The 54819-nt window shown below is 69.8% G+C and carries 57 protein-coding genes and 1 pseudogene (2 of these 58 only partly in view); 39 read left to right on the top strand and 19 right to left on the bottom strand.

From position 1 onward, the window contains the following. The 3 genes in view from INQ48_08765 to INQ48_08775 are tightly spaced (at most 25 nt apart) and all read left to right on the top strand, a layout consistent with a single transcriptional unit that may run on beyond the window. Positions 1-604, top strand: the final stretch of a protein-coding gene (locus INQ48_08765; protein ID QRF59298.1) for a ferrous iron transporter B. Its footprint begins 1292 nt before the window's first position; the window shows 604 of its 1896 coding nt (coding positions 1293-1896); the start codon falls outside the window, past its left edge; its stop codon occupies positions 602-604. 25 nt (positions 605-629) lie between these two features. Then, entirely contained in the window at positions 630-917 is a 288-nt protein-coding gene (locus tag INQ48_08770) for a hypothetical protein (GenBank protein QRF59299.1), read from the top strand. A gap of 5 nt (positions 918-922) precedes the next feature. Then, positions 923-2107, top strand: a complete 1185-nt coding sequence (locus tag INQ48_08775; GenBank protein QRF59300.1) for an FAD-dependent monooxygenase — start codon at positions 923-925, stop codon at positions 2105-2107. 15 nt (positions 2108-2122) lie between these two features. Here INQ48_08775 and INQ48_08780 read toward each other — a convergent pair whose 3' ends face one another. From INQ48_08780 to kynB, 4 genes are all read right to left on the bottom strand, one after another. Then, the gene (locus INQ48_08780) at positions 2123-3373 is read right to left on the bottom strand and encodes an SMI1/KNR4 family protein (GenBank protein ID QRF59301.1); all 1251 of its coding nucleotides are present in this window, start codon (positions 3371-3373) and stop codon (positions 2123-2125) included. Between the two features lie 82 nt (positions 3374-3455). Beyond that, entirely contained in the window at positions 3456-4304 is an 849-nt protein-coding gene (gene kynA, locus INQ48_08785) for a tryptophan 2,3-dioxygenase (GenBank protein QRF59302.1), read from the bottom strand. After that, a complete protein-coding gene (gene kynU, locus INQ48_08790; protein QRF59303.1) occupies positions 4301-5581 on the bottom strand; it encodes a kynureninase in 1281 nt (426 codons plus the stop codon). The genes kynA and kynU overlap by 4 nt, the downstream gene beginning before the upstream one ends. Positions 5582-5594: 13 nt before the next feature. Further along, positions 5595-6233 (bottom strand): arylformamidase, encoded by a 639-nt coding sequence (gene kynB, locus INQ48_08795; protein QRF59304.1) that lies wholly within the window; start codon positions 6231-6233, stop codon positions 5595-5597. A gap of 212 nt (positions 6234-6445) precedes the next feature. Between kynB and INQ48_08800 the strand changes: the two genes are divergently transcribed. Next, positions 6446-6922, top strand: a complete 477-nt coding sequence (locus INQ48_08800; GenBank protein QRF59305.1) for an Lrp/AsnC family transcriptional regulator — start codon at positions 6446-6448, stop codon at positions 6920-6922. 3 nt (positions 6923-6925) lie between these two features. On the opposite strand, the gene INQ48_08805 is transcribed toward INQ48_08800, so the two are convergent. Genes INQ48_08805 through INQ48_08815 form a run of 3 tightly spaced genes read right to left on the bottom strand, consistent with a single transcriptional unit; the run spans position 6926 to position 9428 of the window. Then, a complete protein-coding gene (locus tag INQ48_08805) occupies positions 6926-7243 on the bottom strand; it encodes a YkgJ family cysteine cluster protein (GenBank protein ID QRF59306.1) in 318 nt (105 codons plus the stop codon). A gap of 44 nt (positions 7244-7287) precedes the next feature. Beyond that, a complete protein-coding gene (gene argF, locus INQ48_08810) occupies positions 7288-8223 on the bottom strand; it encodes an ornithine carbamoyltransferase (protein QRF59307.1) in 936 nt (311 codons plus the stop codon). After that, positions 8220-9428, bottom strand: a complete 1209-nt coding sequence (locus tag INQ48_08815; GenBank protein ID QRF59308.1) for an aspartate aminotransferase family protein — start codon at positions 9426-9428, stop codon at positions 8220-8222. The genes argF and INQ48_08815 overlap by 4 nt, the downstream gene beginning before the upstream one ends. 170 nt (positions 9429-9598) lie before the next feature. Here INQ48_08815 and INQ48_08820 point away from each other — a divergent pair, with 170 nt between their 5' ends. After that, positions 9599-9964, top strand: a complete 366-nt coding sequence (locus tag INQ48_08820; GenBank protein ID QRF59309.1) for a DUF3579 domain-containing protein — start codon at positions 9599-9601, stop codon at positions 9962-9964. Positions 9965-10102: 138 nt separating this feature from the next. On the opposite strand, the gene rpsT is transcribed toward INQ48_08820, so the two are convergent. Next, a complete protein-coding gene (rpsT, locus tag INQ48_08825) occupies positions 10103-10417 on the bottom strand; it encodes a 30S ribosomal protein S20 (protein QRF59310.1) in 315 nt (104 codons plus the stop codon). A 116-nt stretch (positions 10418-10533) separates the two neighbouring features. Between rpsT and murJ the strand changes: the two genes are divergently transcribed. The 6 genes from murJ to INQ48_08855 all read left to right on the top strand — a co-directional run bounded on the left by murJ (position 10534) and on the right by INQ48_08855 (position 15794). Beyond that, on the top strand, positions 10534-12087 hold the full coding sequence (gene murJ / locus INQ48_08830; GenBank protein ID QRF59311.1) for a murein biosynthesis integral membrane protein MurJ: 1554 nt from the start codon (positions 10534-10536) through the stop codon (positions 12085-12087). A gap of 88 nt (positions 12088-12175) precedes the next feature. Then, positions 12176-13030, top strand: a complete 855-nt coding sequence (locus INQ48_08835; GenBank protein QRF59312.1) for a tetratricopeptide repeat protein — start codon at positions 12176-12178, stop codon at positions 13028-13030. Next, positions 13030-13455, top strand: coding sequence for a VOC family protein (locus tag INQ48_08840; protein QRF59313.1), 426 nt, complete (start codon positions 13030-13032; stop codon positions 13453-13455). Before INQ48_08835 ends, INQ48_08840 begins: the two co-directional genes overlap by 1 nt. 156 nt (positions 13456-13611) lie before the next feature. Beyond that, positions 13612-14043, top strand: a complete 432-nt coding sequence (locus INQ48_08845) for a YciI family protein (GenBank protein QRF59314.1) — start codon at positions 13612-13614, stop codon at positions 14041-14043. A gap of 31 nt (positions 14044-14074) precedes the next feature. After that, complete coding sequence (locus INQ48_08850) at positions 14075-14503, top strand: YciI family protein (protein QRF59315.1); 429 nt, start codon at positions 14075-14077, stop codon at positions 14501-14503. A 4-nt stretch (positions 14504-14507) separates the two neighbouring features. After that, positions 14508-15794: an RNA polymerase sigma factor gene (locus tag INQ48_08855; GenBank protein QRF59316.1), complete on the top strand. Its 1287-nt coding sequence runs from the start codon at positions 14508-14510 to the stop codon at positions 15792-15794. A gap of 1 nt (position 15795) precedes the next feature. Here INQ48_08855 and INQ48_08860 read toward each other — a convergent pair whose 3' ends face one another. From INQ48_08860 to purM, 5 genes are all read right to left on the bottom strand, one after another. Continuing rightward, positions 15796-16806 (bottom strand): helix-turn-helix domain-containing protein, encoded by a 1011-nt coding sequence (locus tag INQ48_08860; GenBank protein ID QRF59317.1) that lies wholly within the window; start codon positions 16804-16806, stop codon positions 15796-15798. Beyond that, the gene (locus INQ48_08865) at positions 16785-17417 is read right to left on the bottom strand and encodes a DJ-1/PfpI family protein (protein ID QRF59318.1); all 633 of its coding nucleotides are present in this window, start codon (positions 17415-17417) and stop codon (positions 16785-16787) included. The genes INQ48_08860 and INQ48_08865 overlap by 22 nt, the downstream gene beginning before the upstream one ends. Beyond that, positions 17414-17971, bottom strand: a complete 558-nt coding sequence (locus INQ48_08870) for an isochorismatase family protein (GenBank protein QRF59319.1) — start codon at positions 17969-17971, stop codon at positions 17414-17416. The genes INQ48_08865 and INQ48_08870 overlap by 4 nt, the downstream gene beginning before the upstream one ends. A gap of 128 nt (positions 17972-18099) precedes the next feature. Continuing rightward, positions 18100-19170: an AI-2E family transporter gene (locus INQ48_08875; protein QRF59320.1), complete on the bottom strand. Its 1071-nt coding sequence runs from the start codon at positions 19168-19170 to the stop codon at positions 18100-18102. A 35-nt stretch (positions 19171-19205) separates the two neighbouring features. Continuing rightward, positions 19206-20246 (bottom strand): phosphoribosylformylglycinamidine cyclo-ligase, encoded by a 1041-nt coding sequence (gene purM / locus INQ48_08880; GenBank protein ID QRF59321.1) that lies wholly within the window; start codon positions 20244-20246, stop codon positions 19206-19208. A gap of 128 nt (positions 20247-20374) precedes the next feature. On the opposite strand from purM, the gene hda reads away from it, so the two are divergent. The 6 genes and pseudogenes from hda to INQ48_08910 all read left to right on the top strand — a co-directional run bounded on the left by hda (position 20375) and on the right by INQ48_08910 (position 27161). Further along, positions 20375-21076: a DnaA regulatory inactivator Hda gene (gene hda / locus INQ48_08885; protein QRF59322.1), complete on the top strand. Its 702-nt coding sequence runs from the start codon at positions 20375-20377 to the stop codon at positions 21074-21076. A gap of 19 nt (positions 21077-21095) precedes the next feature. Then, a pseudogene (gene pcnB, locus INQ48_08890) lies at positions 21096-22704 on the top strand (polynucleotide adenylyltransferase PcnB). A gap of 289 nt (positions 22705-22993) precedes the next feature. Continuing rightward, the gene (gene folK, locus INQ48_08895; GenBank protein QRF60666.1) at positions 22994-23455 is read left to right on the top strand and encodes a 2-amino-4-hydroxy-6-hydroxymethyldihydropteridine diphosphokinase; all 462 of its coding nucleotides are present in this window, start codon (positions 22994-22996) and stop codon (positions 23453-23455) included. 323 nt (positions 23456-23778) lie between these two features. Beyond that, entirely contained in the window at positions 23779-24423 is a 645-nt protein-coding gene (locus INQ48_08900) for a DUF47 domain-containing protein (protein QRF59323.1), read from the top strand. Positions 24424-24436: 13 nt separating this feature from the next. Continuing rightward, the gene (locus INQ48_08905; GenBank protein QRF59324.1) at positions 24437-25447 is read left to right on the top strand and encodes an inorganic phosphate transporter; all 1011 of its coding nucleotides are present in this window, start codon (positions 24437-24439) and stop codon (positions 25445-25447) included. A 421-nt stretch (positions 25448-25868) separates the two neighbouring features. Beyond that, positions 25869-27161, top strand: coding sequence for a porin (locus INQ48_08910; GenBank protein ID QRF59325.1), 1293 nt, complete (start codon positions 25869-25871; stop codon positions 27159-27161). Between the two features lie 100 nt (positions 27162-27261). Here INQ48_08910 and INQ48_08915 read toward each other — a convergent pair whose 3' ends face one another. Both INQ48_08915 and INQ48_08920 read right to left on the bottom strand, forming a co-directional pair. After that, positions 27262-27708: a TM2 domain-containing protein gene (locus INQ48_08915; GenBank protein ID QRF59326.1), complete on the bottom strand. Its 447-nt coding sequence runs from the start codon at positions 27706-27708 to the stop codon at positions 27262-27264. 31 nt (positions 27709-27739) lie between these two features. Further along, the gene (locus INQ48_08920; protein ID QRF59327.1) at positions 27740-28261 is read right to left on the bottom strand and encodes an N-acetyltransferase; all 522 of its coding nucleotides are present in this window, start codon (positions 28259-28261) and stop codon (positions 27740-27742) included. A gap of 205 nt (positions 28262-28466) precedes the next feature. On the opposite strand from INQ48_08920, the gene rpsP reads away from it, so the two are divergent. The 7 genes from rpsP (at position 28467) to INQ48_08955 (ending at position 33631) form a co-directional block, all read left to right on the top strand. Continuing rightward, positions 28467-28730 carry a 30S ribosomal protein S16 gene (rpsP, locus tag INQ48_08925; protein ID QRF59328.1) on the top strand — a complete coding sequence of 88 codons (264 nt, stop codon included), beginning with the start codon at positions 28467-28469 and terminating at the stop codon, positions 28728-28730. A gap of 18 nt (positions 28731-28748) precedes the next feature. Beyond that, the gene (rimM, locus tag INQ48_08930) at positions 28749-29303 is read left to right on the top strand and encodes a ribosome maturation factor RimM (protein QRF59329.1); all 555 of its coding nucleotides are present in this window, start codon (positions 28749-28751) and stop codon (positions 29301-29303) included. A 29-nt stretch (positions 29304-29332) separates the two neighbouring features. After that, positions 29333-30079 (top strand): tRNA (guanosine(37)-N1)-methyltransferase TrmD, encoded by a 747-nt coding sequence (gene trmD, locus INQ48_08935; GenBank protein QRF59330.1) that lies wholly within the window; start codon positions 29333-29335, stop codon positions 30077-30079. A gap of 110 nt (positions 30080-30189) precedes the next feature. Beyond that, a complete protein-coding gene (gene rplS, locus INQ48_08940; protein QRF59331.1) occupies positions 30190-30570 on the top strand; it encodes a 50S ribosomal protein L19 in 381 nt (126 codons plus the stop codon). Positions 30571-30706: 136 nt separating this feature from the next. Continuing rightward, the gene (locus INQ48_08945; GenBank protein ID QRF59332.1) at positions 30707-31432 is read left to right on the top strand and encodes a CoA pyrophosphatase; all 726 of its coding nucleotides are present in this window, start codon (positions 30707-30709) and stop codon (positions 31430-31432) included. 83 nt (positions 31433-31515) lie between these two features. Then, positions 31516-32517 carry a CobD/CbiB family protein gene (locus tag INQ48_08950; GenBank protein ID QRF59333.1) on the top strand — a complete coding sequence of 334 codons (1002 nt, stop codon included), beginning with the start codon at positions 31516-31518 and terminating at the stop codon, positions 32515-32517. A gap of 4 nt (positions 32518-32521) precedes the next feature. Further along, positions 32522-33631 (top strand): histidinol-phosphate transaminase, encoded by a 1110-nt coding sequence (locus INQ48_08955; protein QRF59334.1) that lies wholly within the window; start codon positions 32522-32524, stop codon positions 33629-33631. Here INQ48_08955 and rsgA read toward each other — a convergent pair. From rsgA to INQ48_08970, 3 genes are all read right to left on the bottom strand, one after another. After that, on the bottom strand, positions 33625-34578 hold the full coding sequence (rsgA, locus tag INQ48_08960; protein QRF59335.1) for a ribosome small subunit-dependent GTPase A: 954 nt from the start codon (positions 34576-34578) through the stop codon (positions 33625-33627). The two genes, INQ48_08955 and rsgA, sit on opposite strands and share 7 nt — an antisense overlap. Before the next feature lie 15 nt (positions 34579-34593). Continuing rightward, the gene (locus INQ48_08965; GenBank protein ID QRF60667.1) at positions 34594-34935 is read right to left on the bottom strand and encodes a 4a-hydroxytetrahydrobiopterin dehydratase; all 342 of its coding nucleotides are present in this window, start codon (positions 34933-34935) and stop codon (positions 34594-34596) included. 63 nt (positions 34936-34998) lie between these two features. Then, positions 34999-36267, bottom strand: a complete 1269-nt coding sequence (locus INQ48_08970) for a M48 family metallopeptidase (GenBank protein QRF59336.1) — start codon at positions 36265-36267, stop codon at positions 34999-35001. A gap of 59 nt (positions 36268-36326) precedes the next feature. Here INQ48_08970 and orn point away from each other — a divergent pair, with 59 nt between their 5' ends. From orn to INQ48_09000, 6 genes are all read left to right on the top strand, one after another. Then, positions 36327-36923 carry an oligoribonuclease gene (gene orn, locus INQ48_08975; protein ID QRF59337.1) on the top strand — a complete coding sequence of 199 codons (597 nt, stop codon included), beginning with the start codon at positions 36327-36329 and terminating at the stop codon, positions 36921-36923. A gap of 329 nt (positions 36924-37252) precedes the next feature. Beyond that, positions 37253-39181, top strand: coding sequence for a DEAD/DEAH box helicase (locus INQ48_08980; GenBank protein QRF59338.1), 1929 nt, complete (start codon positions 37253-37255; stop codon positions 39179-39181). Between the two features lie 202 nt (positions 39182-39383). Then, positions 39384-40457 carry an NAD/NADP octopine/nopaline dehydrogenase family protein gene (locus tag INQ48_08985; protein QRF59339.1) on the top strand — a complete coding sequence of 358 codons (1074 nt, stop codon included), beginning with the start codon at positions 39384-39386 and terminating at the stop codon, positions 40455-40457. Then, complete coding sequence (locus tag INQ48_08990) at positions 40447-41445, top strand: 3-hydroxybutyryl-CoA dehydrogenase (GenBank protein QRF59340.1); 999 nt, start codon at positions 40447-40449, stop codon at positions 41443-41445. The genes INQ48_08985 and INQ48_08990 overlap by 11 nt, the downstream gene beginning before the upstream one ends. Continuing rightward, positions 41442-42257 carry an alpha/beta hydrolase gene (locus INQ48_08995; GenBank protein QRF59341.1) on the top strand — a complete coding sequence of 272 codons (816 nt, stop codon included), beginning with the start codon at positions 41442-41444 and terminating at the stop codon, positions 42255-42257. Before INQ48_08990 ends, INQ48_08995 begins: the two co-directional genes overlap by 4 nt. Beyond that, complete coding sequence (locus INQ48_09000; GenBank protein QRF59342.1) at positions 42254-43189, top strand: zinc-binding alcohol dehydrogenase family protein; 936 nt, start codon at positions 42254-42256, stop codon at positions 43187-43189. The genes INQ48_08995 and INQ48_09000 overlap by 4 nt, the downstream gene beginning before the upstream one ends. A 9-nt stretch (positions 43190-43198) precedes the next feature. Here INQ48_09000 and INQ48_09005 read toward each other — a convergent pair whose 3' ends face one another. Next, a complete protein-coding gene (locus INQ48_09005; GenBank protein ID QRF59343.1) occupies positions 43199-43684 on the bottom strand; it encodes a MarR family transcriptional regulator in 486 nt (161 codons plus the stop codon). Between the two features lie 198 nt (positions 43685-43882). Here INQ48_09005 and INQ48_09010 point away from each other — a divergent pair, with 198 nt between their 5' ends. The 9 genes from INQ48_09010 to INQ48_09050 form a co-directional block, all read left to right on the top strand. Continuing rightward, complete coding sequence (locus INQ48_09010; protein QRF59344.1) at positions 43883-46054, top strand: indolepyruvate ferredoxin oxidoreductase subunit alpha; 2172 nt, start codon at positions 43883-43885, stop codon at positions 46052-46054. 8 nt (positions 46055-46062) lie between these two features. Further along, positions 46063-47556 (top strand): indolepyruvate oxidoreductase subunit beta family protein, encoded by a 1494-nt coding sequence (locus INQ48_09015; protein QRF59345.1) that lies wholly within the window; start codon positions 46063-46065, stop codon positions 47554-47556. 23 nt (positions 47557-47579) lie between these two features. Beyond that, complete coding sequence (locus tag INQ48_09020; protein QRF59346.1) at positions 47580-48566, top strand: oxidoreductase; 987 nt, start codon at positions 47580-47582, stop codon at positions 48564-48566. Between the two features lie 17 nt (positions 48567-48583). Beyond that, the gene (locus INQ48_09025; protein QRF59347.1) at positions 48584-49900 is read left to right on the top strand and encodes a Rieske 2Fe-2S domain-containing protein; all 1317 of its coding nucleotides are present in this window, start codon (positions 48584-48586) and stop codon (positions 49898-49900) included. Next, a complete protein-coding gene (locus tag INQ48_09030; protein ID QRF59348.1) occupies positions 49900-50385 on the top strand; it encodes a nuclear transport factor 2 family protein in 486 nt (161 codons plus the stop codon). Before INQ48_09025 ends, INQ48_09030 begins: the two co-directional genes overlap by 1 nt. A gap of 13 nt (positions 50386-50398) precedes the next feature. Continuing rightward, positions 50399-52027, top strand: a complete 1629-nt coding sequence (locus tag INQ48_09035; protein QRF59349.1) for an AMP-binding protein — start codon at positions 50399-50401, stop codon at positions 52025-52027. A 295-nt stretch (positions 52028-52322) separates the two neighbouring features. After that, positions 52323-53492: a thiolase family protein gene (locus tag INQ48_09040; protein ID QRF59350.1), complete on the top strand. Its 1170-nt coding sequence runs from the start codon at positions 52323-52325 to the stop codon at positions 53490-53492. After that, on the top strand, positions 53489-54745 hold the full coding sequence (locus INQ48_09045; GenBank protein ID QRF59351.1) for an SDR family NAD(P)-dependent oxidoreductase: 1257 nt from the start codon (positions 53489-53491) through the stop codon (positions 54743-54745). The genes INQ48_09040 and INQ48_09045 overlap by 4 nt, the downstream gene beginning before the upstream one ends. A 28-nt stretch (positions 54746-54773) precedes the next feature. Next, positions 54774-54819 carry the 5' portion of a cyclase family protein gene (locus INQ48_09050; protein ID QRF59352.1) on the top strand. It continues 767 nt past the right edge of the window, so the window shows 46 of its 813 coding nt (coding positions 1-46); its start codon is at positions 54774-54776; its stop codon lies off the right edge, out of view.

Consider the following 54819-nt stretch of genomic DNA (forward strand, 5'->3'; position numbering starts at 1 on the left):
CTTCCGCGACAACACGCAGCGCTCCTCGCTGATGATGGAACTGCCGGCCTACCGCTGGCCCAATCCGCGCAACCTGCTGCTGGGCCTGTACGAGCGCGCATGGATCTTCATCCAGCGCGTGGGCACGATCATCCTCACGCTGACCATCCTGCTGTGGTTCCTCTCGACCTTCCCGTCGCCGCCCGAGGGCGCGACCGGACCGGCGATCCAGTACAGCCTGGCCGGCATGATCGGCCGCGGCCTCGAGCACATCTTCGCGCCCATCGGCTTCAACTGGCAGATCTCGATCGCGCTGGTGCCGGGCATGGCCGCGCGCGAGGTCGCGGTGGGCGCGCTGGGCACGGTCTACGCGCTCTCGGCCACCGGCGACGACGTGGCCGGCGCGCTCGAGCCGCTGATCGCCGGCAGCTGGTCGCTGGCGACCGCGCTGTCGCTCTTGGTCTGGTACGTGTTCGCGCCGCAATGCATCTCGACCCTGGCCACGGTCAAGCGCGAGACCGGCCAGTGGAAGTACGTGTGGATCATGGCGGGCTACCTGTTCGCGCTGGCCTACATCGCCTGCTTCATCACCTACCACGTTGCGGTGGCTCTCGGAGCGGGTTAAAACCGTCCCTGAAAGGCTGGTTTCCATGGCACAAGAACTGATCGTCGGATTGATCGTCGCGAGTGCCGCGTTCTACGCGGTGTGGCGCTGGATGCCCGCGGGCTGGCGGCGCAGCGCCGCGCGCAAGGTCGCCACCGGCACGCAGCGCGCCGGCCTCGTCGATGCCGAGCGCGCCGCGCAACTGGCGGCCTCGCTCGCCAAGACCTCGGGCTGCGGCTCGTGCGATAGCTGCAACAGCTGCGGTCCCAAATCCCCCCAGAACCCGGCCAGCCCGGCTTCCTCCTCCTCCGCCCCCTCGTCCTCCACGCGCTGAGGCCGATGCCCGCGCACATCCTCGTCGCCGGCGGCGGCATCGGGGGGCTGGCCACCGCATTGGCGCTGGCCGGCGGTGGTCATCGCGCCGACGTGTTCGAGCAGGCCGCCGCGTTCGGCGACATCGGCGCCGGCGTGCAGCTCGGCCCCAACGTCACGCGGCGGCTCGCACGACTCGGCCTCGAAAGCTCGCTCGCCCAGGTCGCCGCGCAGCCCGAAGCGCTGGTGGTGCGCAGCGCCGGCAGCGGTGTCGAGATCGGCCGGCTCGCGCTCGGCGCCCCCATGCGCCAGCGCTACGGCGCACCCTACCTCTGCATCCACCGCGCCGACCTGCATGGGCTGCTGCTCGAGGCCGTGCGCGCGCGCGGCACCGGCGCGCTCGTGACCGGCGCGCAGATCGAGCGCGTGGAGCTCAGCGACGAGCTCGTGTGCGTGTCGAGCAGCGACGCGCGCGCCTGGGAGGGCGAGGCGGTGGTCGGTGCCGATGGCCTCTGGAGCGTGGTGCGGCGTCGGCTCGACACGGCCTCGGCCGACAAGCCGCCGCGCATCACCGGCCACACCGCCTGGCGCGCGCTCGCGCGGCAGGACGCGCTGCCGCCCGCGCTGCGCCGCGGCGGGGTCGACGTGTGGCTCGGGCCGCAACTGCATGCGGTGGCCTATCCGGTGCGTGCCGGCGAATGGCTCAACGTGGTGGTGATCGCCGAATCGGCGCCGGCCGGCAATGCGCACGACTGGGACCAGGCCAGCAGCCTCGCGGCGCTGCAGGCGGCCACGGGCCGCACGGGCGCCTCGCTGCAGGCGTTGCTCGAGGCCATGCCCGCCTGGCGCGCCTGGACCCTGAGCGATCGCCCGCCGCTGGCCTCGGCCGCCGAGATGGCGCATGAGCGCCTGGCGCTGGTTGGCGATGCCGCGCATCCGATGGTGCCGTACCTCGCGCAGGGCGCGGGCATGGCGATCGAGGACGCGATGGCGCTGTCGGAAGCGCTCGGCGATGCCGGCGCGGCCGCCGTGCCCGCCGCCTTCGCGCGCTACGCGGCCGCGCGCTGGCAGCGCAATGCGCGGGTGCAGGCGAAGGCGCGGCGCAACGGGCAGATCTTCCATGCCAGCGGCCCGGTGCGGCTGGGCCGCGACCTCGCGATGCGCACGCTCGGCGAGCGCTTGCTCGACCAGCCCTGGCTGTACGGCGGCTAGCTCCGCGAAGGGTCTCTAGAGCCTGAACGACTGCAGGTGTTCGATGCGCTCGGCCAGCCCCTCGGGCCCGAGGTAGTGCCCCATCGAACCGCTGCGCACCTGGATCAGCGTGCCCTCGAGCTCGGCCAGCAGCGCATCGCGGTCGACGATGAAGGCGGCCGGCACATCGATGCCATTGCGCGCGCAGGCTTCGGCGATCAGCCGCGCGCTCGCGGGCGCGCCGCAGGCCACGCAGGCGACCACGGCCGTCATGTTGGGCTCCGCGCCATTGGCCAGCAGCGCGGTCGTGAGTTCGGGCGCGATCTGCCCGTCGATGTTCGCGAGCACCTCGGCCGAGACCGGCGCGCCCGCGCGCACCAGCGCGGCCGCGGCCGCGTAGGCGCTGCGGCTCACCGCCATGTCGGTGGCCAGTGCGCTGCCCTGCAGCGGCCCTTCGAAGCGCACGCCCGCGGCCGCGAGCTCGACCACCAGCGCCGCGTCGTCGACCGCGATCGCATGGCGCAGCGCGGTGCGCGCCACCGCGGGCTGGCGGCGCAGGCTGCCCTCGGCCAGCGGCGTGCGCCAGTCGACCACCGCGCGGCAGTAGAAGGTGACCAGCTTGTCCATCAGGTCGATGTCCAGCCCGTGCGCCTGGTGGCGGTCGTCGACGTACGCGAGCAGCGCGTGGCCCGAGTAGCAGTCGCCCGTGGGCGCGAGCGGGTCCTCGTCGAGGTGCAGCGCGGCGAAGGCGCCGAACAGGTCGTTCGCGACCACGCTGAGGCCGTCCTCGTGCAGCGCATGGGTCCAGGCCGGCGGCAGGCCCTGCTTCCAGGCCACGACCTGCCCGTGTTCGGCGCCGGGCTCGACCACCGTGTAGATGCGGTCGCAGTATTCGAAACCGCCGAAGGGCAGGTGCGCGAGCTTGCCGCGCCAGCGCAGGCCGTGGGTCTGCGCGCCTTCCTCGGCCAGTTCCTGCTCGTGCTCGATCCAGCCCTGCAGGTCGCGGTAGCCGTCGCTGCCGTCCCAGAACAGCTCCGACCAGCTGATGTTCTCGATGTTGCCGTTCATCTCGAGCGCGAGGTCGTAGTCGAGGCGTCCGCCCGCCGTGAGCCGCCACAGCGCGAGCAGCGGTTCGGGCAGCGGGCCCGCGCACATCGCCTGGATCGCCGAGATGCGGTGCGCCGGCATCGGCGGCTGCGCATCGAAGATCACCCGATCCGCGAACAGCACCACGCCGTGGTCGCGCAGGGTGTCGAGCTCATCGGCCGAAAACTGGATGTCGTTCATGGCGGCGCCTCCGTGGTTCCCAAAATGTAGCGCGCTGGGCGGGAGGGGCAAGGGGTGGCACCCGGGGGTGCCGCCGACGCTGCTACAGGTCGGTGCGCAGCTTCCAGATCTCGGGGAACAGCACCACGTCGAGCATCTTGCGCAGGTAGCTCACGCCGCCCGTGCCGCCGGTGCCGCGCTTGAAGCCGATCACGCGTTCGACGGTGGTGACGTGGCGGAAGCGCCAGAGGCGGAAGGCATCCTCGATGTCGGTGAGCTTCTCGCCGAGCTGGTAGAGGTCCCAGTGCCGGTGCGGCTCGCGGTAGACCTGCAGCCAGGCGGCCTCGACGCCGTCGCTGGCCTCGTAGGGCTGGGTCCAGTCGCGCTCGAGGCGGTCGGCGGGTACGTCCAGGCCGTGGCGCGCGAGCAGGCGCAGCGACTCGTCGTAGAGCGAGGGCGAGCGCCAGGCGGCGTCGACCTGGGCCAGCAGGTCGGGGCGGTGCGCATGCGGCTTGAGCATGGCGGGGTTCTTGTTGCCGAGCGCGAACTCGATGCAGCGGTACTGCGCGCTCTGGAAGCCGCTCGAGTTCGCGAGGTAGGGGCGCATCGCGGTGTACTCGGGCGGCGTCATGGTCGACAGCACGGTCCAGGCACCGACCAGCTGTTCCATGATGCGGCTCACGCGCGCCAGCATCTTGAAGGCATCGGGCAACTGCTCGTTCGCGATGCAGGCGGTGGCGGCGCGCAGCTCGTGCAGCATCAGCTTCATCCAGAGCTCGCTGGTCTGGTGCTGCACGATGAACAGCATCTCGTCGTGCGCGGGCGAGAGCGGATGCTGGGCGTTGAGGATCTCGTCGAGATGCAGGTAGTCGCCGTAGCTCATCGACGCGCTGAAATCCAGCTGCGCCTTCTCTTCGTGGACGATCTCTTCGGGGCGCTTCTCGGTGCTCATGTCACTGCGTTCTTGCGGTTGAATTCGGGGCGCCGCCACTCGCCGGTCTCGAGCACCTGCACGAGCTGTTCGACGGAATTCCAGACGTCCTCGAAGCCGAGGTACAGCGGCGTGAAGCCAAAACGCAGGATGTCGGGCATCTGCGTGTCGCCGGCGCGGAAGTCGCCGATCACGTTGCGCGCGATCAGCGCCTGCACGATCGCATAGGCGCCTTCGTCGCGGCTCAGGCACACCTGCGAGCCGCGGCGCGCATGCTCGCGCGGCGTGACCAGCGACAGGCCGTGGCCCGCGCAGCGCTCCTCGACCAGCGCGATGAACAGGTCGGTGAGCGCGAGCGACTTGGCGCGCAGCGCGCCCATGCCGCCGCGCTCGCCGTCGAAGGGCTCGGCCGCGAGCACGGTGTCGAGCCCGCATTCGAGCGCCGACAGCGAGACGATCGGCTGCGTGCCGCAGAGGTAGCGCGCCACGCCCGGCGCGGGCCGGTAGTGCGGCGTGAACTCGAACGGCGCCGCATGGCCCCACCAGCCCGACAGCGGCTGCTCGAAGCGGCCGGCATGGCGCGTGTGCACCCAGGCGAAGGCCGGCGCTCCGGGGCCGCCGTTGAGGTACTTGTAGCCGCAGCCGATGGCGTAGTCGGCCTCGGCCTCGTTGAGCGCCACCGGCACCGCGCCCGCGCTGTGGGCCAGGTCCCAGACCGCGAGCGCGCCGGCTTCGTGCGCGGCGGCGGTGATGGCCTTCATGTCGTGCATGGCGCCGGTGCGGTAGTTGACGTGCGTGAGCATCAGCACCGCGACCTCGTCGGTCAGCGCGCCGGCCAGCTCGTCGACCTCGATCAGCTTGAGCGTGAAGCCGCGCTCGCGGCACAGCGACTCGGCGATGTAGAGGTCGGTCGGGAAGTTGCTGCGCTCGCTCACCACGAGCTTGCGGCCGCTGTCCTTCTGCTGCGAGAGCGCGGCGAACAGCACCTTGTAGAGGTTGACCGAGGTGCTGTCGGTGCACACCACCTCGCCGGGCGCGGCGCCGACCAGGCGCGCGACCTTGTCGCCCAGGCGCTGCGGCAGGTCGAACCAGCTCGCGGTGTTCCAGGAGCGGATCAGGCCTTCGCCCCATTCCTTGGCCACCACTTCGGCGATGCGCGCGGGCGCGGCCTTGGGCAGCACGCCGAGCGAGTTGCCGTCGAGGTAGATCACGCCTTCGGGCAGGGTGAACTGGTCGCGCAGGGCGCGCAGCGGGTCTTGCGCGTCGAGCGCGCGGCAGTCTTCGAGGGTGGTCGTCATGGGTCTTGGCGGATCAGAGTTCGCGCAGCACGGCGCGAACGGGGGAGGCATCGGCGCTCACCAGCCTGAGCGGCAGCGCGATGAGTTCGTAGTCGCCCTCGGGCACTTCGTCGAGCACGAGGTTCTCGAGCACGCGCAGGCCGCGGCGGCGGATCGCCTGGTGGCTGTCGAGCGTCTTGCTGTCGGCCGGGTCGATGCTCGCGGTGTCGATGCCGATGAGCTTCACGCCCATGGCCGCGAGGCGCTCGACCGTGGAGGGCGCATAGGCGGCGAGCTGGCCGTCCCAGCGATCGACCGGCATGGCGGCATAGGTGCGCACCAGCACGCGCGGCGGCAGCTGGCTCGTGACCGCGTGGGCGATGTGCGCCCACTCGATCAGCGGGCCGCGGCCGATGGCGTGGATCACGCGGCAAGGGCCGATGAAGGCGTCGAGCGAGACGTCGCCGATGGTCGCGCCCTCGGGGTCGTAGTGCAGCGGCGCATCGGCGTGCGAGCCCACGTGCGGCGACATCGTGATCGCGCTCACGTTGACCGGGCAGCCCGGCCCGATGGTGGCGCACCACTGTTGCGTATAGGGCGTGTCGCCCGGGAACACCGGGCTGCCCGCGTGCACGGGGGCGGAGATGTCCCAGAGTCGGCGTGGTGCGGTCATGGTGGCTGAATCGGTGTCACGAAGGGTGGGGTCCGGGTGGCAACAATGCCGGTGGGCCGAGGCAACCAGTGTGGGCCGGATGCCGACTTGCCACAAGCCGTTGCGCGGTGCCGGATGCTATTCGCAAGGGTGGCCATAAGTCGAGAAGTTATCCATGGGTTTGAATGAAATTGGATAATCCATTCTCAAACGACCGATTCGGGAAAAAATCCATGCAAGCCGACCTCGATCGCACCGACCTCCAGCTGCTGCGCGCGCTGCAGGACAACGCCCGCCTGACCTCGGGCGAGCTCGCGCAGATGGCGCACCTGTCGCAGTCGCCGTGCTGGCGGCGCGTGAAGAAGCTCGAGGACGATGGCGTGATCGGCGGCTACCACGCGGGCCTGAACCGGCGCGCGCTGGGCTTCGGCGTGATGGCCTTCGTGATGGTGGGCATCGACCACCAGACCGAGATCTCGTCGCGCGCCTTCGAGGACGCGGTCTGCGCCATCCCCGAGGTCGTGATGTTCCACGGCATCTCGGGGCCCGAGGACTTCATCCTGGTGGTGGTGGCGAAGGACCTCGACGCCTATTCGGAGCTGCTGCAGCGCAAGCTGCACCGCCTGCCGGGCGTGCGCCACGTGCAGACCTATTTCTCGCTGCAGGAATTCAAGGGCCGCGTGGGCGGCCTGCCGGTGCCGGCGGCCTGAGGGTCAGTGCAGGGTGTCGGGCAGCGCGCCGAGCCCGTGGCGCAGCCGCGCGCGCTGGCAGGCGTCGCTGCCGGCCTGCAGCTCGTGGCAGGGATTGGGCCGCCACTCGTAGATGCCGCAAGCCACCGACTGGCCGATCTTGCCGGTGAGGGCCGCGCAGCGCGCGGGCGTGTGGTCGGTGCCGCGCATGCGGCACAGCGCGTCGTTGACCTCGACGGCCAGGCCCGAAGGCACCCGGCCGCCGTTGTCGTCGAGCTCGTGCACGCTGAAGTCGACGCGGTAGCTGGCGCAGCAGGCGCCGCATTGCTGGCAGGCGTTCATGGCGGGGCGGTGCTGCGGAAGCGGAAGAAGAGGGCGGAGGGCGCTCAGAGCCTGCCGAGCAGCAGGAACTCCATCAGCGCCTTCTGCGCATGCAGGCGGTTCTCGGCCTCGTCCCAGACCACCGACTGCGGGCCGTCGATGACCTCGGCCTGCACTTCCTCGCCGCGGTGCGCGGGCAGGCAGTGCATGAACAGCGCATCGGGCTGGGCCACGCGCATCATCTCCTCGTCCACGCACCAGTCGGCGAAGGCCTTGCGGCGCGCCTCGTTCTCGGCCTCGTAGCCCATGCTGGTCCAGACGTCGGTGGTCACGAGGTCGGCGCCGCGGCAGGCTTCCATCGGGTCCTTGTAGACCTTGTAGCTGTCGCCCGAGCGGATGCCGGCGATCGACTGGTCGACCTCGTAGCCGCTGGGCGTGCTCACGTGCACGGTGAAGCCGAGGATTTCGGCCGCCTGCAGCCAGGTGTTGGCCATGTTGTTGCCGTCGCCCACCCAGGCCACGGTCTTGCCCTGGATCGAGCCGCGGTGCTCGATGTAGGTGAAGATGTCCGCGAGGATCTGGCAGGGGTGGAACTCGTTGGTCAGGCCATTGATGACCGGCACGCGCGAATGCGCGGCGAAGGCGTCGATCTTGGTCTGCTCGTAGGTGCGGATCATCACCAGGTCGACCATGCGGCTGATGACCTTGGCGCTGTCCTCGATCGGCTCGGCGCGGCCGAGCTGGCTGTCGCCCGTGGTCAGGTGCACCACGCTGCCGCCGAGCTGGTACATGCCGGCCTCGAAGCTCACGCGGGTGCGCGTGCTGGCCTTCTCGAAGATCATGGCCAGCGTGCGATCGGTCAGCGGCTGGTGCTTCTCGTAGGTCTTGAACTTCTTCTTGATGACCGCCATGCGGTCGAACAGGTAGGCGTACTCGTCGGCCGAGAAGTCCGAGAACTGCAGGTAGTGGCGGATGGCTGGCGTCGCGCTGGCACTCGTCATTTGGGGGCGGGCTCCGAGAGGAAGGTCTTCACGATCGGCGCGAGGATGGCGACGATCTCGTCGGCCTCGGCGATGCTCAGGATCAGCGGCGGCACCAGGCGGATCACGCTGTCGGCGGTCACGCTCAGCAGCAGGCCGGCGTCGCAGGCGCGGTTGAGGATCGCGCCGCAGGGACGGTCGAGCTCGATGCCCAGCATCAGGCCCTGGCCGCGCACTTCCTTCACGCCGGGCAGGCCGCCGAGTTCGCGCTCGAGCGCGGCCTTCAGGTGGGCGCCGACGTTGGCGGCGTTCTCGAGCAGCTTCTGCTCTTCCATGATGCGGATGGTCTCGATGCCGGCGCGCATGGCGAGCGGGTTGCCGCCGAAGGTGGTGCCGTGGTTGCCGGGGCCGAAGATGTTGGCGGCCTTGGGTCCGGCCACCACGGCGCCGATCGGCACGCCCGAGCCCAGGCCCTTGGCCAGCGGCATGACGTCGGGCTTGATGCCGGCCCACTGGTGGGCGAACCACTTGCCGGTGCGGCCCATGCCGCACTGCACCTCGTCGATCATCATGAGCCAGTCGCGCTCGTCGCACAGCGCGCGCACCTGCTTCAGGTACTCGATGCGCATCGGGTGGATGCCGCCTTCGCCCTGGATGGTCTCGAAGAACACGGCGACCACGTTGGGGTTGCCCTCGGTGGCCTTCTTCAGGGCCTCGATGTCGTTGAGCGGCACGCGGATGAAGCCCTCGACCAGCGGGCCGAAGCCCTTCTGCACCTTGGGATTGCCGGTGGCCGACAGGGTGGCGATGCTGCGGCCGTGGAAGGCGGCTTCGTAGACCACGATCTCGGGGCGCTCGATGCCCTTGTCGTGGCCGAACTTGCGCGCCAGCTTCAGGGCGGCTTCGTTGGCTTCGAGGCCGGTGCAGCAGAAGAAGGCGTTGGTCAGGCCCGAGAGTTCGGTCAGCTTGGCGGCGAGCTTCTCCTGGCCGGTCACGTGGTAGTAGTTGGAGCTGTGGATCAGCTTGCTGACCTGGTCCTGCAGCGCGGGCACCAGCTCGGGATGGTTGTGGCCCAGCGTGTTGACGGCGATGCCGCCGAGGCCGTCGAGGTAGGCGCGGCCGTTCGTGTCCCAGACTCGGCAACCCTGACCGTGCGACAGCGCGATCGGAAGGCGGCCGTAGGTGTTCATGACGTGGGGCGAGGTGGGCTCGACGGTAGCGCTCATTCGGTTCTCCAGTAAGGGAAGGCGGATTCTAGGCGGCGAGTTTGACGCTGGCGTTGAGGATTCCGCATCACAGCAATGCCCTGCGGCGGGTGGAAGGCGGGAGGGCGCGGATAGAATCCTTGTTGCACCGCAACAGCTCTCTACGGCGTGCGGTCGCCTCTTCCCAAACGATGATTTCCCCCACCGCCACCGAGATCTTCATCCAAGGCATCACCCACGACGGCCGCACCTTTCGCCCGAGCGACTGGGCCGAGCGGCTGGCCGGCGTGATGTGCTCCTTCCGGCCCGGCGGGGCTTATCCGGGCAGCCACCTGAGCTACTCGCCGTGGTGCGTGCCGACCACCATCAACGGCGTGAAGTGCGTGGTGGTGAACAGCGCGCTGCGCGAGGCCGAACCCATGGCCTGGGACTTCTGCGTGAACTTCGCGCGCGACAACGACCTGCAGGTGGCCGAGGCCTGCCTGGTGCCCGATCCGGACCACCAGCACAAGGACGGGCTCCAGCGGACTCCGCCGACGCCGGTCAAGAAGCCCTGAGCGGTCGACCGCTTTTCCTTTTTCGACAAACCGTTCGCCCATGAAAAAACCGCCCGAAGGCGGTTTTTCACTTTGCTGCAGCGCACCCCGATCAAACGGCGGACCGGCGCGAACCGGTCCGGGCTTGCCTGACAGGTGTCAGGCGGCGGCCTTTTCAGGCGCGAGGGCCAGGGCCTTGACCTTGGCCGACAGGCGGCTCTTGTCGCGAGCAGCCTTGTTCTTGTGGAAGATGCCCTTGTCGGCGACCGTGTCGACGATGCTCTGGGCCTTGGCGAACAGCTCGGTCGCCTTGGTCTTGTCGCCGGCCAGAACAGCCTTTTCGACGTTCTTGACGGCGGTGCGGTACTTCGAGCGCAGCGAGGTGTTCGCTGCGTTCAGCTTGGTGTCCTGGCGGACGCGCTTGCGGCCCGACGCCAGGCGCGGGTTCTTCTTCTTGGGCTTGGTAGATGCCATGGTAGTGTTCTCTCAGTGTCTGAGGATGATGCAGCAAAGCCCTCCATTATAGGCCGGGCGGCGAAATCTGGCCAGAACCGCCATTTCATGCGCTTTGCGGGGCCTACACTCGCCCCGTGTCGCTGCTCAAATCCGCCTCCACCGTCTCCCTGCTGACCCTCGCCTCGCGCATCACCGGCCTCGTGCGCGACGTGCTGTTCGCCTCGGTGTTCGGCGTCAGCGCGCTGACCGACGCCTTCAATGTCGCCTTCCGCATTCCGAACCTGTTCCGTCGGGTGTTCGGCGAGGGCGCGTTCAGCCAGGCCTTCGTGCCGGTGCTGGCGGCCACCCGCACCGAGCGCGGCGATGCCGGCGCCAAGGAACTGGTCGACCATGTCGCCACGCTGCTGACCTGGATGCTGGTGGTGGTGTGCGTGGCCGGCGTGGTCGGCGCGCCGTGGCTGGTCTGGGCCATGGCCAGCGGCCTCGCGGGCTTCGATGCCGCGGTGGTCATGACGCGCTGGATGTTCCCCTACATCGGCTTCATGTCGCTGGTGGCGCTGGCCGGCGGCATCCTCAACACCTGGCGCAAGTTCGCGGTGCCGGCGGCCTCGCCGGTGCTGCTCAACATCGCGCTGATCCTGTCGATCCTGTTCGGCGCGCCGCTGTTCCGGCGCTGGGGCATCGAGCCGATCTATGCCCAGTGCGTGGGCGTGATGGTGGGCGGCGTGCTGCAGCTGGCGCTGCAACTGCCCGCGCTGCGCAAGCTGGGGCTGCTGCCGCGCATCGGCGCGAGCTTCAAGGCGTTGCGCACGGCGTGGTCGGATCCCGATACGCGCAAGATCGCGCGCCTCATGCTGCCCGCGCTGCTCGGGGTGAGCGTGGCGCAGATCTCGCTGCTGATCAACACGCAGATCGCCTCGCACCTGGCCACCGGCAGCGTGACCTGGGTCACCAATGCCGACCGGCTGATGGAATTCCCGACCGCCATGCTGGGCGTGGCGCTGGGCGTGGTGCTGATGCCGCAGCTGGCCGGCGCGCGCGCGGCCAAGGACGACGCGCGCTATTCGTCGCTGCTCGACTGGGGCCTGCGCCTGGTGCTGCTGCTCGCGGCGCCGTGCGCGGTGGCGCTGCTGCTGTTCTCGCAGCCGCTGGTGGCGGTGCTGTTCCACAACGGCGCCTACGGCGGCGAGGACGTGCGCCGCACCACCGTCGCGCTGATGGGCTACGGCGTCGGCCTGGTCGGCATCGTGGCCATCAAGGTGCTCGCGCCCGGCTACTACGCCAAGCACGACACGCGCACGCCGATGCTGATCGCGGTCGGCGTGCTGATCCTGACCCAGGTGCTCAACCTGTTCCTGGTGCCGGTGCTGCAGCATGCGGCGCTGACCCTGACCATCGGCATCGGCGCGCTGGTCAACGCGAGCTGGCTGCTGGTCGGCCTGATCTGCCGCGGCAGCTACAAGCCCGAGCCCGGCTGGGGCCGCTTCGCGCTGCAGGTGCTCGCGGGCTCGCTGGTGCTGGCCGCGCTGCTGGCCTGGGCCTCGGGGCATTTCGACTGGATCGGCCTGCGCGAGCAGCGCTTCTGGCGCATCGGCCTGCTGGCGATGCTGGTGAGCGGTGCCGCGCTGCTCTATTTCGCGGTGCTGGCCGCCGCCGGCGTGCGGCTGCGCAGCTTCATGCGCCGCTGAGCCCCCGACGATCGGCAGCGCGGACCGCCTTGGCAATCCGCATGTCCCCCGCCTTGACGCTCCCGGCCCCGCTCCTCTACAAAGCCACATGACGACGTTCAGCTTCCAGGTCCCCACCGCACTCGAGTATTTCGAGTCGCTCGTGCAGAGCGACGAGCAGTTCCCGCTGCTCGAGGCCGCCGCCAGCATCGCGCAGGACGAATACCCCGACCTAGACGTCCAGCAGGTGCTCGGCGACGTCGACCAGCTGCTGGCCCGCCTCAAGCGCCGCCTGCCGGCCGACGCCGCGCCGCTCGCGCGGCTGCGCGCGCTCAACCAGTTCTTCTTCAACGACCTGAACTTCGGCGGCAACGTCAACGACTACTACGACCCCGACAACAGCTACCTCAACGCGGTGCTGCGCACGCGCCGCGGCATCCCGATCTCGCTCGCGGTGCTGTGGATGGAGCTGGCGCAGGGCCTGGGGCTGCAGGCGCGCGGCATCGGTTTCCCGGGGCACTTCATGCTCAAGGTGACGCTGCCCAAGGGGCAGGTGGTGATCGACCCCTTCACCGGCAAGTCGCTCTCGCGCGAGGAGCTCAGCGAGCGGCTCGAGCCCTACAAGCGCGGCAACGGCCTGGTCGGCGAATTCGACGTGCCGCTGGGCCTGTACCTGCAGCCCGCGAGCTCGCGCGAGATCATCGGCCGCATGCTGCGCAACCTGAAGGAAGTGCACCGCGCGCAGGAGGACTGGCAGCGCCTGATCTGCGTGCTCGACCGCATCATCGCGCTGCTGCCCGAGGCCTGGGGCGAGTACCGCGACCGCGGCATCGCCCATGCCGAGCAGGGCAGCACGGCCGCCGCGGTGCGCGACCTCGAGGCCTACCTGGCGCACGCCGAGGACGCGCTCGACATCGACGCCATCGCGGAGCGCGTGGCCGCGCTGCGGCGCGCGGCCAGCTGATGGCCACCCGGGCGGGCCCCACCGGCGCGCCCGCCCTCGGCGCCGTGCACGGCTTCCATGGCATGGAGCCGGTGCTGCCGGTGGCCGACGTCGGCCGCGCCGCGCGCTGGTTCTGCGAGGTGCTGGGCTTCGAGCTCGACTTCATCGCGGGCGAGCCGCCGAGCTACGGCCGCGTCAAGCAGCTGCCGGCCGGCGCCGGCCAGCCGATCTACCTGCGCCTGTGGCAGACCGGCACGCGCGAGCCGCGTCCGTGGCGCGGCGAGTTCGTGATCCAGGTCGGCCACGACATCGACGGCCTGCATGCCGCCTACCTCAAGCGCGGCGTCACGGTCATCGAGGCACCGGTGTCGCAGCCCTGGGGCACGCGCGAGTTCGCGATCCGCGAGCCCGACGGGCATGTGCTGCGCTTCTGCGGCCGCCCGTAGCGGCCGCCTCGCCGGAGTTGAAACGCTTTTTTACAACTGGACCGGCCGATTCCTGTCGATCCGGCCGGCCGTTGCTCGACGTGTCAACAGGAGCAGGCAGATTCGAGACTTCGACGCCGTTCCCGATTTACTTCCAACCCCTCTAGGAGCAACGACATGCGATTCATGATTCTGGTCAAGGCCAATGCGGATTCCGAAGCCGGCGTGATGCCCAGCACCGAGATCCTCACCGCGATGGGCAAGTACAACGAGGAACTGGTGAAGGCCGGCGTGCTGCTGGCCGGCGAGGGCCTGCATCCCAGCTCGAAGGGCGTGCGCGTGCGCTGCGAGGGCCCGACCAAGCGCACCGTCATCGATGGTCCGTTCGCCGAAACCAAGGAGCTGCTGGCCGGCTTCTGGCTGTTCCAGGTCAAGTCGAAGGAGGAGGCCATCGAGTGGATCAAGCGCAGCCCGTTCCAGGAGGGCGAGATCGAGATCCGCCAAGTGTTCGAGGCCGCCGACTTCGGCGATTCGATGACGCCCGAGCTGCTCGCGCAGGAAGACCGCCTGCGCGCCGAGACCGAGGCCCGCACCCAGGGCGGCCATTGAGCGCCGCGCGCGAACCGCCAGGAGAACCGCCATGCGATTCATGCTGCTGATGATCCCCCACGGCTACGAGAACGCCGCGCCCGGCACCATCCCCGACGACGTCGACGCGGTGTCGGCCATGATGGCCTACAACGCATCGATGCAGGAGGCCGGCATCCTGATCAGTTGCGACGGCCTGCACCCGCCCTCGATGGGCGCGCGCGTGAGCTTCCCGGGCCGCAAGCCCACGGTGGTCGATGGCCCCTTCGCCGAGGCCAAGGAAGTGCTCGGCGGCTTCTGGATCATCGACGTGCCTTCGCGCGCCGCCGCCATCGAATGGGCCACGCGCTGCCCGGGCGGCGAGAACGAGGTCATCGAGGTGCGCCAGATCCAGGAGGTCGAGGACTATCCGGCCGAGGTGCAGGCGCTGACCGCCGAGGCCTTCCCCTCGATGCAGACCCTCAAGAAGCCCGCCCACTGAGCCGGTGACCCACGACCCGCGCACCGCCGCGATCCACCGCACCGTCGAGGCGGTGTGGCGCATGGAGTCGGCCAAGATCATCGCCACCGTCGCGCGCATGGTGCGCGACGTGGGCCTGGCCGAGGAACTGGCCCAGGATGCGCTGGTCTCGGCGCTCGAGCAGTGGAGCGAATCGGGCGTGCCCGACAACCCCGCGGCCTGGCTCACCGCCGTGGCCAAGCGCCGCGCGCTCGACCGCCTGCGTCACCTGCAGCTGGCCGAGCACAAGGCCGGCGAGATCGGCCGCGAGCTCGATGCGCGGCACGAGATCGCGCAGGCCGACTTCGCCGAGGCGGTCGACACCGCGCTCGACGACGACATCGGCGACGACCTGCTGCGGCTGGTCTTCACCGCCTGCCACCCGGTGCTGTCGACCGAGGCGCGCGTGGCGCTCACGCTGCGCCTGCTCGGCGGCCTCGCCACCGACGAGATCGCGCGCGCCTTCCTGGTCACCGAGCCCACCGTCGCGCAGCGCATCGTGCGCGCCAAGCGCACCCTGGCCGAGGCGCGCGTGCCCTTCGAGGTGCCGCGTCGCGCCGAGTTCGAATCGCGGCTGGCCTCGGTGCTCGAGGTGCTCTACCTGATCTTCAACGAGGGCTATGCCGCCACCGCGGGCGACGACTGGATGCGCCCCGCGCTGTGCGAGGAGGCGCTGCGCCTGGGCCGCATCGTGGCCGAGCTGATGCCCGCGGCGTCGGAGGTGCACGGGCTGGTCGCGCTGATGGAGATCCAGGCCTCGCGCACCGCCGCGCGCGTCGGGCCTTCGGGCGAGCCGGTGCTGCTGCTCGAGCAGAACCGCGCGCGCTGGGACCACGTGCTGATCCGCCGCGGCCTGGCCGCGCTGGCACGCGCCGAGGCGCTCGGCGGCGCGCTCGGCCCCTATGCGCTGCAGGCCGCCATCGCCGCCTGCCATGCGCGGGCGCGCACGGCCGAGCAGACCGACTGGGGCCGCATCGCCGCGCTCTACGACGCGCTGGCCCAGCTCGCGCCGTCGCCCATCGTCGAGCTCAACCGCGCGGTCGCGCTGTCGATGGCCTTCGGCCCGGCCGCGGGGCTCGAGGTGGCCGATGCGCTGCTGGCCGAGCCCGCGCTGCAGGGCTATCACCTGCTGCCGACGGTGCGTGGCGACCTGCTGTTCAAGCTGGGCCGGCTCGACGAGGCGCGGCGCGAGTTCGAGCGCGCGGCCGGCCTGACGCGCAACGGCCGCGAGAAGGCGCTGCTGGCCGCGCGCGCACGCGCCTGCCTCGGCTGACTCAGCCGCGCGCCAGCCCGGCCGCGTCCGACGGCGAACCCGGCAGCCCGAACTGGTGCCAGGCGCGGCGCAACTGGGTGTCGGAACCGAAGCCCGACAGCTCGGCCGCCCGCGTCACGCTGGCGCCCGAGGCCAGCGCCAGTTGCGCGGCCGCCAGCCGCAGCCGGCGCAGGTAGGCCAGCGGCGCCACGCCCGCGTGCTCGACGAACAGCCGCGTGAGATGCCGCGCCGAGGTGTGGGCCACCTCGGCCATGCGCGGCACGTTCCAGTCGGCCTGCGGCCGTTCGCTGACCGCGTCCTGCACCCGGTGCAGCGCCGCATGCAGATGGTTGCGGTAGGCCAGGAAGGGCGACAGCTCGGGGTCGTGCGGGCCGCGCCGCAGCGCCACCACCATGGTCTGCGCGACCTGCGCCGCCAGCGCTTCGCCGCAGGTGTCGGCGATGCGGTGCAGCACCAGGTCGATGCCGGTGGTGACGCCGGCGCTGCTGTAGACCGGCGGGTCGAGCACGAACACCCGGTTGCCCACCACCTCGCAGCGCGGCTCCACGGCGCGCAGCTCGTCGAGGTGATGGTGGTGCGTGGTGGCGCGCCGCCCGGCCAGCGCGCCGGCATGCGCGGCCAGCACGCTGCCGGCGCAGATGGTCAGCAGCTCGAGCCGGCCCGCCTCCAGCCGCAGGCCGCGCAGCCAGTGCAGCAGGTCCTGGGTCTCGGGCGTGTCGATCGGGATCGTGTCGCCGGGCATGCCGACCAGCACCACCCAGGCGGCGCCGTCGGAGCCATCGGCGACGGGCAGGTCCGGCAGCGGCGCCAGCCCGGTCAGCGCGATGCCGACCGAGCCGACCGTGTCGGGCCGCGGGCTCGCGAACTCGATCGCGAAGCGCGGCGCCGCCCCGGTGGCGCGCAGCCGCTGGTTGGCGATGCGCAGCGCCTCGGCCGGCCCAGCCCAGTCGAGCACCAGGCTGCCGGGCAGCAGCACGAAGACGACGCGGATCAGGGTGGGTTGTGCGTCCATGCGTAGTCCATCTGGCGCGCGGTGCGCTCGGCCAGTTCGCGGCCGGCCAGGCGCTCGACCAGATGCAGGCTCATGTCGATGCCGGCGCTGATGCCGGCCGAGCTCAGGATCCGGCCGCCGTCGACCCAGCGCACGCCTTCGCGCACCTCGAGCGCGGGGAAGCGCTCGCGCAGATCGGCCAGGTCCTCCCAGTGCGTGGTGACGGCCTGGTCGGTGACCACGCCGCTGGCCGCGAGCAGGAAGACGCCGGTGCAGACCGAGGCCACCAGCCGCGCACCCGCGGCCTGCCGTGCGATCCACTGCAGCGTGGCGCCGCTCGCGAGCGGCGCGTCGACCACGCCGCCGGGCACGAGCAGCAGGTCGGCCTGCGGCGCATCGGCCAGGTCGTGCGCGGCCAGCAGCTGCAGCCCGGCGCGCGCCTGCACCGGCCGCGCGGGCGCGCCCTCGGCCACGGCCGCGACCTCGAAGGGCGCCGGTTCGTCCGGCCGCAGCCGCCGGTGCACGCGGCTCGCGGTGGTGAACACCTCGAACGGGCCCGCGAAGTCCAGGGCCTCGATGCCGTCGAAGGCCAGGATCAGCACGCGCAGCGCGGCGCCCGGTGAAGAACTCATGCCGCGCGCTCCAGCGCCTGCGCCACGTTGCAGATCGTCGCGAAGCGCCCCGCCAGCACGGTCGCGGTGCGGGCCTTGATGTCGGCGGCCGGGAGCGGCGTGCCGTCGGGCTGCGTCATGTCGAAGGTCAGCGTGGCGTCGGTCACGTAGTCGACCTCCCAGCCCAGGTCGGAGGCGTGGCGCGTGGTGGTCTCGCAGCACTGCTCGGTGCGGATGCCGCTCACGATCAGCCGGCCGATGCCCTGCTGGGTGAGCCAGATGTCGAGCCCGCTGTTGACCAGCGCGCTGTGGCGGTGTTTGGTGAAGGTGCCGGCGGCCTCGAAGCCGGCCAGGCCCTCGATCGGCCGCACGAAGCCCGATTCGACCGCGAAGGGGTTGGCGGGGGTGCTCGGGCCGTCGACGTGGTAGACGCGCACGATCGGCAGGCCGGCCTCGGCCGCGCCGGCGATCAGCGCGTTCTGCGCCGCGAGGTAGGGCGCCGCGAGGCTTTCGTCCCAGTACGGGCGCTGGCGGAACGATTCCTGGGCGTCGATCACAATCAGACAGGTCTTCATGGCGGATTCCGAGGGGACAAAGTGGATGATGCCCCCGATTCTTCAGCGATCGAGCCGAGCCGGCCGCTCGGGAGCGGACCAGAATCGATCAGATCAGGACATCGCCCGGCGCGCAGGGCGCCGCCGCCTCAGACCAGGCCGCCGGCCTGCAGCTCTTTCTTGAGGTAGGCGTAGAACAGCGGCGCCGCCACCAGCCCGGCCGGGCCGAACACCGCCTCGGCCACGAACATCACCGCCAGCAGTTCCCACACGCTCATCTGCGTGCGGCTGCCCACCACCTTGGCGTTGATCACGTACTCGGCCTTGTGGATCAGGATCAGGAAGGCCAGGCAGGCCGCGGCCGTGACCGGCGACACCGACAGCGCCACCAGCGTGATCACCGCGTTGCACACCAGGTTGCCCACGATCGGCACCAGCCCGGCGACGAAGGTCAGGGTGATCAGCGCGGGCGTGTAGGGCAGGTGCGGGCCCCACAGCGGCATCAGCACCAGCAGGAAGATGGCGGTGAGCAGCGTGTTGAAGGCGGCGATCCAGAACTGCGCCGCGACGATCTGGCCGAAGGCCTGGCCGAACATCGTGATGCGCTGGTGCAGTTCCTCCGACAGCGGCCGGCGCGGTCCGCGCGCATGCGCCACCGCGGCCAGCCCGCCGATGATCAGTCCCACGTAGGCGAACAGCAGCGCCCCGAGCCAGGCCCGGCCGGTGAGCGCCAGCATGCCGGCCTGGGCGCGCATGTAGTTCGCCACCATGCGCTGGATCTCGGCCGCGCCCTCGGGCAGGTAGACCGCGATCTCGGGCGGCAGCTTCAGCCGCAGCTCGAGCACCGTGCGCGCCGTGTAGTCGAGAAGTTCGCGGTACTGGTCGGGCGCGTCGATGATGTATTCCCGCGCCTGCGAGAGCCCCAGCGTGATCAGCGCGATCGGCGCCAGCAGCACCAGCGTGACCGCCACCACGCGCGCGATGCCGTCGCCGCGCGCGCGCAGCGGCGCGACGCGAGCGAGGCCGCGCCCGATCAGCCGCGCGAAGAAGCGCGTGGCCAGGAAGCCGATGCAGGCGCACAGCAGGCCCGGCAGCAGGTGCTGCCACATCACGAGCATCAGGCCCGCGAGCATCAGCAGGTAGCTGGCGATCACCACGTTGCGCGGGGCGCTGCGTGGCGGCACGGGAGCGATGGGGGCGGTGGGCAGGGGCTTGGTCATCCGGGAGGGCGCTCGCGCGTCGAAACCCGGTTCGTTCAGGCGACGACCACGGCCGCGCCCTGGCCGCGCTCGGCGATGACGCCGATCTCGTGCACCGTCTCGCCGGCGGCGCGCAGCGTGGCGGCGCAGGCGGCGGCCTCGGCCGCGTCGATCACCACCACCATGCCGATGCCGTTGTTGAAGGTGCGGTTCATCTCGATGTCGTCGATGCCGGCCACCTTCTGCAGCCAGGCGAACAGCTCGGTCTGCGGCCAGCTGCCCTTCTTCAGGTGGGCGGCCGTGCCTTCGGGCAGCACGCGCGGGATGTTCTCGAGCAGGCCGCCGCCGGTGATGTGGGCCAGCGCCTTGATCGGGTGCTTGCCGAGCGCCTCGAGCACCGGCTTCACGTAGAGGTGGGTGGGCTCCATCACGGCCTCGCGGAAGGGCTTGCCGTCGAGCGTGGCGGGCAGGTCTGCGCCGGCGCGCTCGATCACCTTGCGCACCAGGCTGAAACCGTTGGAATGCACGCCGGCCGAGGCCAGCCCCAGCACCACGTCGCCGGGCTTGACGTTCTGGCCGGTCAGGATCTTCGATTTCTCGACCGCGCCGACCGCGAAGCCCGCCAGGTCGTACTCGCCGGCCGGGTACATGCCGGGCATTTCGGCGGTTTCGCCGCCGATCAGCGCGCAGCCCGAGAGCTCGCAGCCGCGCGCGATGCCGCCCACCACCGCCGCGGCGGTGTCGACGTCGAGCTTGCCGCAGGCGAAGTAGTCGAGGAAGAACAGCGGCTCGGCGCCCTGCACCAGCACGTCGTTGACGCTCATGGCCACCAGGTCGATGCCGACCGTGTCGTGCATATTCCATTCGAAGGCCAGCTTGAGCTTGGTGCCCACGCCGTCGGTGCCGCTCACCAGCACCGGCTCCTTGTAGCGCTTGGGCACCTCGAACAGCGCGCCGAAACCGCCGATGCCGGCCAGCACGCCTTCGCGCATGGTTTTCTTCGCGAGCGGCTTGATGCGGTCGACCAGCGCGTCGCCGGCATCGATATCGACGCCGGCGTCCTTGTAGCTGAGCGGAGTGGGCAGAGGGGAGGTCATGGCTGGTTGGAGGCGAGAGGAATGGAAAGCGCACCGGCCGCGATGGCACCCCGGGGGGAGGGTCAAAGGGCGAAACGGCCGGGCCGATAGAATTCCGGACGATTTTACGGGCGTTGACCGCCCCCTCCATGAACCTTCCCGGGATGAAACAGCTCGCGCTCGATATCGGCATCGCGACGGGCCCCAGCTTCGACGCCTTCTTTGCCGGCCCGAACGAGGCGGCGCTGCGGCACCTGCAACTGTGGGTGGGCGGCGCCGGCAGTCCGGCGCTCCACTCGCCCGTGCCCACCTACCTGTGGGGCGAAAGCGGCAGCGGCAAGACCCATCTGCTCGAATCGGTGCGCGTGGCGCTGCGCGAGCAGGGCGCCAGCGTGGGCTGGCTGCACGCCGGCCTGCTGGAGCCGCCCGAGTTCGACGAGCGCTGGGTCGCCGTGCTGCTCGACGACGTGCACCTCTACACCGCCGTGCAGCAGCACGCGGCCTTCAACTGGTTCGTCAACGCGCAGAGCCTGCAGCGTGGCGTGGTGGCCGCGGGCGCGCTGCCGCCGGCCGACCTGCCGCTGCGCGAGGACCTGCGCACCCGGCTCGGCTGGGGCCACGTGTTCCACCTGCAGGTGCTCGGCGAGAGCGAACGACGCGCCGTGCTGCGCCAGGCCGCCGATGCGCGCGGCGTGATGCTGTCCGACGATGTCCTCGACTACATGCTGCACCGCTTCAGCCGCGACCTCGGCAGCCTGATGGAGCTGCTCACGCAGCTCGACGGCTATGCGCTGCAGACGCAACGCGCGATCACCATTCCGTTGATCCGCTCCATGCTCGAAAACGAATAAGAAGAACCCTTCTCAACCAATGATCAAGAAATTCATCGACAAGCTGCTCGGCAAATCCGCCGGCGGCGCACAGGGAAAGAGCCGCTTCGGCAAGCGCGAGGAAGTGCCGGCGGAGGTTCACCGGATCGATCCGGCCCTGGTCGACGAACGCGCGAAGAACGTGGTCACCACCTTGCAGCAGGCCGGTTTCGAGGCCTACGTGGTGGGCGGCGCGGTGCGCGACCTGCTGCTGGGCCTGCGGCCCAAGGACTTCGACGTGGCGACCAATGCCACGCCCGAGCAGGTCAAGGGGCTGTTCCGGCGCGCCTTCATCATCGGGCGGCGCTTTCGCATCGTGCACGTGGTGTACGGGCGCGGCCGCGAGCACGAGGTGATCGAGGTCTCGACCTTCCGCGCCTACATGGATGCGGCCGCGGCCGGCCAGGTCAGCGGCAACGAGCGCACCAGCAAGGGCGAGCTCGCGGGCATGACCCATGCCGTGGACGCCAGCGGCCGCGTGCTGCGCGACAACGTCTGGGGCCCGCAGGAGGAAGACGCCGCGCGCCGCGACTTCACCGTCAACGCCATGTACTACGACCCGGCGCGGCAGGTAGTGATCGACTATCACCACGGCATCCGCGATGCCCAGAAGCTGGTGCTGCGCATGATCGGCGACCCGGCCGTGCGCTACCGCGAGGACCCGGTGCGCATCATCCGCGCCATCCGCTTCTCGGCCAAGCTCGCGGCCCTGGGCTTCAAGCTCGAGCCCAAGACCGGCGCGCCGCTGGTCGAGTCGAGCAAGCTGCTGGCCGACGTGCCGCAGAGCCGCCTGTTCGACGAGATGCTCAAGCTGCTGCAGACCGGCCATGCGATCGCCACCGTCGAGCAGCTGCGCAAGCTGGGCCTGTCCAGGGGCATCTATCCGCTGCTCGACGTGGTGGTGGAGCGCGCCGACCTGCCGTTCGTGAAGGCCGCGCTGCAGGACACCGACCGCCGTGTCGGCGAGGGCAAGCCGGTGGCGCCGAGCTTCCTGCTGGCCTGCGTGCTGTGGGCCGATGTGCGCGACGGCTGGGCCCAGCGTCAGGAAGGCCGCAACGGCCAGCGCGCGCAGCCGCCGTTCCCGGCGCTGCAGGACGCGATCGACGACGTGTTCAACGCGCGCATCGGCGACGTCTCGGGCCGCGGCAAGCTGGCCGCCGACATGCGCGAGATCTGGATGATGCAGCCGCGTTTCGACAAGCGCACCGGCTCCACGCCCTACAGCCTGGTCGAGCAGGCGCGCTTCCGCGCCGCCTTCGACTTCATGCGCCTGCGCGCCGACGTGGGCGAGGTCAGCGAGGCCATCGCCGAGTGGTGGCAGGAGTTCAGCACCTCGGACGACACGCGGCGCCAGGACCTGCTGGACCAGGTGCGCGACGAACAGAAGACGCGCCAGCGCGTGCGGGTGCGCAACACCGCGCCCGCGGCCGAGCCGGTGGTCGCCAGGAGCACCGCCGCGCGCGGCGACGAGCGCGCGGACGACGAGACGGCCGACGGTGAGGCCGGTGGCGCCGTGCCGCCCGATGGCGATGGCCGCGCCGCGCAAGCGCCGGCGCCGCCGCAAGCCGCGCACCGGTGGTGAGGGCGGCGCGCCAGCCGCATCCGAATGAGTACCGCCAAGCGCCCGCCGGGCGGCAAGGCTGCGCCGGCTCGCAAGCCCGCGGGGGCGGCGACGGTCGTCGCCAGCCACCGCGCGATGCACGCGATGGCGATGGCAAGCCCGGCCGCGCGCCGGGCCGTGGGGCCAGTTCCGCCGGTCCGGCCCGTGGTTCCAACGCCGCCGGTCCGGCCCGCAAGGGTGCCGCGCCGGCGCGCAAGCCGGCCGGCCGCTCGGGCGGCTCGGGTCCTGCCCGGCCCCCGAGCCGGTCGCGCGACGAGTACCCCACGGTCCAGGCCTTCATCGCGATCGGCGCCAACCTCGGCGATGCCGCCGCGGCGGTGCGCGCCGCGATGCTCGCCATCGGCGCGATCGAGCGCACCACCGTGACGGCCAGTTCCTCGCTCTATCGCAGCGCGCCGGTCGATGCCACCGGCCCCGACTTCATCAACGCCGTGGTCGCGGTGCGCACCGGCCTCACGGCCGAGGCGCTGCTGGCCGACCTGCAGCTGCTCGAGCTCGAGGCCGGCCGCGAGCGCTCGTTCCCGAACGCGCCGCGCACGCTCGACCTCGACCTGCTGACGCACGGCAACACGGTCAAGGACACGCCCGCGCTCACGCTGCCGCATCCGCGCATGCGCGAGCGCGCCTTCGTGCTCAAGCCGCTGGCCGAGATCGCGCCCGACAAGGTGCCGCGGGCCGCGCTGGCGCGCGTGTCGAAGCAGGTCATCGAGCGGCTGCGCGACACAGACGCCAGCGCCTGAGCGAACCACCGGGGGAGGGGGCGGGCCTGCCGCGTCGCTGGGCCTTCCACGCCGCCATCGCGCTGGTCGTGGCGCGGGTCGTGGCGCTGGTCGTGGCGCTGCGGCTCGGCGGCATCTGCGGCGGCCGGCAGCTGCCCGTGCTCAAGCGCGCGGCCTGAGTTCTTTTTCGGGCCGGAATGCGGCCGCGGCCGCCGTGCCTCGCGCATTTACAACGAAAAGATCAACCCCCCAAGGTCCGGATCGCACGATCCGCCCGTTTAAACTTCGCGGGTTTTTTCATCAAGGCGTCATCAAGTTGTGATTGGCGTCCTCCAGGAGTCGCCATGTTCGGCAAGCTGCTGCCCCGCGAGGGCAATTTCTTCGAGATGTTCAACCAGCACGCCGAGCGCATCGTCGAGGCGGCCCGGGCCTTCGAGCAACTCGTCACCAACTACAACGACGTGCACCTGCGCGAGCAGTACAACCGCGACGTCGACAACGCCGAGCGCGCGGCCGACCGCGTCACGCACGACGTCAACCGGCTGATCCACAAGACCTTCATCACGCCGATCGACCGCGAGCAGATCCACAAGCTCATCAACACCATGGACGACGTGGCCGACCTGATCCAGGACTCGGCCGAGACCATGGCGCTGTACGACGTGCGCCACATGACCGACGAGATCGTGCGCCTCACCACGCTGAGCGTGAAGTGCTGCGACCGCCTCAAGGACGCCGTGAAGTACCTCGGCAAGATCGCCGACCCGGCCGTGGCCGAGGCCACCCTGAAGACCTGCGAGGAGATCGACCGCCTCGAGTCCGACGCCGACCGCGTGATGCGCAGCGCCATGAGCAAGCTGTTCCGCGAGGAGCCCGACGTGCGCGAGGTCATCAAGCTCAAGGCGATCTACGAGCTGCTCGAGACGATCACCGACAAGTGCGAGGACGTGGCCAACGTGATCGAGGGCATCGTCCTCGAGAACTCCTGAGCGGGCACGACCGATGGCAACGGTGCAGGTCGCCCTCTGGGTGGTGATGGTGCTGGTCGCGCTCGCGATCCTGTTCGACTTCATGAACGGCTTCCACGACGCCGCCAACTCGATCGCGACCGTGGTGTCCACGGGCGTGCTGCGGCCCGGCCAGGCCGTGGTGTTCGCCGCCTTCTTCAACCTGATCGCGATCTTCGTCTTCCACCTGAGCGTGGCGGCCACCGTGGGCAAGGGCATCGCCCAGCCCGGCGTGGTCGACGTGCACGTGGTGTTCGGCGCGCTGATCGGCGCCATCAGCTGGAACCTCGTCACCTGGTACTACGGCATCCCCAGCAGTTCCTCGCATGCGCTGATCGGCGGCATCGTCGGCGCCGTGATCGCCAAGACCGGCACCAGCGGCCTCGTGGCCTCGGGCATCTGGAAGACCGTGGCCTTCATCTTCGTCTCGCCGGTGCTGGGCTTCCTGCTCGGCTCGCTGATGATGGTGATCGTGGCCTGGACCTTCCGCCGCGCCACGCCCTCGCGCATCGACCGCTGGTTCCGGCGGCTGCAACTGGTCTCGGCCGGCGCCTACAGCCTGGGCCACGGCGGCAACGACGCGCAGAAGACCATCGGCATCATCTGGATGCTCTTGATCGCCACCGGCTACGCCTCGGCCGGCGAGGCCGAACCGCCGACCTGGGTCATCGTGAGCTGCTACGCCGCGATCGCGCTGGGCACCATGTTCGGCGGCTGGCGCATCGTCAAGACCATGGGCCAGAAGATCACCAAGCTCAAGCCCGTGGGCGGCTTCTGCGCCGAGACCGGCGGCGCGCTCACCCTGTTCCTGGCCACCGCGCTGGGCATTCCCGTGTCGACCACCCACACAATCACCGGCGCCATCGTCGGCGTGGGCTCGGCGCAGCGCGCGAGCGCGGTGCGCTGGGGCGTGGCGGGCAACATCGTGTGGGCGTGGATCTTCACGATCCCGGCGTCGGCGTTCGTGGCGGCGATCGCCTACTGGGTGAGCTGGCAGATCTTCTGAGCCTCGTTGCTCGGCGCGCAGTTCGAAGTCGCATCGACTGCGCGCACCGTCGTCCCTCCTTCGCCATCGCTCGACCGCGGCTGTCCGATGCCGTGCGATCGCAGCGCATCGCAGTGCCTTTCAGCACAACTTTCTGAGCCTGTTGTTATCGCGCCAAAGAGTCCCGATGCCATCGACGGGCTCTAAGGGTTGTCACGGACTCTTCACCCTCGGACGAGACCATCGCTGCACCCGATTGCAGATGCATCGCGTGCAAGGTCGCTCGGAGCCGGTCCCACGCCGGCGCCGCATGAAACGCGATCCGATGCGCGCGAGAAACCGCGGCAAGCCGCCGCGGAATCCCCGGTGTCCCCCCGTTCCGGGGTGGTCTCTTCAAGGACCGCCCAGGACGCTTGTTGTGCTTAAGAAAGAGGAAGCTGAAATGAAAAAATCCCTGGTGGCATTGGCCGCCGTGCTGGCGGCCGGCGGAGCGGCTGCTCAATCGTCGGTGACGCTGTTCGGCGTGGTCGATGCGAGCGTGAGCAACTACTCGACCAAGAGCGAGTACCGCGGCACGAACCCGCTGCTGTTCGGCGCCTCGCGCAAGCAGAGCCAGACGGCCCTGGCGAACGGCAGCAGCAGCTCCAGCCGCCTCGGTTTCCGCGGCACCGAAGATCTGGGCGGTGGCCTGGCAGCGAGCTTCTGGCTCGAATCGGGCATCACCAACGACGACGGCAAGACCGGCGTCGCCGCGTTCGACCGTCGCTCCACCGTGAGCCTGTCGGGTGGCTTCGGCGAAATCCGCCTCGGCCGCGACTACACGCCCACCTACTGGAACGACAACGTGTTCGATCCCTTCGGTCTGCGTGGCGTGGGCACGAGCCTGATCAGCCGCGTCGGCGACTCGCTGTCGCGCAAGGGCGGCACCGCTCCCAACGGCGCGTCGGCCAGCGACAACTACGCGCGCGCCAGCAACAGCATCGGCTACTTCCTGCCGCCGAACCTCGGTGGTTTCTACGGCCAGTTCCAGTACGCGCTGCACGAGAACGTGAAGTTCGACGAGAACGTGATCGAGTCGCCGTCCAAGCGCGGTTCGTACTTCGGCGGTCGCGTCGGCTATGCCAACGGCCCGCTCGACGTGGCTGTGTCGTACGGCTCGGACAACAAGGACTCCACGCCGCTGACCGCGACCACGGTCCTGACCCCGGCACTGGCCGCGCAAGCGTTCAAGAACCGCATCAACACCTTCAACCTCGGCGCGAGCTACGACCTCGGCGCGGCGAAGCTGTTCGGCGAATACTCGTCGGCCCGCAACAAGTTCGACAACGTCACCACCCTGGGTGCCCTGAACTACGTCAACAGCGTGACCGACAAGTACGACGGCTTCCTGCTCGGCGTCAGCGTGCCGGTGGGCCCGGGCCAGATCAAGGCTTCGTACGGCTACCTGAAGTACAAGGCGGGCCAGAACCCCGTCGTGAACCCGGCCCTCGCGCTGTTCGGCAACCCCGAGCTGTCGACCAAGGCCAACCAGTTCGCGATCGGCTACGTGCACAACCTGTCGAAGCGCACCGCGCTGTATGCCACGCTCGCTCGCGTGCGCATCAAGGACGGTCAGAACAACCCGACCGTCTTCGGTCGCGTGACCACCGGTGGCGCCCCGGCCTACCTGGCCACCGCCGGCTGGGCACCGCGCTCGTCGACGGGCTACGACTTCGGTCTGCGTCACAGCTTCTGATTTCCGCGTCTTTTTTGTCTCCAAGGTTTGCCACCCGGCTCTGGTCGGGTGGTTTTTTTGGTTGGTACCCGGTGTCGGCGCCGGGTACCTCCTCCCGGATCTACTGGGAAATCTTCCGGCCCTCTTCGACCTGGTGCTCGAAGTAGCGCTGAAAACTGAACACGATGCTCGCCATGAGGATCGTGCTGCCGAAGAACAGTGCCAGCACCACCGCGCCGATGGTGGCCCAGCTCGTGCGCCCCGGTTCCGCGTCGAGGGCGGCGCCGGCGTTGTAGCGCGCGTTCCACTTCTCGGGCGTCATCAGGCCGTAGACGATGGCCGTGAGCGCGCAGCCGGCGATGGTGAAGCCGAGGCAGGGGATCAGCACCCAGCTCCAGCCGTCGTCGACGCCGTACATGCGCACGCGCTCGACGCCGTAGAGGCCCAGCGCGGTCGGGATCGGCAGCAGCCAGCCGAGCCAGTCGCCGAGTCCGCGCAGGTAGAAGCGGTGCAGGCCCAGCGGGCCGCCCAGGAAGGCCAGCCAGGCCGTGGTCGTCTTGCTTTTCATGCGGTGCTCGATCCTGCTTTCGTTGCTTCGTTCATTCGGGACGGGTGCTGCTGCCTTCGCCGATGCTCTTTTCCATCAGCACGACGTCGCGCCACTGGCCGAACTTCCAGCCGCAGTCCTTGAGCACGCCGACCTGGGTGAAGCCCTGGCCGCGGTGCACGCCGATCGAGCCGGCATTGGCCGAGTCGCCGATCACCGCGATCAGCTTGCGCACGCCGGCGGCCTCGGCCGCCTCGGCGAGGGCGGCCAGCAGCCGCGCGCCCAGGCCCTGGCCGCGCGCGGCCTCCGCCAGGTAGATCGAGTCCTCGGCCGAGTAGCGGTAGGCCGGGCGCGGCTTGAACCAGTTGCAGTAGGCGAAGCCGAGCAGTTCGCCGTCGCGCTCGGCGACCAGGTAGGGCAGCCCCTTGCCCAGCACGTCGGCGCGCCGGGCGGCCATCTCGGTGGGCGAGGGCGGCTCGGTCTCGAAGGTGCCGGTGCCGTGCAGCACGTGGTGTGCGTAGATGGCGGCGATCGCCGGAATGTCGTCTTCGCGGCTGGGGCGGATCGTTGTCATGAGGGGAAATTGGGAGGCGGAAATGCCGGAAATGAGCCAGTGCAGGCAGGAATTCTCAGCCGGAACGCGGTGCGGGCTATAATCGTGGGCTTTTCAGCGTGTCGCTGGCCGGGTGGCCATGTCGCGTGTCTCGACGCTGGAAGAACATCGTGAGCAGGTTTTCATCTTCAAACACGAAGGCCTGCGACCCACCCAAGGATAAATCATGGTCGTCATTCGACTCTCCCGTGGCGGTGCCAAAGGCCGTCCGTTCTTCAACATCGTCGTGTCGGACAAGCGCGTTCGCCGCGATGGCCGTTTCATCGAGCGCCTGGGTTTCTACAACCCGACCGCCAAGGAAAACGAGGAAAGCATCCGCATCGCTCAGGACCGCCTGACGTACTGGAAGAGCGTCGGCGCCCAGCCGTCGCCCACCGTCGCGCGCCTGATCCGTCAAGCCGCCGCTGCCGCTCCCAAGGCTGCCGCCTAAGCAGCGCGGCCACCGGCGATGCTGCCCGCGCTCGAAGCCGCCGAATTGCCGGCGGATGCGATCGAAGTCGGACGCATCGCCGATGCCTGGGGCATCAAGGGCTGGTTCAAGGTCCTGCCCCACAGCGCCCAACCCGAGGCGCTTTTTTCTTCCAAGCGCTGGTTCCTGCAGGCCCCCGGGGCTTCGGCGACCACCGCCTTCCGGCTCGCGATCAGCGAAGCCAAGGAACACTCCGACTGCATCGTCGCCTCGTCGCGTGACGTGCCCGACCGCAACGCGGCCGAGGCGCTGCGTGGCGCGCGGGTGTTCGTGCCGCGCTCGAGCTTCCCGAGCACCGGCGACGACGAGTACTACTGGGTCGACCTGATCGGCCTCGAGGTCGTGAACCGCGAGGGCATCGTGCTTGGCACGGTGCGCGAGCTGCTCGCCTCCGGCCCGCAGACCACATTGGTGATCGCGGCCGAGCAGGACGGCAAGGCCGTCGAGCGCATGGTGCCCTTCGTCTCGGCCTTCGTCGATGGCGTCGATCTCGCGGGCCGGCGCATCACGGTCGACTGGCAGCCCGACTACTGACCCCGGCCCCGCCGCCGCGGTCCGCGCGCATGCGCTTCGACATCCTCACGCTGTTTCCCGAACTGTTCGCGCCCTTCATGGCCAGCGGCGTGACGCGCCGCGCCTACGAATCGAAGCAGGTCGAGGTGGTGCTGTGGAATCCGCGCGACTATGCGCCCGGCAACTACAAGCGCGTGGACGACCGCCCGTTCGGCGGCGGCCCCGGCATGGTGATGATGGCCGAGCCGCTGTCGGCCTGCCTGGCCGCGGCGCAGGCCGCGCGCGGCACGCCGGCCCCGGTGGTGCTGTTCTCGCCGATCGGCGAGGCGCTGCGCCACGAGGCGGTCGAGCGCTGGTCGGCCAGCGAGGGCGCGGTGCTGGTCTGCGGCCGCTACGAGGGCATCGACCAGCGCTTCATCGACGCCCATGTCACGCACCAGGTCAGCCTCGGCGACTTCGTGCTGTCGGGCGGCGAGATCCCCGCGATGGCACTGCTCGACGCGGTGGCGCGGCTGCAGCCCGGCGTGCTCGGCGACGAGGCCAGCCATGTGCAGGACAGCTTCAATCCCGCGCTCGACGGCCTGCTCGATTGCCCGCACTACACGCGGCCCGAGCAGTGGAACGGGCAGGGCGTGCCGGCGCCGCTGATGTCGGGCCACCATGCGCAGATCGAGCGCTGGCGCCGCGACCAGCGGCTGGCGATCACCGCCCGGGAACGCCCCGAATTGATAGACGCGGCCCGCGCTGCCGGCCGCCTGAACGCCGCCGATGAGGCGGTGCTCAAAAAAAAGCTATAATCGCGGGCTCCCCGATCCTCTGGCCGGCCGCGTCCGGTGCGAAGTCATCCCGCATGACTGCGCCAACGACGCCTTTTGTGCAGCGCGGACACGATCGATTTCAGGAAATCATGAACCTCATCCAGACCCTCGAGCAGGAAGAAATTTCCCGTCTCGGCAAGACCATCCCCGATTTCATGCCCGGTGACACGGTCATCGTCAGCGTGAACGTCGTCGAAGGCACCCGCAAGCGCGTGCAGGCCTACGAAGGCGTGGTGATCGCCAAGCGCAACCGTGGCCTCAACAGCGGCTTCACCGTGCGCAAGATCTCCAGCGGCGAAGGCGTGGAACGTACCTTCCAGACCTACAGCCCGCTGATCGCCAACATCGAGGTCAAGCGCCGCGGCGACGTGCGCCGCGCCAAGCTGTACTACCTGCGCGACCGCAGCGGCCGTTCGGCTCGCATCAAGGAAAAGCTGCCGGGCAAGTCGTCGAACGCCTCGGCCGCGTAAGCTGCCCGCAGGCTTGCCTGTTGCGAAAAAGCCGCCGCTCTGGCGGCTTTTTGCGTTCTCGCCTCCGTTTTCCTTCCGTCCATCCACCCTTCGCCTCACGATCGATCACTTGACCGCCTCCAGCGCCGCTCCGTCCATGTCCTCCGCCACCTCCGAACCCGTCAATGCCGTCGCGCCCACGATGCTGCCGCCATTCGACCCGCGCAAGGTCCCGGTGGTGGGCGGCGGCGCGGCCGACGGGCTGCCCGCGGTGGCGCTGGAGCAGCTGACGGCGCAGGCGCTGCGCGCGCGTTTCGCCACGCCGCCGGCCTGGGCGCCCGAACTGCGCCGCGAGCCGCGCATGACCGGCCGCGAGCCCGCGCAGGCCGCCGTGCTGGTGCCGATCGTGCAACGCCCGCAGGGCCCGACCGTGCTGCTCACCGAGCGCACCGCGAACCTGTCGACCCATTCGGGCCAGGTCGCGTTCCCGGGCGGCCGCGTTGATCCCGAAGACGCCAACATCGCGGCCGCCGCGCTGCGCGAGGCCTGGGAAGAGGTCGGCCTGTCGGCCAGCTACATCGAAGTGCTCGGCAGCCTGCCGACCTACACCACGGTGACCTCGTTCATCGTCACGCCGGTGGTGTCGCTGGTCGAGCCCGGCTTCGAGCTCACGATCAATCCCTACGAGGTCGCGCAGGCCTTCGAGGTCCCGCTGGGCTGGCTCATGGACCCGGCCAACCACCGCCGCCATGCCGTGCCCGCGGGCGATGGCACGCAGCGCCACTGGTACTCCATGCCCTACCAGGACGGCAGCGAGGAGCGCTTCGTCTGGGGCGCCACGGCCGGCATGCTGCGCAATCTCTACCGCTTCCTGAGCGCCTGAGCCGCCTGAAGAAACGGCGAGTTCTGTTGGCCTCATAGGTCCGCAAGCCCCGAACGACGGGGCTGTCTCGCTATCATCTCTGGATGAGCTTCTTCGCCATCCTGTGTGCGTTGCTGATCGAGCAGGTGCGGCCGCTGGCCCCGCACAACCCCGTGTATGGCGGCGTGCTCGCATGGACGCGCTGGACCAGCCGCAACTTCGACGCGGGCAAGCCGCACCATGGATGGATCGCCTGGGGCCTCGCCGTCTTCGTGCCGACGCTGCTCGCGCTCGGCATCCACTGGCTGCTGGTGCTCACGCTGGGGCTGCCGTTCGCGGTGCTCTGGAGCATTGCGGTGCTCTACGTCACCCTGGGCTTTCGCCAGTTCAGCCACCACTTCACCGACATCCGCGACGCGCTCGACGAAGGCGACGAACCGCTGGCGCGCTCGCTGCTCGCGCACTGGCAGGGCGTGGACGCCGCCGAACTGCCGCGCAGCGAGATCGTGCGCCACGTGATCGAGCATTCGGTGATCGCCGCGCATCGCCACGTGTTCGGCGTGCTGGCTTGGTTCTCGGTGCTCGCCGCGGTCGGCCTGGGGCCGGCCGGCGCGGTCTTCTACCGCATGAGCGAATTCGTCGCGCGCTACTGGCTGCACAAGAACGGCGCGGCCGTCCAGCCCTCGAGCGAATCGGTGCAGCAGGCCGCCGAGGGCGCCTGGCATGCGATCGACTGGCTGCCCGCGCGCATCACGGCGCTGGGCTTCGCGGTGGTGGGCAGCTTCGAGGAAGCCATCGACTGCTGGCGCAACGACGCGCGCCGCTTTCCGAGCGAGAACGACGGCGTGATCCTCGCGGCCACCTCGGGCGCGGTCAACGTGCGCCTGGGCGGCGGCCGGCTGCGGCCGATTCCCAGCGTCGATCCGCTGCCGCGCGCGCAGGCCGGCGAATCCTTCGCCGACACCCGGCGCACCGACAGCGGCAGCACGCCGGGCCGCGAGCCCGAGCCCGGCCACCTGCGCAGCGTGGTGGGCCTGGTCTGGCGCTCGGTCGTGATGTGGATGGTGCTGCTCGCGCTGCTGACGCTCGCGCGGCTGCTGGGCTGAGTCCATGGCCGATCTGACCGATCCGGCGGCGAAGCGCGCGCCTTCGTTCTGGAGCCCGCGCATCGCGGACCTCGAGCCCTACGTGCCCGGCGAGCAGCCGCGCATCCGGGACCTCGTGAAGCTCAACACCAATGAGAACCCGTACCCGCCATCGCCGCGCGCCGTCCAGGCGATCCGCGAGGCGGCCGAGAACGGCCTCGAGCTCTACCCCGACCCCACGTCGATGGCCTTGCGCGAAGCCATCGAGCGCCGCCACGGGCTCGCGGTCGAGCAGGTCTTCGCGGGCAACGGTTCCGACGAGGTGCTGGCCCACGCCTTCTTCGCCTTCTTCCAGCAGGATGAACCACTGCTGATGCCCGACATCAGCTACAGCTTCTACCGCGTCTATGCGCAGCTCTACGGCATCGCCTGCGAGCAAGTGCCGGTCGACGAAGGTCTGCGCATCGACATCGATGCCATGGCCGATCGCGCGCGCGAAGGCTGTGCGGGTGTCGTCGTCGCCAATCCGAACGCGCCCACCGGCATCGGCCTGCCGCTGGCGCGCATCGAGGAACTGCTGCGTGCCTGCCCCGAGCGCGTGGTGCTGGTGGACGAGGCCTACGTCGACTTCGGCGCCGAGAGCGCGCTCTCGCTGATCCCGCACCATCCCAATCTGCTGGTGGTGCAGACGCTCTCGAAGTCGCGTTCGCTGGCCGGCCTGCGCGTGGGCTTCGCCTGCGGTCAGGCGCACTTGATCGATGCGCTGGTGCGCGTGAAGGACAGCTTCAACTCCTACCCGCTCGACCGGCTCGCGAGCGCCGGCGCCGTGGCGGCGCTCGACGATGAGGACTGGTTCCGCAAGACGCGCGACGACGTGGTCGACACCCGCGAGGGACTGGTGCTGCAGCTCGAGGACCTGGGCTTCGAGGTGCTGCCCTCGCAGACCAATTTCGTGTTCGCGCGGCATCCCTCGCGCGACGCCGCCGAACTGGCCGCCGCGCTGCGCGAGCGCTCGGTGCTGGTGCGGCACTTTCGCCAGCCGCGCATCGCGCAGTACCTGCGCATCAGCATCGGCACGCGCGCGCAGTGCAGCGTGCTGGTGGAGCGGCTGCGCGAGATCCTGCAGGCTCAGTAGCGCGTCTCGCTGAGCTCCGCGAACAGGTCGCCGTAGATCCTGTAGCGCGAGGCGCTGATCGGCCCGTCGTTGGCCGCCGATTCCACATGCGCGATCACGCCGCAGCCCGGCTCGTGCAGGTGAGTGCAGTTGTAGAACTTGCAGTCGCCCGCATGCTCGGCGATGTCGGGCATCAGGCCCGCGAGCTGCATCGGCGCGATGTGGTTGAGGCCGAATTCCTGGAAGCCCGGCGAGTCGATCAGCGCGGTGCTGCGCGCCGCGTCGACCCAGTACCAGGTGGTGCTGGTGGTGGTGTGCTTGCCCGAATTGAGCGCCTGCGAGATCTCGCCGGTGAGCGCGGTGGCGCCCGGCACCAGCAGGTTGATCAGCGTGCTCTTGCCCGCGCCCGAGGGGCCGAGCACCAGCGTGGTCTTGCCCGCGAGGCGCTGCGTGAGCGAGGCATGGTCGACCTCGCCCGAGGCCTTGAGCGACAGCGGCAGCACGCCGTGGTGCATGCGCCGGTAGGGCGCGAGCTTGCGCCAGGCGCGCTCGAAGGGCTCGACCAGGTCGCTCTTGTTGAGCGCGATGATCGGCGTGATGCGCTCGGCCTCGGCCGCGATCAGGGCGCGCGCGAGCTGGTGTTCGGAGAACTCGGGCTCGGCCGCGATCAGGATCAGCACATGGTCGAGGTTGGCCGCGAAGGACTTGGTGCGGATGTCGTCCTGGCGGTAGAACAGGTTGCGCCTCGGCACCACCTGCTCGATCGTGCCTTCGTCCTCGCTGGCCTGCCAGCGCACGCGGTCACCGACCACGGCCTGGCTCTTCTTGCCGCGCGGATGGCAGATGCGTCGTTCGCCTTCGGGCGTCTCGACCAGGCAGTGGCGGCCGTGGCTGGCCACCACGAGGCCGTCGTTCAGCGCGTCGGCCGAGGCACGGCCCTGCTGGCGCTCGCGGCCCGGCTTAGCCAAAGGCGATCGCTCCGGTCATGCGGCGGGAGCGGCCGCCAGCAGCGCATCGGCCTGGCGTGCGCAATCGAAGTCGGTGACCGAGATGCCACCGACGTCGTGCGTGTTGAAGCGCACCACGCAGCGGTTGTAGTGCACCGACAGGTCGGGGTGGTGGTCCTGCGTATGGGCCACCATCGCCAGCGCATTCACGAAGGCGATGGTCTCGAAGTAGTTCGTGAAGCTGTAGGTCTTCTCGATCGCGACGTTCGCGCCGTCGCCGCTGAGCTTCCAGCCTTCGAGCCGTGCCAGCGCCGAGACGATCTCGGTCGCGCTCAGCGCCTTGCGGGGGATGGACTTCCAGTCCTTGATCTTCAACATGCTGGCGGTGCTCATGGCGCTGCTTTCGAAAAGGGGTGCGGGGAGACGGAAAAGAGATGGCGCTCAGGCGGTCGCCAGCATGCGCGCGAGGCGCTCGGAGGCGGGCGGGTGGGAGTAGTAGAACTTGACGAACACCGGATCGGGGGTGAGCGTGGAGGCGTTGTCCTGGTAGAGCTTGAGCAGCGCGGCCGAGAGGTCGGCGCCGCTGGTCTGCGCGATGGCGTAGGCATCGGCCTCGAACTCGTGCTTGCGCGACAGCCGCGCCGACAGCGGCGCGACGAAGAAGCCGAACACCGGCACCGCGAGCATGAACAGCAGCAGCGCCAGCGCGCTGTTGGGCGCGGCCATCGACATGTTGGGCTGCACGCCCAGGCCGGTGTAGAACCAGGCCTGGGTCGAGACCCAGCCCAGCAGCGCGAAGCCCGCGAGGCTCAGCGCGAACATCGCGACCAGCCGCTTGACGATGTGGCGGTGCTTGAAGTGGCCGAGCTCGTGCGCGAGCACCGCCTCGACCTCGTCGGCATTGAGCTGGCGCAGCAGGGTGTCGTAGAACACCACGCGCTTGCTGGCGCCGAAGCCGGTGAAGTAGGCATTGGCATGCGCGCTGCGCCGGCTGCCGTCCATCACGAACAGGCCCTTGGCGCGGAAGCCGCAGCGGCTCATGAGCGCGGTGACGCGGTTCTTCAGCGTCGGATCGTCCAGCGGCTGGAACTTGTTGAAGATCGGCGCGATGAACATCGGATAGACCAGCATCAGCAGCAGGTTGAAGCCCATCCACGCGGCCCAGGCCCAGAGCCACCACAGCGTGCCGGTCGCGCCCATGATCCACAGGATCAGCGCCGCGATCGGCAGCCCGATGGCCGCGCCGACCAGTGTCGAGACCGCCGTGTCGCGCAGCCAGAGGCCCCAGGTCATCTTGTTGAAGCCGAAGCGTTCCTCGAGCCTGAAGGTCTGCCACAGCGTGAACGGGAGTTCGAGCAGGCCGCCGATGGCCGCGAAGGCCGCCAGCAGCACCAGCTGCTGCACCATGCCGCCGCCGAGCCAGGCCAGCAGCACCTTGTTGAGCAGGTCGAGGCCACCGAGCAGGGTCCAGCCCAGCAGCAGCGCCGTGCCCCAGGCCATCTCGATCAGTCCGAAGCGCGCCTTGGCCACGGTGTAGTCGGCCGCCTTCTGGTGCGCCGAGAGGCTGATCGTCTGCGCGAAGGCCTCGGGCACCTCGCCGCGATGCCGCGCCACGTGCCGCACCTGCCGCGAGGCCAGCCAGAACTTCACGAGCAGGCCGGCCACCAGCGCGGCGGCAAAGGCGATGGTGAAGAGGAGCGAATAGGACATAGGGGGCGGAGTTTAGTCCTCGCATCCAAGGCCCCAGGACCATCGGCGACAATCCCTCGATGCCCGAATCCTCCGCCTCCACGCCCGCCGCAGCGCTCCCCACCCTGAAGAAAAGCGACCAGAACCTGGTCTGGCTCGATTGCGAGATGAGCGGGCTCGATCCCGAGAAGGAACGCCTGCTCGAGATCGCCGTGGTCATCACCGGCCCCGACCTCACGCCGCGCATCGACGGCCCGGTGCTGGTCATCCACCAGAGCGACGCCGTGCTCGACGGCATGGATGCCTGGAACAAGGGCACGCACGGCCGCAGCGGCCTGATCGACAAGGTCAAGGCCTCCACCGTCGACGAAGCCACGGCCGAGCAGCAGCTGATCGAATTCATCGCGCGCTACGTGCCCAGGAGCGGTTCGCCGATGTGCGGCAATACCATCGGGCAGGACCGGCGCTTCCTCGTGAAGTACATGCCCAAGCTCGAGGCCTACTTCCACTACCGCAACCTCGACGTCAGCACGCTCAAGGAACTCGCCAAGCGCTGGAAGCCCTCGGCCTTCACCAGCTTCAAGAAGCAGCAGGCCCACACGGCGCTGGCCGACGTGCACGAGTCGATCGAGGAACTGGCGCACTACCGCGAGACCTTCCTGCGCCTGACCGACTGAGCTCTGGTGGGCCGAAACAACGGCCAAAAATCCCATTGCATTCGGGGATTAGGTAAAAACCCCGATGCATGTCATAATCGTGGGCTTCGCTGACCGGGGTGCCCGGCCATTCTCCAAAAGAGTGGCGCGTGCATGAGCAGAATCGGTTCCCCGCCGGCATATCCCGCATCTCCCTATCTTGCACACCGCGCCCGATCGCATGGATCGATCAAAAAGGGCCGCAGCCTCGGGTTTCAGAACCGGAAGCTGAATGTCGTTGGATGGTTGATGTTTTTAACCACCAACGGGGCGCCGCCCACGGCTGCGCTCGCGTTTGAAATTTGACATTCATGACCGACGCTTTTGAAGCGCAGGGCGAGCTCGCGCCTGTGCAATCGATTCACAACAACGAATTTTCCGCTGTCACCTCCGAAGTGCCCGTGCTCGAGGCGCTCGACGCCGCCAGCACCGAGGCCAACGAAGCCCTCGAGGTCGCCGATCAGGACGCGCAGACGTCCGACGCACCCGAGGCACCGCGCGGCCCCAACGGATTCATTCCGCTGGGCCTCGCACCCGAACTGATCGCCGCCGTCGTGGACCTGGGCTTCCACCAGCCCACGACCGTGCAGGAAAAGGTGATCCCGCTGGCCCGCGGCGACGAGTCGGCCCGTTTCGTCGACCTGATGGTCTCGAGCCAGACCGGCAGCGGCAAGACCGCGGCCTTCCTGCTGCCCGTGCTGCACACGCTGATCCGCCGCCAGGCCGAAGCCGCCGCCGCCGAGCGCGCCGAATTCGACCGCCTCGCGGCCGAAGCCGCCGAACGCGGCGAAGCGCCGCCGAAGCGGCCCAAGCGCGTCAACCCGACCAGCAACCGCAACTTCAAGGCCGCCACCCCCGGCGCCCTGGTGCTGTGCCCGACGCGCGAACTCGCGCAGCAGGTCGCGCACGACGCCATCGAACTGGTGCGCCACTGCCGTGGCCTGCGCATCGCCAACGTGGTGGGCGGCATGCCCTACCAGCTGCAGATCGCGCGCCTGCAGAACGCCGACCTCGTGGTCGCCACGCCGGGCCGCCTGCTCGACCTGCAGCGCTCGATGCAGATCAAGCTCGACAAGGTCAAGTTCCTGGTGGTCGACGAGGCCGACCGCATGCTCGACCTGGGCTTCGCCGACGACCTGGCCGAAGTCAACCAGCTCACCATCGAGCGCCAGCAGACCATGATGTTCAGCGCCACCTTCGCGCCGCGCATCCAGCAGCTGGCCCAGCGCGTGATGCGCGAGCCGCAGCGCGTGACCATCGACAGCCCGCAGGAAAAGCACGCCAACATCAAGCAGTCGCTGTTCTGGGCCGACAACGCCGCCCACAAGCGCAAGCTGCTCGACCACTGGCTGCGCGACACCAGCATCAACCAGGCGATCGTGTTCGCCAGCACCCAGGTGGAATGCGACGGCCTCGCCAACGACCTGCAGCAGGACGGCTTCAGCGCCGTGGCGCTGCACGGCGCGCTGAGCCAGGGCCTGCGCAACCGCCGCCTGATGGCGCTGCGCCAGGGCCAGGTGCAGATCCTGGTGGCGACCGACGTGGCCGCGCGCGGCATCGACGTGCCGACCATCACCCACGTCTTCAACTTCGGCCTGCCGATGAAGGCCGAGGACTACACCCACCGCATCGGCCGCACCGGCCGTGCCGGCCGCGACGGCCTGGCGATCACCTTCGCCGAGTTCCGCGACCGCCGCCGCATCATGGACATCGAGCAGTACAGCCGCCAGCAGTTCAAGGCCGAGGTGATCCCCGGCATGGAACCGCAGCAGCGCATGCCGCAATCGCGCCCGCAGGGCGACTTCGGCGGCCGCGGCCGTGGCGGCGATCGTCGCCAGGGCAACGGCGGCGGTGGCTACCGCGGCGGCAATGGCGGTGGCAACGGCTACGCCAACGCCAGCGGCTTCAACGACCGCAATGCACGCGGCCCGGCCGGCGGCGCGCCGCGCGGCGGCTTCGGCGGTGGCCAGAACGCCGGTTTCGGCGGCGGCCGCGACCGTGACGAGTCGGCCGGCTTCGGCCGCAAGCCGGGCTGGGGCGACAGCGCACCGCGCGGCAATGCCGGCGGCAGCCGCAACGAAGGCTTCGGCGCCCGCAGCGGCGGTTCGCGCAACGAAGGCGGCTTCGCACCGCGCAACGACGGCTTCGCGCCCCGCAAGGGCCCGGGCCACGCCGGCGGCCCCGGCAAGGTGTTCGTGCCGCGCGACGCGCAGAAGCGCGCCTTCAAGCCCAGCCGCTGATCGGCCCTCGAGCTGCTCGCAAAGCCCGCGTTCTCCGGAACGCGGGCTTTTTGCATTGGGGGTTTGCGAGCAGTCGAAGGCGCCGATTTTGGTTGACGTCTGAATTGATGAAAAGTAATGTATTGGACGCGCGCAGTCCTGCATTCCGGTTCCGCATCGTCGGCTGCCGGTTCATCAACCTCAGCTTTTCGACCCTTCGACCATGAAAATCGCGATCCTGGGTGGCGGCCATGGAGCCTATGCGGCCGCCGCCGATCTGTCCGAAGCCGGGCATGAAGTGCGGCTGTGGCGCCGCGACGCGGCCGCGCTGCAGCCGGTCATCGACAGCGGCAGCATCGTGCTCAAGGATGCGCGCGGCGTGCGCGAGGTGCCCATTGCGCTGCCCACCGCCGACATCGGCGCGGCGCTGCGCGATGCCGAACTGATCGTGCTGCCGACCCCGGCCATCGCGCAGGACTTCATCGCGCGCGCCATGGCGCCGCACCTGGTCGACGGCCAGGTGGTGTTCCTGCCGCCCGGCACCTTCGGCAGCTACGTGATGGCGCGCACCGTGCGCGAGGCCGGCAACCGCGCCGACGTGGCCTGGGCCGAGACCGGCACCTTGCCCTACCTGGCGCGCAAGCACGGCGAGCGCGAGGTCAATGTCACCATCCGCGCGATCCGCCTGCCCACCGGCGTCTATCCGGCACGCAAGGCCGCGCAGGCGATCGACACCATCCGCGTGGCCTACCCGAGCGTGCACGGCTGCGGCGACGCGCTCTCGGGCGCGCTGATGAATGCCGGCCCGGTCATCCATCCGCCGCTGATGGTGATGAATGCCGCGCCGCTGCAGCACTTCGAGCGCTGGGACATCCACAACGAAGGCACGCAGCCCGCGGTGCGCGCCGTGACCGACCAGCTCGACCGCGAGCGCATCGCGGTGCGCGAAGCCTTTGGCCATGGCGGCCCGCACTATCCGCTGGCCGACCACTACGACAACGACCGCTGGATGTACGGCGACGCCCACAAGCAGCTCGTGAAATCAGGCGACTGGCGCGAGAACATCGACCTGCACGGCCACCGCTACATCACGGAAGACACCGAGCTCGGCCTGGCCTTCCTCGCCTCGGCCGCAAGGCATGCGGGCGTCGATGCACCCATCGCCCACGGCCTGCTCGCGATCGTCGGCGGCTTCCTCGGCCGCGACCTGCGCCAGGGGCCGCGCAGCTTCGAGACCCTGGGCCTCGCGGACCTGTCGGCCGACGCGCTGCGCCAGAGGCTGCACGATGGCGAATGAGCCGGTCCGCTTCGCCGCGGTCGGCGCGGGGCGCATGGGCCGCGGCATCGCGATCGCCTTCGCCTACGCGGGCCATCGCATCGCGCTGGTCGACCTGCGCGTGCGCGGCGAGGAGGCCTGGAACAAGCTGCACGACGAGGCACGGCAGGAGATCGCGGCCAGCCTCGCGGGCCTGGCGCAACTCGGCGTGATCGATGCGGCGCAGGCCGAGGCCATCGCGGCGCGCGTGCAGTACGTGCGCGCGGCGCAGGCACCGGCGGCGCTCGCGCAGGCCGAGCTGGTGTTCGAGGGCGTGCCCGAAACGCTGGCGGCCAAGCGCGAGGCCTTCGAACAGATCAACGCCCATTGCCGCGACGACGCGATCCTGACCTCGACCACCAGCAGCATCCTGGTCACGCAGCTCGCGGCGCTGGTGCGCAGGCCCGAGCGTTTCCTCAACATGCACTGGCTCAATCCGGCCTACGTGATCCCGGTGGTCGAACTGAGCTGCCATCCGGGCACCGACCCCGCCGTGCTGGCGCGCACGCGCGAGATCATGGAAGCGATCGGCAAGCTGCCCGTGGTGTGCGGGCCCACGCCCGGCTACATCGTGCCGCGGCTGCAGGCGCTGATCATGAACGAGGCCGCGCGAATGATCGAAGAGGGCGCCGCCACCGCCGAAGAGATCGACAAGGCCACGCGCCACGGCCTCGGCCTGCGCTTCGCGGCGCTCGGCGTGGTCGAGTTCATCGACTTCGGCGGCTGCGACATCCTGCACCACGCGAGCCGCGAGATGTCGGCCTCGATCGACAAGGGGCGCTACACCGCGCCGGCCATCGTCGACCGCATGGTGGAGGAGGGGCGGCTCGGCCTCAAGAGCGGCAGCGGCTTCTATGCCTACGAAGGCACCGACACCGCCGCCTACCGCCGCGACGTGCTCTCGCGCACGCTCGGCATGCTGCGCCATGCGGGCCTCTGGCGGCCCGCGGCCGAGCGCACGCTGCCATGACGCCGACCATCCGCCGCGCCTTCGCCGATCTGTCGGTCGGGCAGGTGCACTACGCGAGCTGCGGCGCCATCGATGCGCCGCCGGTGCTGCTGCTGCACCAGTCGCCGCGCAGCTGGCGCGAGTACGAAGCGGTGCTGCCCCTGCTCGGGACGCGGCATCGCGCGATCGCAATGGACACCGTGGGCTTCGGCGATTCGGCCGCGGGCAGCGAGCCCGCCTCGATCGCGCACTGGGCCCGCGTCGCGGCCGAGTTGCTCGATGCGCTGCGCATCGAACGCATCGCCGTGGTCGGCCATCACACGGGCGGCGTGGTCGCGATCGAACTCGCGGCCGCGCTCGGCGAGCGCGTGCGCGCGCTGGTGCTGTCCTCGACGCCCTACACCGACGAAGCCTTTCGCCGTGCGCGCGCCGAGCGTCCGCCGATCGACGAGGTCGCGCCCAGCGAAGACGGCAGCCATCTCGCGGCGCTGTGGGGCAAGCGGCAGGGTTTCTATCCACCCCACCGGCCCGAGCTGCTCGAGGCCTTCGTGCTCGATGCGCTCAAGGTCGGCCGGCGGCTCGAGGAAGGCCATCGTGCCGTGGCCTCGTACCGCATGGAAGAGCGCATCGATCGCGTCACGCAGCCCGTGCTGATCGTGCGCGCGCCCGAGGACCCCTTCGCCTCGCCGCATGCGCAGGAACTCGCGCAGCATCTGCGCCACGCGGCCAGCGTGCGCATCGCCGACATCGAAGGCGGCATGGTGCCGCTGCCCGACCAGTTGCCCGAAGCCTTCGCGCGCTGCGTGGACGACTTCCTCGCGGGTCTCGCATGAAGGCCGTGCGCATCGCGCAATGGGGCGAGCCGCCGCGCATCGAGGAGCGGCCCGATCCCGTGCCCGCGCCGGGCCGCAGCCTGGTGCGCATGCAGGCCGCGACCGTCGGCCACATCGATCGCACCGTGTGGCGCGGCGGTTTCCTGCGCCCGCCGCCCTTGCCCTACACGCCCGGCGTCGAGGGCGCGGGCATCGTGATCCACAGCGAACGCTTCGCGCCGGGTCAGCGCGTGTGGCTGCGCGGCAGCGGCCTCGGCACGCTGTTCGATGGCACCTGGTGCGAGATCGCCGACGCGCCCGATGCCGCGCTCGGCGAACTGCCCGAGGGCCTCGACATGGCACTGGGCTCGGCCTTCTTCTCGCCCTGCACCTCGGCCTGGGTCGCGTTGCATGAAGTGGCGCGCGTGCGCGCAGGCGAACGCGTGATGGTCACGGGCGCGAGCGGTGCGGTCGGCTCGCTCGCGGTGCAGCTCGCGCTCGAGATCGGTGCGAAGGTCTGCGCGGTGGTGGCGGATGCGTCCGCCGACCATGGCTTGCCTTCGGGTGTCGACGTCGTCGAGTGGCGATCCGGCATCGAAGCGCCGTCGCAAGAGGCCGAGGTGCTGATCGACACCGTCGGCGGCGACGTGCTCGCCACGCTGCTGGGCCGCGTGCTGCCCGGTGGCCGCGCGGTGCTGATCGGCTACACGGCGGGCGAGACCCTGTCGCTCTCGCTGCCGGCCTTCATGCAGCGCGACGTGAGTCTGCTGCCGCTCAACATGTTCCGGCGCGAGGCGCAGGGCCGCGCGGCCGTGCCTCGGTTGCTCGAGCGATTGAGCGACGGGCGTTTGCGGCTCGCGGTGCAACGCTTCGCGTTCGACGAAGCGGCACGGGCGCTGGCGTGGATCGCGCAGCGCGGCCATCGAGGCCGCGCGGTGCTCGTCGCGGACTGAGCTTCAGCGCTACGCGTCGTCCTCTTCCTGCGCCGCGTCGGACGGCGCATGCGCATGCAGCTGGATCATCAGCCGCAGCGTGTTCTTGAGTTCCTCCGCGCGCGTGAGGCCGAAGGGCTCGAGCACGCGGCGCTCGTGCTCGCTCGCGAGCTGCATCAGATGCTCCACCTTGGCCGCACCCTTGCGGGTGATGCGCACCAGCGTGATGCGGCGATCGCTCTCATGGGGAATGCGCTCGACCTGGCCCTGCGTCTCCATGCGGTCGAGCAGCCGCGTCACGGTCGGCTGCTTGGTCACGGTGATCTGCGCGAGCCGGCCGATGCTCACTGCATCGCCGCCCGCCAGCGAGGCCATCACGCGCCACTCCGACACCGAGAAACCCTCCTGCCGCGCCACCTCGTGGAACTCCGAGGAGATCAGCTGGCTGGCCTGCGCGAGCAGCGCGGGCAGGTAGTTGTCGACGAAGCGCTGCGGCTTCTTTTCAGTGCTTCCCATGCGTTCTCCCGATGCACATCGAACGACCCCGAAGTGGCACGCGGCTTGCGTGTCTAGGGTTATTCATGATTGTGGATAGATTCATTTCTAAACAGTATACGTACCAAGGCCCGTACAAGCACTCATCGCTTTTCTGCAGGTGATGCATGAACGGGCCACCGCCCACACGGTGACGTCGATCCAGGAAAAGAGCAAGCCATGGCCGAGCGTTCGTTTGTCGAAGAAGTTAAGAAGCTGCGGCTGTCCGCCGGCGAAGTGTTCCGCGGCGAAGGCATCCTCGCCGTCACCAAGGCGCTGCTCGAATCGGGCGTGTCGTACGTCGCGGGTTACCAGGGCGCGCCGATCTCGCACCTGATGGACGTGCTGGCCGATGCGCAGGACATCCTCGCCGACCAGGGCATCCGTTTCGAGAACAGCGCGAGCGAGGCCACGGCCGCCGCCACGCTCGCGGCCTCGGTCAACTATCCGCTGCGCGGCGCCGTGACCTTCAAGGCCACGGTCGGCACCAACGTCGCCTCCGATGCGCTCGCCAACCTCGCCTCGGGCGGCGTGACCGGCGGCGCGCTGGTGATCGTGGGCGAGGACTACGGCGAAGGCTCCTCGATCATGCAGGAGCGCAGCCACGCCTTCGCGATGAAGTCGCAGATGTGGCTGCTCGATCCGCGGCCCAACCTGCCGAGCATCGTCGAGGCCGTGAAGCAGGGCTTCGAACTCTCCGAGGCCAGCCACACGCCCGTGATGCTGCAGCTGCGCATCCGCGCCTGCCACGTGCACGGCCAGTTCATTGCCGCCGACAACCGCCGCGCCGCCTACTCGGTGCAGGAGGCGGCCGAGAACCCGCGGCGCGACGTCAGCCGCATCGTGCTGCCGCCCGCGAGCTTCGTGCACGAGCAGGAGAAGGTGAAGGAGCGCTGGCCCGCGGCCGTGCGCTTCATCGAGGAACGCGGCCTCAACGAGTTCTTCGCCGACGGCGCCGACGACATCGGCATCGTGGTGCAGGGCGGCAGCTACAACACGCTGGTGCGCGCGCTCGAGCGCCTGGGCCTGGCCGACGTCTACGGCAACAGCCGCATCCCGCTGTACGTGATGAACGTCGCCTACCCGGTGATCGACAGCGAGGTGGTGCGCTTCTGCGAAGGCAAGCGCGCGGTGCTGATGGTGGAGGAGGGCCAGCCCAACTTCATCGAGCAGAACATCGCGACCATCCTGCGCCAGCGCGGCGTGACCACTGCGCTGCACGGCAAGGACATGCTGCCGGTCGCCGGCGAGTACACGGCCGCCGAACTGCTGCAGGGGGCGCGCGTCTTCTGCGAGCGCTACGGCCGCCTCGCGCCGCAACCGGCTGCGCCTACCCCGGCCCCGGTGCGCAAGGTGATCCCGCTGATCGAACTGCCGAGCGAGCCGGCCGCGCCGCTGGCCGACAGCGTGCACGCGCGCCCGCCGGGCTTCTGCACCGGCTGCCCCGAGCGCCCGATCTTCAGCGCGATGAAGCTGGTCGAGCGCGAGCTCGGTCCGCACCACGTGAGCGCCGACATCGGCTGCCACCTGTTCTCGATCCTGCCGCCGTTCCACATCGGCAACACCACCATGGGCTACGGCCTCGGCGGCGCGGGCGCGGCCGCCATGGGCGCGCCGCGCGGCAAGCGTGCGATCGCGATGATGGGCGACGGCGGCTTCTGGCACAACGGCCTCACGAGCGGCGTCGCCAACGCGGTGTTCAACCAGAGCGACAACCTCACGATCGTCGTCGACAACAACTACACCTCGGCCACCGGCGGGCAGGACATCCTGTCGTCGAAGGCCGTCAACGCCACCCGCAGCACCGGCCACGCGATCGAGCGCGCGGTGCGCGGCGTGGGCGTGAACTGGGTGCGCACCATCCGCCGCACCTACGACGTGGCCGGCATGCGCGACGCGCTCAAGGAGGCGCTGACCACCAAGGAGAAGGGCCCGAAGGTCCTGATCGCGCAGTCCGAGTGCATGCTCAACAAGCAGCGGCGCGAGAAGCCGCTGGTGCGCAAGGCCATCGCCGACGGCAAGCGCATGGTGCGCGAGAAGTTCGGCGTCGATGCCGACACCTGCACCGGCGACCACTCCTGCATCCGGCTCTCGGGCTGCCCGTCGCTCTCGATCAAGACCAATCCCGATCCGCTGCGCACCGACCCGGTCGCCACCGTGCTCGAGAGCTGCGTGGGCTGCGGCAACTGCGGCGACGTCTCGCACGCGGCCGTGCTCTGCCCCTCGTTCTACAAGGCGCGCATCGTCAGCAATCCCACCGGCTGGGACCGGCTGCGCGAGCGCGTGCGCGGCGCCGTCATCGGCTGGCTGCAGCGCGGCGCGGCGCGCCGGCGCGAGGCCTATTCGTTCTGAGCAGACCGATGACCACGCAACAACCGATCAAGATCGCGATCCTCGCCATGGGCGGCGAGGGCGGCGGCGTGCTGGCCGACTGGATCGTCGACATGGGCGAGGCCAACGGCTGGGTCGCTCAGACCACCTCCGTGCCCGGCGTGGCGCAGCGCACCGGCGCCACCATCTACTACGTGGAGCTGTTCCCCGAGGCCGCCGCGCGCGCCGACGGTGGCCAGCCGGTGCTGGCGCTGATGCCGCTGCCGGGCGACGTCGATCTGGTGCTGGCCTCCGAGCTGATGGAAGCCGGCCGCGCGGTGCAGCGCGGGCTGGTCACGCCGGACCGCACCACGCTGATCGCCTCCACGCACCGCGTCTATTCGATCGCCGAGAAGAGCGCGATGGGCGACGGCCGCGTCGACAGCCGCGAACTGCTCGCGCATGCGGGGCGCGCCGCGCACCGCTTCATCCGCTTCGACATGGCGCAGGCCGCGGAAGACGCGGGCAGCGTGATCAGCGCCGTGCTGTTCGGCGCGCTCGCGGGTTCGGGCGTGCTGCCTTTCGGCCGCGCCCAGTTCGAGGCCACCATCGAGCGCGGCGGCGTCGGCGTGAAGCCCAGCCTGCGCGCCTTCGGTGCCGCCTTCGCGCGTGCCCAGGCCGAGGAGGGCGAAGCGACCGCGCCAGCCCTGCCGCCGGCCGCGCCGCCGCAGCCGCGCCATCCCGCGGTGCGCGCGCTGGTCGAGCGGGTGCAGAAGGATTTCGCGCCGGCGCAGCAGGCGCTTCTGCTCGAGGGCGTGCGCCGTCTCATCGATTACCAGGACCCGGCCTATGCGGGCCTCTACCTCGACCGCGTCGCTGCGCTGCAGTCGCTCGGCAGCCCGGCGCTGCTCGAGGTCGCGGCGCGCCACCTGGCGCTGTGGATGTCCTATGAAGACACGGCGCGCGTGGCCTCGCTCAAGATCCGCGCGACCCGCTTCGACCGCGTGCGCGACGAGTCGCGCGTGCAGGCCGACCAGCTGCTCGCGATCCACGAGTACATGCATCCGCGGCTGCAGGAGATCTGCGAGACCCTGCCCGCGGGCCTGGGCCGCTGGCTCATGCGCACCGGCTGGGCGCGCGGCCTGGTCGAGCGCTTCACGCGCAAGGGCCGCGTGGTGCAGACCAGTTCGCTGCATGGCTACCTGCTGCTGTCCACCGTGGCCGGCATGGGCCGCTGGCGCCGTTCCACGCTGCGCTATGCGGACGAGAACCGGCGCATCGAAGCCTGGCTGGCCGAGATCGCCGCCACCGCCGCGCGCAACACCGAGCTTGCGATCGAAGTGGCGCAGTGCCAGCGGCTGGTCAAGGGCTACAGCGACACGCACGAACGCGGCCTGCGCAACTACGACACCGTGATGGCGGCCCTGCGCCGCGCCGGCGATGCGCTCGCGCCGGCCACCTTGCGCGAGCTGCGCAATGCCGCGCTGGCCGACGAGCACGGCCACCAGCTGCAGGCGGCGCTGGTGCGCCACGCGCTGGCCTGAACGACGAAGAAGAGACGAACCCCATGGCCTCCGATCCCACGACCCTTCGCCTGCGCGTCGCCGAGGCGCGCGAACTCAATCCGCTGATCCGGCTGTTCCGCCTGCGTGCCGACGACGGCGCCGCGCTGCCGGGCTTCGAGGCCGGCGCCCACATCCGCGTGCGCGTCGACCTCGGCAACGGCCAGTCGGACTGGCGCCACTATTCGCTGATCGACTTCGCTACGGGCGGCCAGCAGGCGCCGGCCGAATACCTGATCGCGGTGCGCAAGGAGGCCGCGGGCCGCGGCGGCTCGCGCTTCATGCACGAGCGGCTGCGCGAGGGCGACACCCTCGAGGCCGAGCCGCCGAAGAACGACTTCCCGCTGCACGGCGGCGCGGGCCGCGCGGTGCTGCTGGCCGGCGGCATCGGCATCACGCCGCTCGCGAGCATGGCCGCGCACCGCCGCGCGCAGGGCCTGCCGGTGGAACTGCACTACGCGGGCCGCAGCCGCGCGCTGATGGCCTTCCTGCCCGAACTCGGCGAGCTGCTGGGCACCGACCTGCTGCTGCACGACGACGAGTCGAAGGGCGCGCCCTTCGACGTGGGCGCGCTGCTCGCGCGTTGCGACCCGGCCGACCAGCTCTATGTCTGCGGCCCCAAGCCGATGCTCGACGCGGTGCTGGCCCAGACCCAGGCGCGCGGCTGGAACAGCGACCGCGTGCACTTCGAGCTCTTCACCGCGCCCGTGGTGGAGGAGGGCGACCATGCCTTCGAGGTCGAGCTCGCCATGTCGGGCCAGCGCTTCACCGTGCCGGCCGACCAGAGCATCCTCGACTGCCTGATCGAGCACGGCTGCGATCCGATGTTCGACTGCAAGCGCGGCGAATGCGGCGTGTGCGCCGTGCCCGTCATCGACGGCGAGATCGACCACCGCGACTACGTGCTCACGGCACGCGAGAAGGCCGCGGGCAACGTGATCCAGATCTGCATCTCCCGCGCCAAGGGCCAGCGGCTGGTGCTCGACCTCTGAACCCAAGGAGTCCACGCATGACCAGCTACCGAGGCAATCCCGACGCGGTCCGCGCGCTGGTGCGGCCCGACCGCGTGCACCGCGACCTCTACATCAGCGAGGAGATCTTCGCGCTCGAGCAGGAGCACTTCTTCGCCAACACCTGGAACTACGTCGGCCACGAGAGCCAGTTGCCCAAGCCCGGCGACTACATCACCAACGAGATCGCGGGCCGCCCGCTGATCGTGGTGCGCCATGCCGACGGCAGCGTGCGCGTGCTGATGAACCGCTGCGCCCACAAGGGTTCGCGGCTGGTGAGCGCGCCCTGCGGCAACACCGGCAAGTTCTTCCGCTGCCCCTACCACGCCTGGACCTTCAAGACCGACGGCTCGCTGCTGTCGATCCCGCTGAAGAACGGCTACGAGGGCACGCAGCTGCACGACTGCGAGGCTTCCAAGGGGCTGGTGCCGGTGGCGGGCGTGCGCAGCTACCGCGGCTTCGTCTTCGTGAAGATCAACGATGTCGGGCCCTCGTTCGAGGAGTATTTCGGCGACTCGCTGAGCTCGATCGACAACATGGCCGACCGCTCGCCCGAGGGCGAGCTCGAGATCGCCGGCGGCTGCCTGCGCTTCACGCACCAGTGCAACTGGAAGATGTTCGTGGAGAACCTCAACGACACCATGCATCCGATGGTGGCGCACGAGTCCTCGGCCGGCACCGCCAAGACCATGTGGGCCGGCAAGCCCGCCGACGAACCCAAGCCGATGGCGATCGAGCAGTTCGTGCCCTTCATGTCGGACTACAAGTTCTTCGAGGACATGGGCGTTCGCACCTACGACAACGGCCACAGCTTCACGGGCGTCAACTTCAGCATCCACAGCAAGTACAAGGCGATCCCCCCGTACGACGACGCGATGAAGGCCCGCTACGGCGAGGAGCGCACGGCGCAGATCCTCGGCATGGCACGCCACAACACGGTCTACTACCCGAACCTCACGATCAAGGGCGCGATCCAGGCGATCCGCGTGGTCAAGCCGGTGTCGGCCGGCATGTCGATCGTCGAGAGCTGGACCTTCCGCCTCAAGGGCGCGCCGCCCGAGCTGCTGCAGCGCACCACCATGTACAGCCGGCTCATCAACTCGCCGTTCTCGGTGGTGGGGCACGACGACCTGCAGGCCTACCGCGGCATGCAGGCCGGCCTGCATGCCAGCGGCAACGAGTGGGTGAGCCTGCACCGCAACTTCGAGGACGGCGAGGCCGAGCGCAGCGGCGAGGCCACCACCGTCGGCACCAGCGAGCTGCCGATGCGCAACCAGTACCGCAGCTGGGCGCGCTACATGACGGAGACGATGTGATGAGCGCCGCCGTCACGCACCAGCAGCTGGTCGACTTCGTGGTGCGCGAATGCCGCCTGCTCGACGCCAAGCGCTACGAGGAATGGAACGCGCTCTTCACCGACGACGCCTTCTACTGGGTGCCGCTGATTCCCGACCAGGAGGACGGCATCAACCACACCTCGCACATGTACGAGGACAAGCTGCTGCGCGAGCTGCGCATCGAGCGCCTGAAGAGCCCGCGCGCCTTCTCGCAACAGCCGCCGAGTCGCTGCCACCACCTGCTGCAGGCACCCACGGTCGAGGAATTCGACGAAGCCGCCAACCGCTACGTGGTGCGCACGGAGTTCCACTACACCGAATGCCAGGGCGATGAGCTTCAGTTCTACGTCGGCACCTTTTTCCACCACCTGCTGTGGCAGGACGGCGCGCTGCGCATGACGCTCAAGCGCGTGAACCTGCTGAACTGCGACGCGGCATTGCCCGCGGTGCAGCTCTTCATCTGAACGGACGACCGCGATGACGCATCCCACCGTCCATGCCGCCTTCGCCGCCTCGGCGGCGCGCACGCCCGAGGCCGAGTTCCTGTGCGTGGAGCCGGTCACGGCCGCGAGCTATGGCATCGAGGCCGTCGGCATCCGCTGGCGCGAGGCCGCGGCCGAGGTCGACCGGCTGCGCGAGGCCTATGCACGCGCGGGCTACGGCCATGGCCACCGTGTCGGGCTGCTGCTCGAGAACCGGCCGGCCTTCCTGTACCACTGGTTCGCGCTCAATGCGCTCGGCGTGAGCGTGGTGCCGATCAATGCCGAGATGCGCGCGGCCGAGCTGGCCTACCTGATCGGCCACAGCGGGATCGAGCTCGCGGTGAGTCTGCCGCAGCGCGCCGACGATCTGCGCGCGGCGGCGCAGCGCGAAGGTGCCACGCTCGACGTGATGCAGGCCTCGGACCCCGAAGTGCCGCCGGCCCGCGGCCGCGCGCCGCGCGCGGACGATCCCGTGGGCCCCCACACCGAATGCGCGCTGCTCTACACCTCGGGCACCACGGGGCGCCCCAAGGGCTGCATGCTGGGCAACGAGTACTTCATGCGCGCGGGCGAGTGGTATGCGGGGCTCGACGGCGTGTGCGAGGTGCGGCGCGACCGCGAGCGGATCATCACGCCGCTGCCGCTCAACCACGTGAACGCGATGGCGTTCTCGACCATGGTGATCCTGGTGGCCGGCGGCTGCCTGATCCAGCTCGACCGCTTCCATCCGAAGAGCTGGCTGCACAGCGTGCGCGAGACCGGCGCGACCATCGTCCACTACCTCGGCGTGATGCCCGCGATGCTGCTGGCCGCGCCCGCGTCGCCCTCCGACCGCGAGCATGCGGTGCGCTGGGCCTTCGGCGCCGGCGTGGACCGGCGCAACCATGGCGTGTTCGAGGAGCGCTTCGGCTTCCCGCTGGTCGAGGCCTGGGCCATGACCGAGACCGGTGCCGCCGCCTGCGTGATGGCGAACCACGAGCCGCGCCACATCGGCACGAGCTGCTTCGGCCGGCCCGAGGATTTCGTGGAGCTGCGGCTGGTCGACGAGGCCGGTGCCGATGTGCCCGTGGGCACGCCGGGCGAACTGCTGGTGCGCAGCGCGGGCCCCGATCCGCGCCGCTATTTCTTCTCGGGCTATCTCAAGGACGAGGCCGCGACCCAGGAAGCCTGGGCCGATGGCTGGTTCCACACGGGCGACATGGTGCGCCGCGAATCCGACGGCAGCCTGTGCTTCGTCGACCGCAAGAAGAACGTGATCCGCCGCAGCGGCGAGAACATCTCGGCGGTCGAGGTCGAGAGCGTGCTGAACCAGCACCCGGCGGTGAAGAGCTCGGCCGTGGCCGCGACGCCCGATGCGGTGCGCGGCGACGAGGTGCTGGCCTGCATCGTGCTGCACGAGGCGGTGAGTGAGGATGCCCGCTCCGCCATGGCGCTGAGCATCGTGGCGCATGCGCTCGATCAACTCGCCTATTACAAGGCGCCGGGCTATGTGGCGTTCGTCGATGCCTTGCCGCTCACGGCTTCGCAAAAGATCCAGCGCGGGGAGTTGCGTGTGCTGGCCCAGGGGTTGCCTGGGCAGGTGCATTGCATCGATACGCGTGGGTTGAAGAAGAGGCAGGGGTGATGGACATGCGCTTGATTCGTTCGGGGCGGGCTCACGCCGACGGGGTACTCCCCTCCGCGAATGTCCCCCGGCCTGCGGCCTCCTCCTTTATTTCGCTGCGGGGAGTACCCCATCGGCGTGAGCCTGGACACGGCGGTCGAACCGGCTGCATCACCGCTGCGCCCACGTGCACAGGGCAGTGGGTGCTTCCCGCAGCGAAATTAAGGAGGAGCCCGAAGGGCGGGGGACATTCGCGGAGGGAAGTACCCGCTGTCCTGTGCACGCGCCCCAGCCCGAACAAAGTGGAACCAACGCAATGACCCACCGCCAATCCTACGAAGGCGTAGCCGTAGCGGTCCCCGTCACGGTGCCCTACCAACGCTACTCCACGCTCACAGCGCACTGGTTCCTGGGCCAGGCGATCGAGGCCCTCGTCAAAGACAGCGGCATCGAAAAAGACGCAATAGACGGCCTCTGCATCAGCAGCTTCTCGCTCGCCCCAGACACCGCAGTAGGCGTCACCCAGCACCTGGGCCTCTCGCCACGCTGGCTCGACCACGTACCCACCGGCGGCGCCTCGGGCGTGATGTGCCTGCGCCGTGCCGCGCGCGCGGTGCAGAGCGGCGATGCCGACGTCGTGGCCTGCGTGGCGGCCGACACCAACCATGTCGACTCCTTCCGCCAGACCCTCGGCAGCTTCAGCAACTTCGCGCGCGATGCCACCTATCCCTATGGATCGGGCGGGCCCAATTCGATCTTCGCGATGATCACCGCGCACTACATGCGCCGCTTCGGTGCCAAGCGCGAGGACTTCGGCCGCATCGCGGTGGACCAGCGCGCCAATGCGTTGCGCAATCCCAACGCCATGTTCAAGAAGCCGCTCACGCTCGACGAATACATGGACGCGCGGCCGATCGCCGAGCCCTTGCACCTGTTCGATTGCGTCATGCCCTGCGCGGGGGCCGAGGCCTTCCTCGTGATGAGCGAGGAGCGTGCGCGTGACCTGGGCCTTGCCCACGTCGCGATCCGTGGTGCCATCGAACGCCACAACGCCTATTCCGAAGACCCGGTGATGGTGCAGGGCGGCTGGCGCCGCGACCGCGACGACCTCTATGCCCAGGCCGGCGCCGCGCCCGCGCAGGTCGACTTCATCCAGACCTACGACGACTACCCCGTGATCGCCATGATGCAGTTCGAGGACCTGGGCTTCTGCGAGAAGGGCGAGGGCCCGGCCTTCGTGCGCTCGCACACCATGACCTGCGAAGGCAGCTTTCCCAACAACACCAGCGGCGGCCAGCTTTCCGCGGGCCAGGCCGGTGCCGCGGGCGGCTTCCTCGGCATGACCGAGACCATCCGCCAGCTCACCGACACCGCGGATGCGCGCCGCGTGCCCGACGCCAAGCTGGGCCTCGTGGCCGGCTTCGGCATGGTCACCTACGACCGCTGCCTGTGCACCGGCGCCGTCCTCCTGGGGAGAAGCCAATGACCATGCCCCTCATGCGCCCCCCGCGCAAGAACCCCGTGCTGCGCACGCGGCAGATGAACCTGCCGCCCTGGCAGCGCGGCCGCATCGCGCTGGGCATCACCGCCGCCGCGGCCGAGGGCCGCTTCGAGCTGCAGACCTGCGAGGACTGCGGCACCGTGCAGTACCCGCCGCGCGCGGCCTGCCACAAGTGCCTGTCGCCGCACCTCGCCTGGCGCGAGCAGGACGGCGAGGGCGAGCTGCTGAGCAGCACCACGCTGCATCACAGCAACGACCTGTTCTTCCGCGAACGCCTGCCCTGGCGGCTGGGCCTGGTGCACCTCGATGCCGGCCCGACGCTGATGGTGCACCTGCACGGCGAGGTCGGCGAGGCGCCCTCGCGCGTCAAGGTGGGCGCGCGGCTCGATCGCGCGGGACAGGCGGTACTGATCGGATTCCCGAACCAAGGAAGTGCACACATGGCCGACGACAGGATGCTCAGAGAAATGACCAGCGACCCCAAGTTCCGCAAGGTGCTGGTGACCGACGGCAAGACCGAGGTCGGGCAGGCGATCGTGCGCGCCCTCGTGAAGGCCGGCGCCGACATCGTCTGGGTCGGCCATGCCGAACCCTGGAAGAAGCTCGGCGACGGCCTCGACGACATCGGCGCGCTGCCGCAGGTCACGCTGGTGCCGCTCGACCTCACCAACGGCCGGCAGGTGACCGAGCTCGCGGGCTCCATCGGTGGCAAGGTCGACATCGTCATCAACAACGCCGAGGTGCACCGCACCTTCGGCATCGCCTCGCGGCGCGGCACCGACGTGGCCAAGGCCGAGATGGACATCAACTACTTCGGCGCGCTGCGGCTGGCGCAGGAGTTCGGTCCCGCGCTCAAGGGCCGCTCGGCCGACGGCGCCACCGGTGCCACCGCCTGGGTCAACCTGCTGTCGATCTACGCGCTGAGCAACTACCCGGCGCACGGCACCTTCAGCGCCTCGAAGGCCGCCGCCTATTCGCTCGCCCAGTGCCTGCGCGCCGAGATGCGGCCAGCCGGCATCCGGGTCGTCAACGTGTTCCCGGGCCCGATCGACGACGAGTGGAACCAGCACATGCCGCCGCCCAAGCTCGGCGCCCCGGCACTTGCCAGTGCGATCGTGAAGGCGCTGCGCGACGGCGTGGAAGACGTCTACCCCGGCGACGTGGCGCAGGAGTGGCTCGAGCGCTGGCGCGACAACCCCAAGGTGCTGGAACGCGAACTCGCGGCCGGCGGCAGCTGAAGACAGACAGAGACAGGAGCGCTCCCCGATGACCACCAGCAACCCCACGCTCACCCCGGCGCAGATCCTCGCGG

Origin of the sequence: Variovorax paradoxus (assembly GCA_016806145.1) — a bacterium.
Taxonomy (GTDB): domain Bacteria; phylum Pseudomonadota; class Gammaproteobacteria; order Burkholderiales; family Burkholderiaceae_C; genus Variovorax.

What these genes read in the sequence shown, in the direction of transcription:
- INQ48_08780 (QRF59301.1), bottom strand. Translation starts at nt 3,373, where the DNA reads ATGAACGACATCCAGTTTTCGGCCGATGAGCTCGACACCCTGCGCGAC.
- hda (QRF59322.1), top strand. Translation starts at nt 20,375, where the DNA reads ATGAACCTTCCCGGGATGAAACAGCTCGCGCTCGATATCGGCATCGCG.
- INQ48_08985 (QRF59339.1), top strand. Translation starts at nt 39,384, where the DNA reads ATGAAAATCGCGATCCTGGGTGGCGGCCATGGAGCCTATGCGGCCGCC.
- INQ48_08970 (QRF59336.1), bottom strand. Translation starts at nt 36,267, where the DNA reads ATGTCCTATTCGCTCCTCTTCACCATCGCCTTTGCCGCCGCGCTGGTG.
- INQ48_08845 (QRF59314.1), top strand. Translation starts at nt 13,612, where the DNA reads ATGCGATTCATGATTCTGGTCAAGGCCAATGCGGATTCCGAAGCCGGC.
- INQ48_09020 (QRF59346.1), top strand. Translation starts at nt 47,580, where the DNA reads ATGGCCTCCGATCCCACGACCCTTCGCCTGCGCGTCGCCGAGGCGCGC.
- INQ48_08835 (QRF59312.1), top strand. Translation starts at nt 12,176, where the DNA reads ATGACGACGTTCAGCTTCCAGGTCCCCACCGCACTCGAGTATTTCGAG.
- INQ48_08915 (QRF59326.1), bottom strand. Translation starts at nt 27,708, where the DNA reads ATGAAAAGCAAGACGACCACGGCCTGGCTGGCCTTCCTGGGCGGCCCG.
- rimM (QRF59329.1), top strand. Translation starts at nt 28,749, where the DNA reads ATGCTGCCCGCGCTCGAAGCCGCCGAATTGCCGGCGGATGCGATCGAA.
- INQ48_08840 (QRF59313.1), top strand. Translation starts at nt 13,030, where the DNA reads ATGGCCACCCGGGCGGGCCCCACCGGCGCGCCCGCCCTCGGCGCCGTG.
- trmD (QRF59330.1), top strand. Translation starts at nt 29,333, where the DNA reads ATGCGCTTCGACATCCTCACGCTGTTTCCCGAACTGTTCGCGCCCTTC.
- argF (QRF59307.1), bottom strand. Translation starts at nt 8,223, where the DNA reads ATGACGAGTGCCAGCGCGACGCCAGCCATCCGCCACTACCTGCAGTTC.
- INQ48_09040 (QRF59350.1), top strand. Translation starts at nt 52,323, where the DNA reads ATGACCCACCGCCAATCCTACGAAGGCGTAGCCGTAGCGGTCCCCGTC.
- INQ48_08875 (QRF59320.1), bottom strand. Translation starts at nt 19,170, where the DNA reads ATGACCAAGCCCCTGCCCACCGCCCCCATCGCTCCCGTGCCGCCACGC.
- INQ48_09045 (QRF59351.1), top strand. Translation starts at nt 53,489, where the DNA reads ATGACCATGCCCCTCATGCGCCCCCCGCGCAAGAACCCCGTGCTGCGC.
- INQ48_08775 (QRF59300.1), top strand. Translation starts at nt 923, where the DNA reads ATGCCCGCGCACATCCTCGTCGCCGGCGGCGGCATCGGGGGGCTGGCC.
- INQ48_08800 (QRF59305.1), top strand. Translation starts at nt 6,446, where the DNA reads ATGCAAGCCGACCTCGATCGCACCGACCTCCAGCTGCTGCGCGCGCTG.
- INQ48_09025 (QRF59347.1), top strand. Translation starts at nt 48,584, where the DNA reads ATGACCAGCTACCGAGGCAATCCCGACGCGGTCCGCGCGCTGGTGCGG.
- orn (QRF59337.1), top strand. Translation starts at nt 36,327, where the DNA reads ATGCCCGAATCCTCCGCCTCCACGCCCGCCGCAGCGCTCCCCACCCTG.
- INQ48_08905 (QRF59324.1), top strand. Translation starts at nt 24,437, where the DNA reads ATGGCAACGGTGCAGGTCGCCCTCTGGGTGGTGATGGTGCTGGTCGCG.
- INQ48_08980 (QRF59338.1), top strand. Translation starts at nt 37,253, where the DNA reads ATGACCGACGCTTTTGAAGCGCAGGGCGAGCTCGCGCCTGTGCAATCG.
- INQ48_08900 (QRF59323.1), top strand. Translation starts at nt 23,779, where the DNA reads ATGTTCGGCAAGCTGCTGCCCCGCGAGGGCAATTTCTTCGAGATGTTC.
- INQ48_08820 (QRF59309.1), top strand. Translation starts at nt 9,599, where the DNA reads ATGATTTCCCCCACCGCCACCGAGATCTTCATCCAAGGCATCACCCAC.
- rplS (QRF59331.1), top strand. Translation starts at nt 30,190, where the DNA reads ATGAACCTCATCCAGACCCTCGAGCAGGAAGAAATTTCCCGTCTCGGC.
- INQ48_08815 (QRF59308.1), bottom strand. Translation starts at nt 9,428, where the DNA reads ATGAGCGCTACCGTCGAGCCCACCTCGCCCCACGTCATGAACACCTAC.
- INQ48_08865 (QRF59318.1), bottom strand. Translation starts at nt 17,417, where the DNA reads ATGAGTTCTTCACCGGGCGCCGCGCTGCGCGTGCTGATCCTGGCCTTC.
- INQ48_08945 (QRF59332.1), top strand. Translation starts at nt 30,707, where the DNA reads ATGTCCTCCGCCACCTCCGAACCCGTCAATGCCGTCGCGCCCACGATG.
- INQ48_08805 (QRF59306.1), bottom strand. Translation starts at nt 7,243, where the DNA reads ATGAACGCCTGCCAGCAATGCGGCGCCTGCTGCGCCAGCTACCGCGTC.
- INQ48_08955 (QRF59334.1), top strand. Translation starts at nt 32,522, where the DNA reads ATGGCCGATCTGACCGATCCGGCGGCGAAGCGCGCGCCTTCGTTCTGG.
- INQ48_09005 (QRF59343.1), bottom strand. Translation starts at nt 43,684, where the DNA reads ATGGGAAGCACTGAAAAGAAGCCGCAGCGCTTCGTCGACAACTACCTG.
- kynU (QRF59303.1), bottom strand. Translation starts at nt 5,581, where the DNA reads ATGACGACCACCCTCGAAGACTGCCGCGCGCTCGACGCGCAAGACCCG.
- INQ48_08950 (QRF59333.1), top strand. Translation starts at nt 31,516, where the DNA reads ATGAGCTTCTTCGCCATCCTGTGTGCGTTGCTGATCGAGCAGGTGCGG.
- INQ48_08770 (QRF59299.1), top strand. Translation starts at nt 630, where the DNA reads ATGGCACAAGAACTGATCGTCGGATTGATCGTCGCGAGTGCCGCGTTC.
- INQ48_09010 (QRF59344.1), top strand. Translation starts at nt 43,883, where the DNA reads ATGGCCGAGCGTTCGTTTGTCGAAGAAGTTAAGAAGCTGCGGCTGTCC.
- INQ48_08860 (QRF59317.1), bottom strand. Translation starts at nt 16,806, where the DNA reads ATGGACGCACAACCCACCCTGATCCGCGTCGTCTTCGTGCTGCTGCCC.
- INQ48_08920 (QRF59327.1), bottom strand. Translation starts at nt 28,261, where the DNA reads ATGACAACGATCCGCCCCAGCCGCGAAGACGACATTCCGGCGATCGCC.
- kynB (QRF59304.1), bottom strand. Translation starts at nt 6,233, where the DNA reads ATGACCGCACCACGCCGACTCTGGGACATCTCCGCCCCCGTGCACGCG.
- kynA (QRF59302.1), bottom strand. Translation starts at nt 4,304, where the DNA reads ATGAGCACCGAGAAGCGCCCCGAAGAGATCGTCCACGAAGAGAAGGCG.
- INQ48_09015 (QRF59345.1), top strand. Translation starts at nt 46,063, where the DNA reads ATGACCACGCAACAACCGATCAAGATCGCGATCCTCGCCATGGGCGGC.
- rpsP (QRF59328.1), top strand. Translation starts at nt 28,467, where the DNA reads ATGGTCGTCATTCGACTCTCCCGTGGCGGTGCCAAAGGCCGTCCGTTC.
- INQ48_09030 (QRF59348.1), top strand. Translation starts at nt 49,900, where the DNA reads ATGAGCGCCGCCGTCACGCACCAGCAGCTGGTCGACTTCGTGGTGCGC.
- INQ48_08910 (QRF59325.1), top strand. Translation starts at nt 25,869, where the DNA reads ATGAAAAAATCCCTGGTGGCATTGGCCGCCGTGCTGGCGGCCGGCGGA.
- INQ48_08995 (QRF59341.1), top strand. Translation starts at nt 41,442, where the DNA reads ATGACGCCGACCATCCGCCGCGCCTTCGCCGATCTGTCGGTCGGGCAG.
- rpsT (QRF59310.1), bottom strand. Translation starts at nt 10,417, where the DNA reads ATGGCATCTACCAAGCCCAAGAAGAAGAACCCGCGCCTGGCGTCGGGC.
- INQ48_08965 (QRF60667.1), bottom strand. Translation starts at nt 34,935, where the DNA reads ATGTTGAAGATCAAGGACTGGAAGTCCATCCCCCGCAAGGCGCTGAGC.
- INQ48_09035 (QRF59349.1), top strand. Translation starts at nt 50,399, where the DNA reads ATGACGCATCCCACCGTCCATGCCGCCTTCGCCGCCTCGGCGGCGCGC.
- INQ48_08870 (QRF59319.1), bottom strand. Translation starts at nt 17,971, where the DNA reads ATGAAGACCTGTCTGATTGTGATCGACGCCCAGGAATCGTTCCGCCAG.
- INQ48_08990 (QRF59340.1), top strand. Translation starts at nt 40,447, where the DNA reads ATGGCGAATGAGCCGGTCCGCTTCGCCGCGGTCGGCGCGGGGCGCATG.
- INQ48_08850 (QRF59315.1), top strand. Translation starts at nt 14,075, where the DNA reads ATGCGATTCATGCTGCTGATGATCCCCCACGGCTACGAGAACGCCGCG.
- INQ48_09000 (QRF59342.1), top strand. Translation starts at nt 42,254, where the DNA reads ATGAAGGCCGTGCGCATCGCGCAATGGGGCGAGCCGCCGCGCATCGAG.
- purM (QRF59321.1), bottom strand. Translation starts at nt 20,246, where the DNA reads ATGACCTCCCCTCTGCCCACTCCGCTCAGCTACAAGGACGCCGGCGTC.